Here is a 52,225-nt window from a genome sequence, read left to right as displayed (position 1 = left end):
ACTGGCTTGCGCTGCTGCTGCCGCACTACGCCGGCCGCACCAACACGGCCGAGATCGAGCCCGAAGCCTGGGAGCTGTTCAAGGCTGACTACCTGCGCCAGGAGCAGCCCACCGCCAGCAGCTGCTACGACCGCCTGGTGCGCATCGCTGCCGGCCGCGGCTGGGAGCTGCCCAGCCTCAAGACCTTCACCCGCCGGATCATCCGCGAGCTGCCGCGCGCCGTGCGCGTGTTGGCGCGAGAGGGCGAAGAGGCGCTGGCCAAGACCTACCCCGCGCAGGAGCGTGACCGCTCCATGCTGGAGGCGCTCGACGGCGTCAACGCCGACGGCCACCGTTGGGACATCAACGTGCGGTTTCCCGATGGCAGCATTGGCCGGCCGTGCATCCTCGGCTGGCAAGACCTGGGCCGCGGCAAATTGCTGGCGTGGCGCCTGGGCGATCACGAAAACAGCGACATGGTGCGGCTGAGCTTCGGCGACATGGTGCGCCAGTACGGCGTGCCCGGCAGCGTGTACCTGGACAACGGCCGCGCCTTCGCCAGCAAATGGATGACCGGCGGCACGCCGAACCGCTACCGCTTCAAGGTGCGCGAGGAAGACCCCACCGGCCTGATCACCGCGCTGGTCGGCGCCGACAACGTGCACTGGGTCACCCCGTACCACGGCCAGGCCAAGCCGATCGAGCGCATGTGGCGCGACTTCTGCGACCGCATCGCGCGGCACCCGGCGTTCGCCGGCGCCTACGTCGGCAACAACGTGGCCAACAAGCCCGAGAACTACGGCAGCCGCGTCGTCGAGTGGGCCGAGTTCGAGCGCACCGTGAACAGCGAGATCCACGCCCACAACGCCCGCGTCGGCCGGCAGTTGAAATCCTGCGCCGGCCGCAGCTTCGACGAAGCGTTCGCCGAGAGCTATGCCCGCATCACCGTGCGCAAGGTCAGCGAGGAACAGCTGCGCCTGCTGCTGCTTGCAGCCGAGGCCGTCACGGCCAGCCCGATCGACGGCAGCGTGCGCCTCGCCGGCAACCGCTACTGGACCGAGGCGCTCAGCGAGCATGCCGGCCGCAAGCTGGTGCTGCGCGTCGACCCCTGGCACCTGCAGGGCGTGGCGCACGTCTACGCGCTGGACGGCACCTACATCGCCGGCGCCGAGTGCGTCGCCGCGGTCGGCTTCGCCGACGTCAACGCCGCGCGCGAACACGCCCGCGGCAAGAAGCAATACAAGCGCGCCGCCAAGGACATGCTCGCCGCCGAGCGCCTGATGGATGCCGCCGCGGTCGCCGCGCAGCTGCCCGACATGATGCCGCCCGAGTCGATCGCCGCCAGCGTCGTGGCGCCAGTTTTCGGCCTGCACGCGAAGAAACCCGAACCGCTGCCCGCGCGCGCCACCGGCACCGACGGCCCGAGCGCGCTCGACCTGCTCATGTTCCAGCGCGCGCAGCGCATGAAGGAGGACCAGCTTTAAGAAGGCGCTGCGGCGGTGTTCTAGCACCGCCGCAGCTGGGATGCAGCACCACTCACCACAAGGGGCAACACGCAATGAATGACACCGCAACCGTAACCGCAATCTATCAGGGCGACGCCGACCTGCGCGACCAGGTCAAGGCCGTCATGGCGCGCGAGAAGCGCCTCAGCCAGGTCATCGTGGCGAAAGAAGCCGGCATCAGCGCGGCCACGCTCAACCAGTGGCTGGCCGGCAAGTACCAGGGCGACAACGAAGGCATCGACGCCAAGCTGCGCATCTGGCTGGATGCCGACATGGCGCGGCGTGCCGCCGGCGGCACGATGCCAGAAGCGCCGAGCTTCGTCGTCACGCCCACCGCAGCCCGCATCCTCGGCGCGTTGGCCTACGCGCAGATGGCCGGCGACATCGCCGTCATCCACGGCAATGCCGGAGTCAGCAAGACCAGCACCGGCAAACACTATGGCGAATCCAGCCCGAACGTGTGGATCGCCACCATGTCGCCCAGCACCGCCGGCGTGGTCACGGCACTGGAGGAGGTCTGCGACGCGCTCGGCCTGTCGCCGGGCGGTGGCGCCCGCAAGATGATGAAAGCCATCTGCCGCCGCGTGCGCGATACCCACGGCCTGCTGATCATCGACGAATCGCAGCACCTGTCGGTGCCGGCGCTCGATGAGCTTCGCAGCATCCACGACGCCACCAGCATCGGCCTCGCCCTGGTCGGCAATGACGGCGTGTTCGCGCGCATGGCCGGCGGCCGCAACGCCCAGCAGCTCGACCGCCTGTACAGCCGCGTCGGCAAGCGGTTGCGCCTGCAACAGAGCACCGAGGCCGACATCGTCGCCCTGATCAAGGCGTGGGGCATCACCGACAGCAAGTGCCACCCCACGCTGATCCAGATCGCGCGCGGCGCCGGCGCGCTGCGCACGCTCACCAAGACCCTGCGCCTGGCCAGCATGTACGCCGCCGCCGAAGGCCGCACCGTGTGCTGCGAAGACGTGCGCGCGGCCGCCAGCGAGCTGATGTCCGGGGGTGAGAAGTGAGCGGGCTGGCCACAGCCGTACTGACCGGCGATGCCGCCTACCTGGTCGCCGTGCAGGCCGAGCTGCTCACCAGCTCCAACGGGCGCGATATCTATCGGCTCAAGACGCCGGATCTGCGCATCGGCGTGTACGACGGCCCGAGCCGGAAGCTGGTGATCTTCGACGGTCCCGCGCTGGTGGCGGTGACGATGGCGGAGCTCGCCGAGCCGGCTGCGCCGGAAAAACCGCTGATGACGATGGCCGACGGAAGGGCGCCTACCGCGAAGGACGCCAAGCGCGTCGCCGAGGTGGTGGAACGGCGATTGCGCCCCGTCGTCATCGACCCGCCCAGCCGCCTCTGAGGTAATGCCATGCACACCGACACGAACAGCAACAACCTGACGCCCGATGCGGTGCTGGCGGTATTGCAGACCTGTGTCGGTGAAGCCAACGGCGTTACCGCCGAGCAGCTGGTGCACGCGGTCACGGGTCGGCATGTCGATGCCGACAAGCGCCGCCTGCGCCAGATCATCGAAGCGCTGAGCACCGCGGGACATCGCGTCTGTGCGCATCCGCTGCATGGCTACTACCTCGCGGCAAACGACGAAGAACTGGACCGGGCCTGCGTTTTCCTGCTTGGCCGCGCCATGACAACCCTCCGCCGGGTAAGCGCCATGAAGCGCGTCGCCCTGCCGGACCTGTACGGGCAGCTGGGGCTGCCCCTGGAGTCCACACCATGAATGTATTGAAGAGCGTTCAAAAGGCCATTGCGCTGCGCCTGAGCAAGCAGAGCAACGAAACCCTGGACAGCCTGCGCCGGGCCGAGAAGTGCATCCTGTTCCTGCACATGCACGGCTGCACCGTGCAGAACGTCAGCGTGCGCCGCGACCACATCGTGATCGACATCGACCAGCCCGGCACCTGGCTCACCGGCAGCATCTTCATCCGCCGCGTACACGGCTCGATGCGCGAGCTGCACCGTGTGGCCCGGGTGATGGGCTGCCAGGTGCAGTGGGTCGAGCGCGAAGCGCACGTGCTGCTGCAGAGGGAGGGCTGAGCCATGCGGATCCACTTCGAGGATCACGGCCAGGACTTCCTCACCTGGCAGCTCGACAACAACGGCATCGTGGTCGACAGCTCGCCGTTCCAAGCAGATCTCTGGTGCGGCGTGGAGGTCGACAAGCCCGGCATGCTCAAGGTGGGTGGCCTGGTGTCTTGCAGGCACCCGAACTACGTTCTGACGACGACGCTCCGCTACCCGATAGCCGCGATCGAACCGGACATGACCGCCGAGGCATTCACCGCCAAATACCCGGTGGGCACGGCATGCCGCTATTACCCGATCGCGGGCAGTGCCAAACACCGCAAGACCAAGACCCGCTCCGAAGCCTGGGCGCTTGGTCACGGCGCCGTGATCGTGAAGATCGAAGGCAGCACCGGCGGCGTCGACATCAACCACCTGGTGATGGAGCCCGCGCCATGAACCTCACCAACGCCATCCGCAAGGCGCTCCAGGATTCCGGCGCGCCGCTGACCATTGACCAGCTGATGGAGCAGCTGCCCGACGATGCCGACCGCCACACCGTCGGCTCGCGCTGCCGCGGGCTCAAGCAGGCGGGCGAGATCATCGCCCAGATGGAGGACGGCAAGGTGGCTTATGCCTGGGTGGGCGGCCGGCGCCTTGACGATCGTGTGCGAACGCTCACCGAGCGCATCCGCGAGCTGCTGCGCGCTGCCGCCGCGCCGATGACCGCCGCCGAGGTGTGCGCGGCGCTGCCCGACGACAAGGACCAGAGCATCCAGTCGCTGCTCAGCCAGCTCGCACGCGCCGGTGCTTTGTCCACCGTGACGGCGGGCGGTCGCAAGCTGGCGTATTGCATCGCGGACAAGGGCGGCGTGTCGGTGGCCGTGAACGTGGGCAACGTCACGACCTCGGCGGCGCCCGCGCCTGCGCCCGCCGCGCCTGCCACGCCGGCATCGCCGCGCGAGACCAGGCCCAAGGTTGCCGTGACAAGCGACCAGGCCAGTGCGCTCGACCGTGCCGTGTTCATGGCCGAAAACGCGCGCGAAGCCTACGTGCTGTCCAAGGTCGACGACGACGTCTACACCTGGCTGCAGGAAAGCGTGCGCGCCGCGTGCGCCGCGCGCGATGCGTTTGCGGGCGGTGCGAAATGACCGTCCGTGACACCACCCTCCCGCCGCTGCTGGCCCGCAGCCAGCGCGCGCCACTCGATGACGACGACGAGCTGCCGCCCTGGCTCGGCGAGCGCCTGCGCGACGCCACCCATGACATTCACCGCGCCGCCTTTGAAGCGGCGCTCGATTCCAAGGACGCCACACCATGACAGACACCACCATCCCCGCGGGCCACCGGCGCGACGCCAAGGGCCGCCTGGTCCCGGAGGCTCAGATCAAGCCCATCGACCGCACCCGCGACGAGCTGGTGCACGAGCTGTACGTCAAGGCCGAGGCGCTGAACAAGGCCATGCGCGAATTCAAGCTGGCAGCGTTCGCCGACATCGCGGCGTTCGTGGACCTGTCCGCAGGCGAGTACGGCGTCAGCCTGGGCGGCAACAAGGGCAACGTGCAGCTGCTCAGCTTCGACGGAGAGCTGCGCATCCAGCGCGCGATCGCAGAACGCATCGTGTTCGACGAGCGTCTGCAGGCGGCGAAGGAACTGATCGACGAATGCTTGACCGAGTGGACGGTCGACGCCCGGCCAGAGATCGCGCTGCTGGTACAGGACGCGTTCCGCGTCGACAGTGCCGGCAACATCCGCACCGGCAACGTGCTGGCGCTCAAGCGCCTGGCGATCGAGGACGAGCGCTGGAAGCGCGCGATGGAAGCCATCGGCGACGCCGTGCAGGTCGTGGGCAGCACCAGCTACGTCCGCTTCTACCGCCGCCAGGCCAACGGCAGCTACCAGGCGCTGAGCCTGGACCTTTCGGGGGTGTGACATGGCCGAGATCCTGGAACAGCGCACCACCTGCATGCTGCAGGTCAACACCAGCGGCAGCTGGCGCAACGTGTTGACGTTCGACCCGTCGCGGCGCGCCGCGATCATCGCCGGTCTTGCCGGGCTGGCCAGCATCCTGGGCGACGGCACCACCTGGTGCATTCACCACCCGGACGGCAAGCGCGAATGGCTGCACGCGGAGGACTTCGCGGTAGCACCAAGCTGGCAGCCGGTAACCGCCGACCAACCACCCGCGCTGCAGGATGTGATGGTCAGCGCCTACGCGCCCGACGACAAGGTGCCGCATACGTTCATGGCCTGGCGCGGCACGACTCCCGGCGGCCTCAAAGTGTGGATGCTCAGTGGCGTCGATTGCGAAGAGCTGCGCATGGAGGTTTATGCCTTCGCCCCGATCATCGAGCCAGCGCCGATGCCGACGCAGCAGGTGGCGGCATGACGATCCGCTATTTCCGATTCGCCCAGGCCGAGGTGCTCGCCGCAGTCAAGGTGTATTGCGCGCAGTGCGACGAATTGAGCCGACAGGCCGTCGCGCTTGCTAAAGCGTTCGATGCCAAGCCGGTCTATCAGACCGGCGTCAGCGGCCGCTCGTTTTACGGCATCAAGTTCGCCGCACCGCTGGCGTCAGAGTTGTGGACGAAGGCATCCAAGCAAACGGCTGGCTGCCAGTTCCCGCGTCGCCGTGCGCGCGCGAGCTTGCGTAATGAGCTTGCGGATATCCGCGATCGTTGGGACGCGCTTAAGCCCACCATGAAACCCGACCTGGACGCGGTGTGGAAAGCCTGCGGCACCGACTGGGGCGTGCTGATCCTGTCGGGCGTCGGCTACGTCATCACGCCGGACGCGTTCTACGTGGGCACTTCTACGTGTCTGACCAAGGGTGAAGAAATCACCGGTGGCCAGTACGAAAAGGCCAGCAGCGGAGTGAAGGTATGAAAATCCTCTACGAACTGGAAACGCCGTGGCCGACAGACGTGAAGAACTCCGAAGGCTTCGAGTCGCTCACCTGGTCCAAGCACGGAGAGATTCCCTTTCTCCCAGTCGCCGGCATGCATATCGACAGTGGCGACGGCGACCTGCGGGAGGTGTTGGAGGTCTACTGGCAAGCCGAGGAACCCGATCGCGTGGCGGTCTTCTTCGAGGACGAAGGCGCGCGCGACCTGTGTTACTGGCAGCGCGGCGGCTGGCAATCCGAGGATCTGCCGAAGATCCCGGCCAAGAGGCGCAAGGCATGAAAGCCGGCCTCCTATTCCGTCCCGGCAGCCTGTGGATCGGCGCGCACTGGTCGCCGTATCACCGCCGCTGGTGCATCAACCTGGTGCCGTGCGTGACCTTGTGGATCGCGTTGGCGGGAGGCGATGAGCCGTGACTCGCGACGAATGCCTGAAGGTCGAGCAGCTCCTGGTGTTTCCGGGTGCGTCGGTGCGCCTGCAGTGCGACCAGTACTACGTCGCGCTGGAGGTGCAACGCGACAAGATGCGCATGGTGGTGATGGTCTACGTCGACGGCTACTTCAAGGGGAAATGGATCACCGAGGACTGCGAGGAGCGCCGCCGCTTCCTGCGGCCCATAACCCATCGGCCGAAGCCCTACACGCCCAAGCAGGTAAGGCTCCTGGGCAAGAAATGGTGCGACGCGCAGCGCGAGAAGCACACGCACACCTATTACCTGCCGATCTGGACATCAACGCGCGCGCTGTTGCGCCACCTGCACAAGCACAACAGCTCGGTCGAGCTGGTAGCGACACGGGAGGAGTGATGGCCGTTCGCGCCCACAACATGAAAGAGCGCCGCGCTCACTTCGAGTTCGCCCTGTGGGCGGTACAGCAGCCGAAGCCACCCACCGTGGCCGAGGTGCGGGCGCTTACCGGGCTCAGCTACGAATCCGCCCGGCGCTGGAAGAACGACTGGTGCGCCGCGCTCTCACCCGTAAAACGACTGGAGAAGCCGCATGGCCAAGCCGATCACTAAGTCATCGCGCAACCGCGAGCTGGCCGCCATCCACGTGCTGGCCAGCAAGCGGCTGCGCCTGGACCGCGACACCTACGTCGCGCTGCTGCAGCGCGTGGGCAGCGTGCGCAGCAGCGCCGACCTGGACCAGCGCGGCCGCGCCAAGGTGCTGGACGAGCTGCGCCGCCTGGCCGGCGAAGGCCAGCAGCAGATGCGCAACGCCGTGAACCTGCCCGACGCGCCGCAGAACGTGCGCGACGAGATCGCCGGCATGGTGACCAAGGTCGGCGCGCTGCTGGCCGAGGCGGGCAAGAGCTGGAACTACGCGCACGGCACCGCCAAACGCATGTTCAAGGTGCACCGCGTCGAGTGGTTGCGCGCCGACCAGCTGCATAAATTGGTGGCGGCGTTGAGCTATGCACAGAAGCGCGCACGCGCGAAGGGAGGCCAGTGATGTCGATCATCAACCCGCTATCGCCGCAGGAGATCCGCAAACGCTTCACGCACCGCGGCTGGTTCGCCTTCTGCCCGGTGTACCTGGCCGAGGAAGGCGCCGACGGCATGCTGGTCAGCGAGCGCAACGGCGTGCCGGCCTGGGTGATGGGCGCGGCCGAGGCGTTCATGGGCGTGGCGATCTTCCTGCTCTGCGCCATCAACCCCCGCTACGAGCCGCAATGGGGCTTCATCGTTACAGGAGAGATTGAGCATGAATGACAAAGATATTCAAAGGGAACTGGACGCAGGCGCTGAATTGACCGGCGTCGTTCTTTCCGAGTTGCCGGCTGGTCCCGTAAGCATGGAACGCATGTCCATGTTTCTCGGAGGCGTGTTGGGCAGCGTCTCGGCCCGCAACGGATTCGAGTGGACGCACCGCCTGTTGGAACAGCTTCAACGAACACTGCGCGAAGGTGAGCGTCAAGTCCGCGCTGGTGCGACGAAGACGAAACACTGATGAGCGACATGTTCGAGCACGCCCCCACCGACGCCGAGCTGGCGGGCATCGAGTCGCCCAGCGAGCGCTGGCCCAGCACGCTGGCGGAGCTGGTCGACGTGCTGCGCGCCACGTTCCAGCGGCGCGGCCGCGACGAGGCGGCGGCGATCGCCGAGGCGCAGCAGGCCGTGCTGGCCATCGGCACGTACCTGGGCGGCCGGCAGATCTACCTGCCATCCGGCGAGAGCCTGCAGACGGCGCTGCGCGATCGCCGGATCTACCTGGAGTATAAGGGCGTCAACAAGGGCGAGCTGGCACGGCGCTACGATGTGAGCGAGCGGCGCATCGAGCAGATCGCCGCCGAGCAACGGGCGATCCACATCCGGCGGATTCAGCCGGATCTGTTTGCACAAGCTGACCGGGGAACGGCATGAAAGCGGGCGAGCTGATATTGACGACGTGCGACGAGTACGCGGACAAATCCAACTTGTGGCTGATGCGGGTGCTCAAAGACGGTGACCTGCAGGCGCTGGCCAAGCAATTCGACACCGAGTGGAAGTGGCTGCCGGGCAGTCCTTCGGCGCATTACGCCTTCGGGGCGTGGCTTGTCGAACACGGCTGGGTGGAATACGTGAGTTACTCGGAACGCCACCTCGGCAGCTACGGCGAGCTGGAACCGGATGACGCCTGATCACTCCAGGTAACTGGCCACCGTCCACACCTCGGCCTGACTACCGTTTATCAGCATGCTCACCTTCACCGCGCCCGAGATCGGACGCCGCTCCAGCACCGACACCGTCACCGCCTGCGCGCCGGTGGCCATGCACTGTCGCTGGAATGCCTGGGCCTGCTGGCCCTTGGTCTGCGCTTCCTGCTGTGCCGCGGCGGCCTGGCTGGCCTGCACCTGCGACGAACCGCTCGCCCCGTACCCGTTGCGGATGGCTTCTTCCTGGGCGGCCATGTTGCCCAGCATGCCGTTGGCCTGGTGGGCCAGCTGCTCAAACTTGATGGTGGCGTCGATGCGCTTCATCACCACGCTGCCGGGCTCACCGGCAAGGTTCGGCTGGGCCAGCATGGCCAGCGCCGACTCGGTTTCGCATACGACCGCGTCGGGCTTGAGGCCCTCAGCGAAGACGGCAATGGGCGCGAACAGCAGCGCGGCGGCAAGCAGATGCATGAGCTTCATGGTGGTCCCCGGTGTCCTTGTCCCGCGATCTTAATGCCACTATCCTCGTTTGCGTGTAGTCCCCAGCCCCGCCCATGTGCGGGGCTTTTTCTTGAGCGAAAGGTTTCGTCCACGCTCAATACCCCCACTCGCACATCCTGACGCCGCAGCGTGCTACCTCCCCTTGGCGCGCTGCACGCCGGCGGGGCTGTTCCCCTGCAGTCCCGCCGGCTCCTATTCAGGAGCCGGTGCATGGACTTCAAATCCCGTTTGAGCGCGACTTACCAGGGCTTTGCCGCCGCCCTGGATGACTTCGGCCGCATGGCGCTATGGGCGCTGTTGAGCGTGCTGTTGCTGGTGGTGATCGCCTGGTTCCTCAACCCGGCCAAGATCGGCAGCTACCTGTGGATCGTGAGCAAGCTGAGCCTGGCCGCGGTGCTGGGCTACGGCTTCGACCGTGCGGCCTCGCCGTATGCGCGCCCGCACCAGCTCGACGGCATCGAGCGCGCGATGGCGCAGACGCGACGCGCCACGCTGATGGCCGCGGCGATCGTGGCGGCGGGGTTGATGCCATGAACTGGCTGCTTTACGTCATCGGCGCGTTGTTCATCGTTCGCGGTATGTGGTTGATCCCAACCACCGAACGCGAGGCACGGTATCGACAGGCGCCGTATCGCGCGCTTCGCGGCGCGATCTACGTGTTGTATGGCACGGTCGCCGTATTGATCGCGTGCGGCCTGAAAGCCGCCGTGGTGCTTGCGCCATGATCGGCGCACTCCTGCTCCTGCTGGTCGGCGCCTCGATCGTCTACGACGCGACCGCCCGACGCATGGTGGGTTTCCTGCCGCCGCCGCGCTGGCAGATGCCCGTCGGCATCGGCATGTGCGTCGCCGGGCTGATCCTGCTGGCGACGGTGGCCAACGCCTCGCCCACGACACCGACACCCGCCCAGATGCGCGTGACGGTTCCCGAGGTCAACACCATGTACCGCCGTTACGTCGAGCAGGCTGCGGCCGAGGAATGGGGCGTGGATGGCTCGCCGGCACGGCTGGCGGCGCAGATCCACCAGGAGTCGAGCTGGAACGCGCAGGCGCGCAGCCCGGTCGGCGCCGAGGGCCTGGCGCAGTTCATGCCGTCGACCGGCGCATGGATCGCCGAGGCGTTCCCCGACAAGCTCGGCCAGTTCGATCCGTGGGACCCGCAACAGGCCGCGCTGGCCGCGGCCGTGTATGACGCCTGGCTGGTCAAGCGCAACCCTGGAACCACGGCATGCGATAGCTGGGCCTTCGGCCTCAGCGCCTACAACGGCGGCGAGAAGCGCCTGCACCAGGAGATGCAGCTGGCCGAGCGCCGGCGCCTCGACGCCGGTACCTGGTTCGGCAGCGTGAGCGACCAGCGCGCGCGCAGCGCGGCCGCATGGCGCGAGAACCGCGGCTACGTGCGGCGGATCCTGCTGGTGCTGGAACCCGCCTACCTCGATGCCGGCTGGTCCGGCAAGGCGGTCTGCACATGAAGTACGTCTACGCACTGCTGGCGTTGCTGGCGCTTGCCGTCGCGTTGGAATGGCATGGCCACCATCGCGGTTATGACGACGGCGTGGCCGCGACGCAGAAGTCCGCTCAGAAACAGATCGATGCTGCCAACGGCGACCGCAACTTTGCGATCGCCGAACGCGATGCCACCGCTCAGACGCTGGCGAACGTGCAGCGATTGCTGGACGCCAAGAAACGCGAACTGCAGGTGGCCAACTACTTCGCCGACGCCGCGATGGCCGAGCGCGCCGGCTTACAGAAACAACTGACTGCGGCCACTGCCGCACGCGACGATGCATTGAGGAAGGCCGCCCATGATTCGCCCGATTGCGCTGACCTGGCTCATCTGCCTATTTGCCCTGCCGTCGCTGAGCGGCTGTGGGGCACTACGGCCGGCGCCCAAGCCGACGCCCGTCATTGAAGTACCCGTGCCCGCTTACCGGCCGCTCGACGAAGCGTTGACGAAGCCGATCGCGGAGCCTGCGCCGCCGGCGGCGCATTGCAGCTGGCGCGGTGCGCCGGCCGTGTGCGTACTGGACGGGCTGGCGTGGATCGAGCAATGGCGCGGCAAGTTGCAGGGAGCCAACGCCGATCGCGCCACGTCCGCGCGCGTGAGCGCCGGCGCCGCATCCACTACACCCACACCCGGAGCACAGCGTTGACCGATGACATCGACAGCGCGCAGGAAAGCGACGCACAGGACCGCGACCGCGCGATGGCCGAGACGCTGCGGCGCATTGCGGATGCGCATGCGCCGCGCAATACGTCGATCGACGGCATCTGCATCGACTGCGACGAACCGATCGAGCCGGCGCGGCTGGCCGCGCTGGACCACAAGACAAGCCGCTGCGCGAGCTGCGCAGCGGATCACGAACACCGCTTGAAGGGCTACCGCCGATGAACGAAGTCATCGCCGCCGTAATCATCGCGCTGCTACTGATCAACCTGATCGGCCTGCTGGTGGTCGGTGCGCGCATCACTACCCAGTCCACCGACAGCAGGCAGCACGAGCGCCGGATCACGGTGTTGGAGGGGCGCGTGGACAACCTTCCCACCCATCGCGACCTCACTTCCTTGCGCAGCGACATCAGCCAAGTCGTGGAGACGGTGGCCACGATCAGCGGCCAGGTGCAGTCCATGACGCAAATGCTGCGAACGATCCAGGAACATCTGTTGGAGAACGACCGATGAGCAAGACCTTCACTGACCGCCTGCGCGAGGACCGCCGCCTGGTGCTGCTGCGCCTGCTCAGCGAGCAGCCCGGCTACCGCGCCAACAGCAGCAACCTGCACGCCGGCCTGTACGCCCTGGGGATCGCCGCCACACGCGACGACGTGACCACCGACTTGCATTGGCTGAAAGAGCAGTCGCTGGTGCGGCTGGAATCGCTGCCGGAGGTACCCGACCTGGTGATTGCCACCATCACCTCGCGCGGTGACGACGTGGTGAGCGGCGTGGCGATCGTGCCGGGCGTGCGCCGCCCTGGGCCGCGGTAACGCCATGCCCCGCGCATCGAGCATCAAGCGCCTGCCGGACGAGCAGCGCCGCTACCTTGAGAAGCTGATCCGGGCCGACCGGCACACGTTGAACGAGATCCTCGCGCAGGTGCGCGAACGGTTCCCAGAAGCGGCCGTGCCCAGCCGCAGCGCGGTCGGTCGTTACAGCCAACAGGTCAGCGAGCTGGCCGGCCGCATGCGCGATATCCAGGCCGCCAGCACCGCCCTGGTGTCCGAACTGGGCGAAGATCCGAATGACCGCGCCGGTCAGTTGCTGGTGCAGGCAGTGACCACGCTGGCCACGGATGCCGCACTGAAAGCACAGAGCGGTGGCGACGATGGCGTGTCCATCAAGCAGATCGGCGAGCTGGCGCGTGGCGCCAAGGCCGTACTGCAGGCGCGCAAGATGAGCCTGGCCGAGCGGCAACAGATTGCGAAAGAGGCACGCGAGGCGCTGCAGCGCGAGCAGGACGTCAACCTGCAGGAGGCCGCTCGCGCCCAGGGTCTCGGCCCCGAGCAGGTGGAGTTCTGGCGAAAGAAAGTGCTGGGTATCGGGTAATGGCCGACGGCACAGTGCGCCCACTGAGCAGCACCCTGCGCAGCGTCGAGTGGGACGAGCTGCCGGCCAGCGTGCGAGAGGTGCCGGACGGGTTCAACCCGCTTGCCGACGGCGTGCTGATGGCGCACCAGTCGGCTTTCCTGGCGATTCATGCCTCGATCAAAGTGGCGTCGAAGGGCCGCCGCACCGGCATTACGTTTGCTGTGGCGCTGGATTGCACGATCAAGGCCGCGTCGCGCAAGAGTGCTGGCGGCGACAACATCTATTACATCGGCGACACCAAGGAAAAGGGCCTGGAGTTCGTCGGCTACTGCGCCAAGTTCGCGCGTGTCATCGCGCAGGCGCAGGGCACGGGTGTATCGAGCATCGAAGAGTTCCTGTTCGAGGACCAGGACGAGAACGGCCACACACGCAACATCACCTCGTATCGCATCCGCTTTGCCAGCGGGTTCCAGATCACTGCGCTGTCGTCACGCCCCGCGAACATACGCGGCCTCCAGGGCGTGGTTGTCATCGACGAAGCGGCATTCCATCCCGACGTTCAGGGCGTGCTCGATGCCGCTACGGCGCTGCTGATTTGGGGCGGCGAGATCATCATCATTTCCAGCCATAACGGGCGCAATAACCCATTTAACCAGCTGATCAAGGACATCGAGGAAGGCCGCTACGGCGAGGACGCCAAGGTGTTCACCGTGACATTCGACGATGCGGTGGGCAACGGCATCTACGAGCGCGTGTGCATGATGAAGGGCTGGACGCCCAGCGCCGAAGGCAAAGCCAAGTGGTACGCCAAGATCCGCAACGGCTACGGCACCCGAAAGGCGGCAATGCGCGAGGAGCTCGATGCGATCCCGCGTGACGGCAATGGCGTGTGCATCCCAGGTGTGTGGATCGACCAGGCGATGGTGCCTGGGCGCAAGGTGCTGCGCCTGGCGCTGGACAGCGACTTCACCGAAAAGTCCATGCTCGAACGCGAGTCCTATGTCGAGGATTGGATACAGCGTTACCTGAAGCCCGAGCTGGCCAAGCTGGATCCGACGCTGCGTCATGTGTTCGCGCAGGACTGGGCACGTCACCGCGACTTCTCAATTGCCGGCCCAGTCGCCATTCACCAGGACATGCGCCGCTCGGTGCCGTTCGTGATCGAGATGAACAATGTGCCGGCGCGCCAGCAGGAGCAGATCGTCTGGACGATGATCGACGGTCTTCCGCGCCGCTGTGGCGGTGCGATGGATGCCACTGGATCGGGCGAGACCTTCGCGGAATACACCGGCGACAAATACGGCGCCAGCGTGCATCAGGTCAAACTCAGCCGGAACTGGTACGGCACCTGGATGCCCAAGCTGATCCAGGCGCACGAAGATGCCACGATCGATTATCCGGCCGATGCGGACCTGGCCAACGACGTGCGCGCAATCGAGGATGTCGACGGCATCCCGTTGATCGTCGCCACACGCCGCAAGGATCTGAAAGACCCTGACCTGTACCGACACGGCGATTTTGCCGTGTTCCTGGTGCTGGCGTGGTTTGCCACGCTCAACTTGTCCGCCGAGATCGCCTGGGACGCGCTGCCCAAACAACCCCGCGGCTTCGACAACCTCACCGACGACAACGGCGGCATGCGCATGCGCGCCGACGACAGCGCCGACTTTGCACTACCGGAATCCAAAGCATGGTGACCTCCACGATCCTGGGCCCGGATGGCCAGCCCATCCGCACCGCCGACCTGGCCGAGCCGCAGACCAGCCGCAGCATGCAGCTGCGCAACGAATGGCAGGGGCACCCGAGCCGCGGGCTGACGCCGTCGCGCGTCGCGTCCATTCTGGAAAGCGCCGAGCAAGGCGACCTGGTGGCGCAGTGCGAGCTCTATGAGGACATGGAGGAAAAGGACGGCCACCTTGCCAGCGAGATGCTCAAGCGGCGCGGCGCGATCCGGCAGCTGGAATGGGACATCGTGCCGCCCAGCTCCCCGTACGCGAAGGAAAAGGCCAACGCCAAGCAGGTGAAGGAGCTGCTTGCCGAGATCCCCGACTTCGACGAGATGATCTTCAACGTCACGGACGCGATCGGCAAGGGTTATGCCTGCCTGGAGATCGAGTGGCATCGCCTCGACGGTTACTGGCTGCCCAAGACCATCACGCACCGGCCGCAGAGCTGGTTCCATATCTACCGCGGCTACCGCGAAGAGGTGCGCCTGCGCAATGGCACGGCCGACGGCGAGCCGCTGAACCCGTTCGGCTGGATCACGCACACGCACAAGGCCAAGAGCGGCTACCTGGCGCGCAGCGGCATGTTCCGGGTGCTGGTGTGGCCGTACCTGTTCAAGAACTACAGCGTCGCGGATCTGGCCGAGTTCCTGGAGATCTACGGCATCCCGCTGCGCGTGGGAAAATACCCGCCCGGCAGCAGCAAACAGGACAAGACGACTCTGCTGCGCGCATTGGCCGAGCTGGGCCACAACGCTGCCGGCATCGTGCCCGAAGGCATGACGCTGGAGTTCCACGACCCGGCTACCGGCGACCCGAAGTCGTTCCAGGCCATGATCGACTGGTGCGAGAAAACCCAGAGCAAGGTCATCCTGGGCGGCACGCTGACCAGCCAGGCCGACGGCAAGACGTCGACCAACGCCCTGGGCAAGGTACACGATGACGTGCGCAAGGATCTGCGCGACGGCGACGCCAAACAGATCGCCGCCACGCTCACCCGCGACCTGATCTATCCCATCGCCGTGCTCAATGGCTTGGCCGACAGCATCCGCCGCGGGCCGCGCTTCACGTTCCCGGTCGAGGAAACGGAAGACATCGAGACCTATTCCACGGCGCTGCCGGCGCTGGTGAACATTGGCTTCAAGATCCCGCGCAAGTGGGCGCAGGAACGGCTGGGCGTACCCGAGCCGGAGGCCGACGACGCGGATCTGCTGGTGGCGGCAAAGCCTGCTGCACCGGCCGCGCCGCCGGCACCGGCCGAGCCGACGGCCAAGGTCCCGCCCGGCACCGCCGCGGCCAGCGCGCAGATCCCGACCGATCCCCAGGACCCGCCCGCGCGCATGGTGGGCCAGCTCGACGCCGCGGTGTCGCCGGCGATCGGCGACTGGCTGGCGCAGATCCGCGCGCTGGCCAGCCGCGTCGATTCGCTCGATGCGCTGCGCGATGGCATCCTGCAGCTCGTGCCCGATATGAGCCTGGAGCAGTACGCCGAGGCGATGGCCCAGGGGTTGGCCGCGGCGGCGCTCGCGGGCCGGTACGAGATCCTGCAGGAGGCGGGCTCGCTATGACGCAGGCAGGCTTCAAGGATTTCTGGGCGACCCTCGCGCTGGCGGTCGTGGTCGGCCTGTTGCTTGCCGCCAAGCTCACCGGCGAGGAGTTCGTCAACGCGTTCACCTGGCTGGTGTCCGTGTACCTGCTCGGCCAGGCCGCTGGCATCGTCGCGCAGGGCTGGATGGCGCAGTCGGTCACCAAGGTGCAGCTCACCGCGCAAGCCGCGGTGAAGCCACGGGAGGCAAGTGGTGGCTGACCGCGTCGCCTACGGCTCGCTCCCATTCAAGGAACAGATCGCGTTCTTCCGCAACAAACGGAACGTGCTCACCGAAGCCTGGACCGACGTGTGGGAGGCCGAACACGACCACGCGTTCATGGTCGCCGGCGCCAACCGCATCGACCTGCTGGTCGACCTGCGCGCGGCGGTGGACAAGGCGATCGCCGAAGGCACCGGACTGGAGGCGTTCCGTCACGACTTCGACGCCATCGTGGCCAAGTACGGCTGGGCCTACAACGGTGGGCGGAACTGGCGCACACGCGTCATCTACGAGACCAATCTGCGAACCAGCTACGCCGCTGGTCGCTACGCCCAACTGCAGGCGCTGAAGAGCGTGCGGCCGTTCTGGCGTTACCGACACAGCGACGCCGTGCAGCATCCGCGCCCGATGCACCTGGCATGGAATGGCCTGGTGCTGGCCGCCGACGACACCTGGTGGGCCACGCATTACCCGCCAAACGGGTGGGGCTGCCAGTGCACGGTCGAAGCGCTGAACGCCCGCGACCTGAAACGCCTGGGCAAGGATGGACCGGACACCGCACCGCCGGTCGACATGCAGCAAGTGCTGGTGGGCAAGAACGGCCCGCACCCGCGCCAAGTGGAAACACCGGCCGGCGTGGATCCTGGCTTCGGCTATGCGCCGGGCAAGAGCGCGTTCGAGCGCGGCATGCCGCCCGTGCAGGTTCCGCCCTCGCGCCAGCTGCTTGTGCGCTTCACCCAGGACACGATCAACAAGGCCGCGCAGCTGCCGGCGCTTGCCGGCGCCGAGCTGCTGGGCCAGCTGCTGGCGCGGGCAGGCATTGCCCAGGTGCTCGATGCCACCTTCACGGCATGGCACCGATGGCTGATCGGGATCGGGCTGGCGGGCGCCGCCAGCGTTCCGAGCAATGACCTGGTCGTGGGTTCGCTCGATCGCGATACCGTGAAGGCACTTGCCGCCGCTGGCGTGGTGCCGGGCAGCGCCCCGATCGGCGCCGGCGACGCCTCGGTGGCGCGTGCGTCGAATGGTGGCGTGCCTGGTCAGGTGCGCGACGCCGATGCCGTACTGCTCGATCGTGCCAGCGGGCAGCTGCTGTACGTGAACACCGGCGTGGGTGGGCCTGCGACCGTAGTCAGGGTACAGCTGACCAAGGTTCCAGGCGCGATCAACACGTACGTCGGCACCGAGACCGTACCGGGGGGGAGTTTGTCCGGACGATTGGCATCCGGCGAGCTGGTCTTGTTGCAGGGTGAGCTGTAATGGCGGGCGCACGCATCGAGGTCGAGGTCGATGCTGCCACCGCTACCGCGGCGCTGGACTACGTCTCGGTCAAGCTCAGCCCGGAGGGACGGACGCTGCTGCTGTCCGACATCGGCGAGTATCTGCTGCGCTCCACGCGCGATCGCGCCGCGCAGGAGCTCTCGCCCGATGGTGAGCATTGGCGCGCCCTGGAACCGAACTACGCGAAATGGAAATCCGGCAAGCGCCCAGGCGTGCCGATCCTGAAGTTCGACAACCACATGATCGGCGACCAGCTTTCGCGCCAGGTGGAGGGCGACACGTTGCTGATGGGCACCAATGCGCCCTATGGCGCCGCACACCAGTTCGGCGCCGACATCAATATCCCCGCGCACCAGGCCGAGGTGTTTTTCCACCATGCCAAGGGCGAGGTAAGCCCGCAGTTCGTCAACAAGGCCAAATCCAACTTCGCCCAGGCCGTGACCATCCCCGCGCATACGGTGACGCTGCCGGCACGCCCTTGGCTGGGCGTCAGCGACGTCGACGCCGACGAGATCGTCACGCTGAGCCGCGATCACCTGCTCGGCAACATGCCCGGAGCCGCTTCCTAACGCGCGCCTGTGCGCGCCGCGCGGCTCCACGGGCGCGGCACTGGTACGCCTTCCAGGGGCCTCGGCGTTTTTAAACGGGTTTTAAATGCCTTCAAACGCCATTGGGGCGGCTTGCCGGCACCGCACCCGGCGGCGTAGGCTGCGAAAGCGGCGCTGACCGGGTGGTTTCCTCCCCGGATCATTCAGCGAAATGTTTCGCTCCACCTGCCCAGGGTGGCATCACGACACTGGGCACATGCCCCGTCGTACATCCCTCGCCATTGCCCTTGCCGCCTGCGCGTTCGCGCTGGTGCCGGGTGCCGACACCACCATCGAGTTGCAGCTGACGCCGGCGGGAGATTTCCGTCCAAGCGACGGCCGCTCGATCCCGGTGCCGCATTGGCATATCGACCAGGCCGTGGCCAGCAAGGTCATCGCGCGGTTCGCCGCCCGCAAGAATCCAGCCGTCGTCGACTATGAGCACCAGACGCTCCACAAGGAGACCAACGGCCAGCCTGCGCCCGCCGCCGCCTGGATCAAGGGCCTGGTGTGGCATGAAGGCCGGGGACTGTTCGGCACCGTCGAGCTGACGGCGCGCGCCCGCCAGGCGATCAACGACGGCGAGTACCTGTTTGTCAGTCCCGTATTCACGTACGACCGCCAGACCGGCGACGTGCTGGATATCCAGATGGCCGCGATCACCAACACGGCGGCCATCGACGGCATGGAGCCGCTCGCGCTCCGTGCTGCCGCCACCTTCGGCATCAACCTCGACGAGGAACCATCCATGAACAAGCTGCTGCTGGCGGTGTGCACCGCGCTCGCTCTCGCCGCCACCACGACCGAAGACCAGGCCGTGGAAGCGCTGAATACCCATTTCAAGACCGACCCGCTGGCGGACATCCGCAAGGCGCTCGGCGCCGACCCCAAGGACAAGCCCGAGGCACTGGTGGCCGCGTGCACCGCTCTCAAGACCAAGGCCGAGGCCAGCTCGGCCGAGCCGGATCCGGCGAAGTACGTGCCGGTCAGCGTGCTGGAGTCGGTCAAGACCGACCTGGCCGCGCTCACTGCCAAGGTGCAGGGCGCCGACGTGGATGCCCTGGTCAGCGCCGGCCTGGAAGACGGCCGCCTGCTCAAGGCCCAGGAAGACTGGGCACGCAAGCTGGGCAAGTCCGACATCGCGGCGCTCACTGCCTATCTGGACAGCGCCGCGCCCATCGCCGCGCTCAACAACAGTCAGACGCACGGCAAGCAGCCCATCGTCGACGAGGCCAACGGCCTGAACGCCGAGCAGTTGGCGGTGTGCAGCGCCACCGGCATCGACCCCAAGGACTTCGCCGCGGCCGCCAAGGCTGCCTGACCCCTACCCGACGCGCGGCCGTAGCCGCCTGAGTCTCGAACTCCAGTCCTTGAGGAACATGCAATGACCGCAACCACCGAAGGCCGCAACACCAAGCGTCGCGACGGCAAGCAGTTCAGCTACCCGGCCGCGGCCAGCCTGTGCCTGGCCGGCACCATCGCGGTGCTCAACGCCGCCGGCAACGCCGAGATGGGCACCACCGCCACCGCCAAGGTCTCCGTCGGCGTGTTCGACGAAACCGTCGACAACACCGGCGGCGCCGCCGGCGGCGTGCAGGTCGCAGTGCGCCGCGGCTGTTTCCAGTTCGCCAACTCGGCAAGCACCGACGCGCTGGCCAACACCGACATCGGCGCCACCTGCTACATCGTCGACAACCAGACCGTGGCCAAGACCGACGGCTCTGCCTCGCGCTCCAAGGCGGGCGTGGTGCGCAGCGTCGACGCCGGTGGCGTGTGGGTCGAGTTCTGACCTGCTGACCCGACACACCTTCCGTAGCCGAGCCGTGGAACCGGCTGGCCCAGGCTAAATCCAAGAGGCTCCAAACATGCTCATCAATGCAGGCAATCTGAAAACCCTGGCCATTGCCTTCAAGGCGGCATTCCAGGGCGGTCTCGGCCAGGCCGCATCGCAGTACCAGGTCATCGCCACCACTGTGCCGTCCACCACCGGCAGCGAGGAATACGGCTGGCTCGGCTCGTTCCCCAACATGCGGGAATGGATCGGCGATCGCGTCATCAACGGCGCCAAGTCGTATGGCTACACGATCAAGAACAAGCCGTTTGAATTGACGGTAGCTGTGCCGCGCACCGCGATCGAGGACGATCAGTACGGCGTCTATACGCCAATGATGACCGAGATGGGCCGCGCGGCCGCCGCCAATCCCGACCAGCTGGCGTTCAACCTGCTCAAGGCGGGCAACGCGACCGCATGCTACGACGGCCAGTACTTCTTCGACACCGATCACCCGGTGATCGGTGCCGACGGCGCCGTGGCCAGCCAGGCCAACTACGACGACAACAGCGGCAGCGGCACCACCTGGTACCTGCTCGACAACAGCCGCGCGCTGAAGCCGATCATCTTCCAGAACCGCAAGGCGCCGAACTTCGTCAGCAAGACGGCCGAGACCGACGACAACGTGTTCGAGCGCAACGAATACGTCTACGGCGTCGACAGCCGCTGCAACGTCGGCTACGGCTTCTGGCAGCTGGCCTATGCCAGCCGCAAGACGCTGGACGAGGCGGGCCTCACCGCGGCTTACACCGCCATGTGCGAGCGCAAGGGCGACGGCGGCCGTCCGTTGGGCATCAAGCCGACCCACCTGGTCGTGCCGCCCAGCCTGGAGATCGCCGCGCTCAAGCTGGTCAACGCGACCACGCTGGCCAACGGTGCGGACAACGTCCTGAAGGGCCTCGTGCAGGTCATTTCGGTGCCGTGGCTCGCCTGACCTGACAACCCCGCAGCCGTGAAGTGAACGCGATCGGGCGGCGGCATCCGCCGCCCGCTTCGTCACAGAGCCAGGAGTCCATCGCATGCCTCTCATCACCATCAAATCCAAAACCGAGCGCTTCCGGCGCGCCGGCATCGAGTTCAGCCGCGCCGGCGTCGAGATCGAAGCCAGCGAGTTGACTCCCGAGCAGCGGTTCGCGATCGCCAGCGAACCGATGCTGACCGTCCTGGTCGACGGCGTCGCCGTGGACCGGCCCAGCGCGGAGGATCTGGCCGACATGCGCGCCGACATGCGCGCGGTGATCGAGCAACACGCCGCGGAAAAGGCCGAGGCCGAGAAAGCTGAGGCCGAGAAAGCCGCTGCGGAGAAGGCTGAGGCCGAGAAGGCCGAGGCCGAGAAAGCTGAGGCCGAGAAAGCCGCTGCGGAGAAGGCTGAGGCCGAGAAGGCCGAGGCCGAGAAAGCTGAGGCCGAGAAAGCCGCTGCGGAGAAGGCTGAGGCCGAGAAAGCTGAGGCCGAGAAAGCCGCTGCGGAGAAGGCTGAGGCCGAGAAGGCCGCGGCCGCCAAGGACAAGAAAGCCGACAAGAAGCCGGCGAAGTAATTCCGTGAGCCTGAGCAGGCGGCCGGTTGGAGCGCCGAAGTCAGCCGGTGGCCAGGAGAGCCTGGCCACCGATCACAGATCAACCAAATGAGGTTACCCATGTCCGTCCGCGCAAAGTTCCGCCTCGACACCGTTTCCACGCACAGCTGGCATGCCAACGCCCGCACGCTGAAGTTCGCGGCTACGTACGACACCTCGATCCCCGAGGATCAACGGTTTCAGGAGGCCACGCCCAGCGGCACGTTCGAGATGCTGTGCACCAACCCCGCTGCCAACGCTCAGTTCGAGCTCGGCAAGTCGTACTACTTCGACATCACCCCGGCCGACTGATCCATGTACATCACGCCCGCCCAACTTGCCGAACGACCTGGTGCCCGCGAGCTGGCCCAGGTGGCAACGCGCGAGCGTGATGCGATCGTGGTCGACGATCTGATGGACGCCACGCTGCGCGGCACCGATCGCGCGGCGTGGACGGCTGACCAGGTGGCGATCGCCGACGACGCCCTGGCGCGCATTAACGAAGCGATCGATGGCGCCGCCGGCGTGATCGACGGCTTCCTGGCGCGGCGCTACCCGCTGCCGCTGGCCGTCGTGTCGCCGATCGTGGTCGAGTGGTCGCGTTCCATCACCCGCTACCTGCTGCACAAGGACCGCATCAGCAGCGACAAGGACGATCCGATCCTGCGCGACTACCGCGACGCGCAGAAGATGCTGCAGCTCACCGCCGACGGCAAGTTCAGCCTGGGCGCCGATGACCCGGTGCTCGCCGATACCGAAGCCGCCGACGTGCAGTTCACCGGGGACGGCCGCGTATTCCGTCGCGACCCCGCGGGGCGCTACCCGTGAGCTTCGCACCCTTCGACGTGCAGCCCGTCGCCAACCGCATCCGCACGCTGGTGCCGGATCTGCGCCTGGTCGGCCTGGCGGCGGACTACGCGGCCGTGAAAAGCCTGCGCGACTTCACCCCGCCCAGCGTGTTCGTGGTGTTGGCGCAGGAGAAGTTCCAGGAAAACGCGCCCGGCCACGGCCAGCGCGGCGAGCAGGTCAAGATCACCCAGCGCGGCCTCGTCGCCGTCGGCGTCGTCATCGTGGGCCGCAACTACCGCGAGCAGCACGGCGCGCAGCTCAGCGGCGCGATGAACACGCTGATCAAAAACGTGCGCGCGCAGCTCAGCGGCTGGGTACCCGACGTACCTGGCGCACGGCCGCTGCAGCTGCAGCGTGGCGACTTGCTGCAGTACGACGACGCCACAGCGCTCTGGTGCGACGTGTGGCAAACCCAAACCCTCATCGGCGCAGAGGCGCAATGACCATGAAAGTGACCCTGAAGAAAGACCATACCCATGCCGGCAACCCGTACAAGGCCGGCGAGCCGATCGAGGTGGATCAGCACGATGCCGAGTGGCTTGCCACCAATGGCGTCATTGATCCGCTGCCCGCCAGCGGCAAGCGCGGCCAGGCCGCCGAGGAGAGCAAGTAATGAATGACTTTTCCCTTCAGGGCAAGGTATGGCTCGGCACCCGCCTGATCACCGGCCGCGCCGGTGCCATGCAGTGGCTGGGCGACAACAGCGAGCTGAGCCTCAAGCTCACCACCGACAAAAGCGAGCGCACGGAGAGCTATAGCGGCCAGCGCCTGACCAGCGCGGTGCTGCAGAAGGCCAAGAAAGCCGAGATCAGCATCAAGCCGAACCAGCTCAACCCGCGCGTGTTGGCGCTGGCGCTGTACGCCAATATCGTGGAGACGATAGCTGGCACGGTCACGGCCGAACCGCTGCCGGACGGCCTGGTGGTGGGCGACACCGTGGTGCTCGATCACCCGTACAGCAGCGCGCATGTCATCACCGACAGCACGGGCACGCCGGTCACGTTGGTGCCAGGTACCGATTACAAGGTCGAGTCGGCCGAGGCCTCGCTGATCACGCTGCTGTCGCTTGGCTCGCCGGCGTTCACTCCGCCGCTCAAGGTCGCCTACAGCTACGCCAAGAGCGCAGATACGGCGATGTTCACCGCGCCGATCCCCGAGAAGTACCTGGTGTTCGACGGCATCAACACGCTCACTGGCGAGCACCTGTTGCTGCGTCTGTACCGCTGCCAGTTCGATCCGGTCAGCCAGATGGACTTCATCAGCGCCGACCTGGGCGAACTGTCGCTGAGCGGTTCGGTGCTGTTCGACACCATCAACGCCGCCGACGCCACCCTGGGCGGCTTCGGCAAGCTGCAGATCCCGGGCAGCTGATCGGGCGGGTAACCGCACGCCGACAACCAGGAGGCGCTGCACGGCACGACACCGGCAGCGCCTCGATCGCCATCCACGACCGAGAACCACATGGCCCGCAAAGTCACTCCAAAGAAAACCGCGCGGCCCGATGAGGGCCGTAATGACGTGGCCGTGATGCACCCGGAGCTCTCGCTGCCGATCGACGGCCGCGTTGTCGTGGTGCACGAGTACGGCTTCACCCAGGGCCTGCGCGTGCGGGCGCGTGCGAAGGCGCTGGTCTCGGATCTGCAGGCGTCGATCGAGGTGGGCGAGGCACTCACCGAAGACATGATGGATGTGCTGGCCACCCACGGCGAGCTGCTGAAGGATCTGATGGCGGAGAGCCTGGTGCGGCTGCCGCCCGAGGCCGACGCCGAGGCGATCGCTTCCGCCTTAGCCATCGAGCGCGCCTGGGTCGGCCAGCTGGGCGACGCTGACGGCAACCTGCTGCTGTCTGCCTGGTGGGGTGTCTGCGGCCCTTTTTTCGTGAGGCAAGTCGCAAGGCGAATCAGCCAAACGATCCAGCTGCGCGGACCACGCGCTGGGCCGACGTCTACATCGCCCTCACCGCCGCCGGATACGGAACCCCCGCCGAGCTCGGCCGGTACACCGAGCGACAGCTGAAGCTCTTCCATGCCCGGCTCAACCACCAGCAGAAAGTACGCCGCGCTGAACTGATCGAGGACATCTCCACAGCCTACGGCGGATGCCAGAGCAAGGACGCCATCAAGGCCATGCAGCGGCGCATCGATGAGCTGCTGCGCGACACCCCTTCACCCGAGTAACCAGGTTCCCTCCAATGGCCGACCGCAATCTCGACATTGCCCTGCGCATCAAGGCCGACCTGGATACGGCCCGCAAGCAGGTCGACCAGCTGAACACGTCGCTCGACCACACCCAGAATGTGGGCAAGGGCGTGGACTCGGCGCTGGGCGCGGCCACCAAGCGCGTCGAGGACATGCAGAACAAGGCCGCCGTACTCGGCCAGACGATGACCGGCACCGGCACCGCGATCGATGCGGTCGATACGAAGGCCACCAAGCTGGGCAAAACCGCGGTCGAGCTCGGCAAGAACCTCTCGAACGGCGACATCCCTGCCGCCGGCAAGAACCTGGTGGCCCTGGGCGGCGGTTTCACCAGCGCGGTCACCGCCGCCGACATCCTCATCTTCAACGTCGCCGGCGTGGTGGCCGTGCTGGGCGCGGTGGCCGTGGCCGCGTACCAGGGCGCCGCCGAAGAGCGGGAGCTGAATCGCGAGATCACATCCACCGGCAACTTTGCCGGCGTGACCGCGCCGCAGGTGCGCTTCATGGCGGACCAGATCGCTCGCGTCACGGGCGAATCGGCGCCGGCCGCGTTGGCATTGAAGCTGCTGATCGAATCCGGCCAGGTCACCGGCAAGCGTCTGCAGCAGGCCGCGCAGCTGGCCACTGACCTGTCGACGGTCACCGGGCAGAGCATCGACAAGTCCGTGGCGGCGATCGTGAAGCTGCAGGATGACCCGGTCGCCGCGATCCGCGCACTAGACAGCGCCTACCACCTGCTCACCCTGACGCAGTACGAGCAGATCAAGGCGCTGGAGGCCGAAGGCAACGCCGAGGGTGCTGCGCAGCTTGCCCAAGACGCCGCCGCGGCGGCATTGGCCCAGCGTGCGGCCACCGTGCGCCAGAACCTCGGCTTGCTGGAGCGCGCCTGGAACGAGGTAAAGGAAACGGCTACGGCGGCCTGGGGTGCCATGAAGGGCATCGGCCGCGATTCCAACAACACCGACGACTTCAACACAGCGAACGCCAATCTGCAGGCCATCAAGAACCGCCTGCCGCAAACCAAGGGCCTGTCCGACCAGCAGTTGCTTGCGGCGGCGTCGACGCCCGGCGACCCGAACCATGCGTTCCTCGCTGGCGACCTGGGCACCATCCAGATGCTGTTGGCGCAGAAGAACGCTGCAGCCGCCGGCGCGCAGATGGAGCAGTGGGTCGCCGCCAATGAAGGCGAGCGCAAGCAGATCGAGGCCGAGGCCAAGAAGGCCAGCGACACCATGTCGGTCTACCTGAAGTCGGCGAAAGCCGACCAGGACAAGGCGGCCGAGATCAAGACGATCAAGGCCGCCACGCTGAAGCTGATCGCCGAGAACCCTGCCGGCGCTGATCAGTACCGCGCCGACGAGACGAAAGCGCTGGCGTTCATCGAGAAAAAGTACAAGCCGCCGAAGACGCCCAAGGTCAAGGACACCACCAACGCCCTGGCCGCCGCGCAGAAACAGCTGGAAAGCCAGATCCTCAGCCTGGGCAGCACGGCCATCGGGCCTGTCACTGGCATCTGGGACAAGTACACCAAGGCCATGCTCGATGCCGCCGATGCCGGCGGCAAGGCGATCAAGGCCGGCGGTGATGTGGCCGGCGTGCAGGCGCAAGTCAGCAAGGTGCAGGATCTGGCCGCCGCTGCGCGCGATCGCGCCCTGGCCGACCAGCAGCGCGGCCTGCAGGTGGCGTACCTGCAGGCGACTGGACAGAACGCCGAAGCGGCGAAGCTGCAGATCGAGCAGCAGTACGGCGAGCTGCTCGCCGACATGCAGCGACGCGGCGACGAGGCCGGCGTGAAGCTGGTCAAGTCGCTGATCAACGTCGGCGAGGCCCAGGCACAGCTGCAGCAGCTGCAACAGCAGATCAACCTGGTGCTCAGCGAGCAGAGCCGGCAGGAACAGAACATCCAGGCGGAGCAGCAGGCCGGCCTGATCAGCGAATACAGCGCGCGTAAGCAGATCCTCGATCTACACCATGCCACTGCGACGCAGCTGGACACGCTGATCCCCAAGATGCGCGAGCTGGTAGCCGCCACCGGCGATCCGCGCGCGGTCGAGCAGCTGAAGAACCTGGAAGCCGAGCTCGCCCGCCTCAAGCTCGACACGAACGACCTTAAAACCGCCTTTGAAAGCGGTTTGACCAGCGGCCTCGAACAGGCCCTGATGGGCCTGGCCACGCGCACCATGACGGTAGGCCAGGCGTTCAAGCAGCTGGCGCTCACGGTGGCGCAGAGCCTCGCCCAGGTGGCGGCTCGCGCGCTGGCCGCCAAGGCGATCGACGCGATCGGCAACCTGTTCGGCGGCAACAACCAGAAGGCCGACGTCGGCGCCGGCGCCACCAAGCTGGCGGTGGCCGGCGGCATCGTGGGTGGCGCGTCGGCGTTGCTGGGCACCAGCGCCGACAAGCTGCAGGCCGCCGCCACCACGCTGCTGATCGCCAACAGCATGTCGATCGCCGGCGGCTTCGCCGAGGGTGGCTGGACCGGCCCTGGCGGCAAGTGGGAACCGGCCGGCATCGTGCACCGCGGCGAATACGTGCAGCCGCAGTACCGCATGCAGGAACCCGGCGCGATCTCATTCATGCGCGACTTCCACGCGATGGGCATGGACGCGATCGGCGCCTGGGCAGTGCCCGGCTACGCCGACGGCGGCCTGGTCGACGCGCCGCGCCTGCCTGCATCCACAGCTCCGCGCGCTCGCATGCCCACTACCGCCGCCAACGATGCGCGCGGGGCCCCGAGCGTGTCCCTGCGCAACGTCAACGTCATCGACCCGAGCCTGGTGGGCGACTACCTGGACGGCAGCGACGGAGAAACCAAAGTCATGAACATCATTTCCCGCAACGAAACCAAGATCCGGCAGATCGCACGCTGATGGCCTACGAAATCGGCTTCGTCGACAACACGGGCACCGAGGGCCTGGCGCACTGGCAGATGCTGCTCAAGATCAAGACCTTCGCCGAGGCCAACGGCTGGACCACGCTGCGCTACGTCAACCCCACGGACGGCAGCAACCGCGAGCTGATCATGCAGGGCGTCGGCCTGAGTGGTACCGAGCAGATCTTCGTCGGCTTCCGCAGCTACCACGACGCCACCGCGGACTATTACAACCTGAGCGTGGCTGGCTTCACCGGCTACGTGCCGGGCAACACGTTCATCACCCAGCCTGGCTACCGCGAGAGCGGCGTGCCGGCACACAACCAGCGCGTCGACTACTGGCTGGTCGTGAACGCACAGCGCATCACCTTTGCCTGGAAGGTCGGCGTCGGCGTTTACCAGACGGGCTACGTCGGCAAGATGTTCCCGTTCGGCACGCCCGGACAGTACCCGTATCCGCTGGTGGTGGCCGGCATGCTCGTCGGTGTGCCGGCAACGCGCTACTCAGCGACCGCCGGTTACGCCATGCCGTACACCGGCAACCGCGCTAACCTGGCGATGCGCTTCCTTGACGGCACCTGGAAACAGCCCTTCGGCTACCCCTACAGCAACACCGTGCTGGCCGGCAACTCGGCCGGGTCGCAGTACGCGCTGCGCGATTCGGCTGGCATCTACCCGATCACCGCCGTGACCCTCTTCGACAATACGCCCAACGTGTACGGGAAGCTCGACGGCATCAACCACATGAGCGGCTTCAACACCGTCGTCGAGGACACCATGACGATCGCCGGCAAGAACTACGTGGTGATCCGCGACACGGTGAACACCGGGTTCAACAGCTATCTCGCGATGGAGCTTTCCTGATGGCCTTCACCACCGGCACCGCCAACTCGATGGCAGATGTGCTGACGGCCCTGCAGGCCGCCTGCACCACGGGCGGCTGGACGCTCTCTGGCAACGTATTGTGGAAGGGCAACTGCTACGTGAGCGTGGTGGCCAGCGCTACGAACCTGATTGCGCAGGGTGGTCTGGGCATTGATGGAAGCAATGCGCTGACCACGCCATGCCCTACCTCGCGTGTTCTGCAGGCGCCAGGCTTTGCACCGGTGACCTGGCCGGCTACCTACTTCATTTTTGTCTATGCCAATGAGGTGTACCTGGTACTTCGTTACGGCCTCGACACTTATCTCTACCTGGCGTTCGGCGACTCGGCGTTGCCCGGCGCGGCGGCTGGCATGGGTGTGTGGTTTGGCGCCAGCTCGCCGCTGATCAATCCGACCGACGTATATCAGTACTGGGACCGTGCGGGCGGTTGGGTCGACAACTTCGGGCATTACGTGCACATCGGTGGCATGTTCTTCGCATCGTTCTTAAACGCCAACAACGCCATCATCTACTCGCCGCTCGACGCCGCAGGGTGGATAGGCGGCCGCGCCGCCGACATCGGTGGCGACCTGGTCAAAGTCCAGCCAAATGCATGGAACGGTGAGAGCACGCTGGTACCGATCCAGCCGTTCCATGTGCGCGCGAGCAACAAAATTAGTGTGATCGCAGAGCTGACGTATGCCCGCATGGTTCGCATCGACAACATCGAGCCGGAAGCCATTGTCACGCTCGGCACCGACGAATGGATGGTGTTTCCCTGGTACAAGAAATCGACGGCAGCGCGCGATGGCAGCGGTTCCATCGCGGCTTCCGATGGCACTCACACCGGCACGTTCGGCTGGGCAATTCGCAAAAACGGCTGACGATGATGACCCTCTTGTCAGCCGCCGCCTTGCAGTCACCGTCCTCGTCGCGCAACGCGGCGATCACGGCCGACCTGGGCACCTATGCGACGGACTACTGGCCGCCGCACCAGGTGGACCTGGGCCTGCAGCCACCGTCCACCGTGGTCTCGCCCATGCCGGTGATCGAGCACCCGACCGTACGCAGTGGCGCGCTGTTGCGCTCGTACTTCGAGGATTTCTACTACCGCGTCTATATCACTCCGACGCGCCTCGATCTCGGCAACCTGGTCACGGCGCAGACGCGCAGCATCACCGTCTGGAATGCCTGGCCCGACCAGTCGCAATCGCTGACCGACCTGCAGATGATCGGCGCCGACGGCATCACTGCCACTGGCGAGGGCGCCCTGCCGCTCGCCTTCAATCCGCTGCAGCAACGTGTGTGGCAGGTCAGCGTCGACACCATCGGCCCGGCAGTGATCGACGCCACGCTGAGCTGGCTGTTCGCCGGCCTCGATCCGGTGGAAGCCAGCATCACGGGCAATCGGCTGATCGCCTGGATGATCGCGCCGGACTGGGCGAACAACCTCACCGAGTCGCTTGCCTGGCTCACAGACGTGCAGAACGCCGTGGATGGCTCGCAGATGCGTCAGCCCTGCTTGCCCGTGCCGCGCCGCGAGTGGGAGTTCACCGCGATCGCCGAAGGTGCCGATCGGCGCATCGTCGAGAACGCGCTATTCGACTGGAGCTCGCGGAAGTGGGCGTTGCCGGTGTGGGTCGACGTGACCTGGCTCAAGTCGACGATCCCTGCCGGTACCAGCGTGATCGCGATGGACACGACCGGGCTGGATTTCGTCGAGGGCGGCCTGGTGATCCTGTACACGTCGGCATCGAGTTACGAGCTAGGCGAGATTCTCACGCTCACCACGGCCTCGATCACGCTCAAGCAACCCACGGTCAATGCATGGGGCAAGGGTGCGCGGCTGCTGCCATGCCGCACCGCCACGCTCACCGATTTCCCGACGCTTCGCCGCAAGTCGGATCAGCAGATCCAGACGCAAGTGCGCTTCCAGGCGGCGGAGGATTGCGAGTGGCCCGCGATCGCGCCGGCGGCGCTGTACCTGGGTATCCCTGTGCTGGAAACCCGCAGCAACGAACCGGAGGATCTCGCGGCCGCCTACGGCCGACAGATCGTCAAGATCGACAACGACATCGGCGCGCCCACGATCGACGACTTCAGCGACCTCACATGGCCGACGCAGCCGTTCTATTGGCTGGTGCATGGCCGTGCGGATCGCGCGGCGTTGCGCAGCCTGCTCTATTGGTTTCAGGGTCGCGGCAATGCGCTGTGGCTGCCCAGCGGCAACGATGACGTGACGCTTCTGACCACGGTGGCGAGCGGCGCCACGGCGATCACGGTGGCCTGGGCAGGCATCACCCGCCATCTGCATGGCCAGCCGGGTCGGCGCCACCTGCGCATCGAGCTCAAGAGCGGCGCGGTGTACTACCGGCGAGTGACCGACAGCGCGGAAGTGGACGAAGAAACCGAACAGTTGGCGATCGACAGCGTGCTCGGCGTGACCGTGACGCCGGCTCAAGTGCTCAAGATCAGCTGGATGATGCTGGCCACGCTCAACAGCGACCGCGTCGAGCTGGGGCATGTGCATGAAAGCGCAGGCCAAGCCACCGCGGCAGTCACCTTCATCGGCGTGCCGAAGGAGGAGCCGTGAGCTTCATCAGCCGCTGGATCGAGTTCTATGACTTCGCGCGTGGTGTGCAGCACTTCCGTTATGTCACGGAAAATAAGGCGATGGTGTACCTGGGCCAGCCGTACACCTATGCCAACATCAAGCGCAGCGGCTTGACCGAAAGCGGTGATCTCACCCGCAACGTGCTTGACCTGTCCGTGCCCATCGACCTGCCATTGCTGGATCTCTACCGAGGCACCGCGCCGATGCAGGATCTGGACATGACACTGATGCGCCAGCGTAAGAGCGATGGCGTAGTGGAGACGCGCTGGGTCGGCATTATCGGCAGCGTTGAGTGGTCGACCAACAAGGCGATCATCCACGGGCTGCCGCCTATGGCCAGCCTCAAGGGCCTCGGCCTCAAGCGCAACTGGCAGAAGGGCTGTCCGCTAACCACGTACGGCAGCGGCCTCGGCGAGTGCAACGTCGACCGCGAAACCATGCGGGTCAACGCCACGATCATCTCCACGGCTGGCCTCACGGCCACTGCGGCCGCCTGGGGCACCAAGCCGGACGGATGGTTCGACGGTGGTTGGATCGAGTGGTCGGTCGCCGGCATCGTCGAGCGGCGCCCGATCGTGTCGCATGTCGGCACCGTACTGACCCTGCTGCGCCCCGCGCTTGTCCCCGATGGCACGGTGGTGGCCACATACCCCGGCGACGACCACACCCTGGCCACCTGCGACACGAAATTCAACAACGCCATCAACTATGGCGGCGATCCCTTCCTCACGGAAAAAAACCCGATGGGTAGCGACCCCATTTACTAGGAGCAACACGTGGATCCGGTAACCTGGATATACATCATCGTCATGGTCATCGCGCTGATTCTTTCGGTGGCGTTGGCGCCCAAGCCCAAGAACGCCAAACCACCGGCGCTCTCCGACTTCGACGTGCCGACCGTCGAAGACGGCCGCGAGGTGATGGATTTCGGCGGCACGGTGTGGATCGATGATCCGAACATCACCTGGTACGGCGATCTGAAGGTCTATCCACCCATTCAGACATCGAGCGGCAAGTGATGAACATTCAGACGATAAAAATTCGGGCGTGGGACAGCTTCCGCCGCACCTTTGGCCCATCCAAGGCTGTCGACTATCGCTACGTCGTCGGCGGCCAGTGGTTCCTCGATGTGTCATTGAATAAGCCCATCCCAGTGCCTGGTCTCATGCAGCGGTTGCGCTGGCGTCTTGGCTTGACTGACAACCTGGTTCCGCGTCGACGCTGGTGGCCTTGTGGTCGCTGACATCCTCATCACCATGCAGCACGTGCGCGCCGCCAAGCTCGGCGGCACCGGCGTGCTGTGCGCGCCGAGCATTCGCGCCTGGTGTGAGCGCTACGACGTCGACCTTCGCCAGCTCGCCGAGGAGGGCCTTCCGATCGAGCAGGCCGAAGCCATCGACGATGCGTTCGCGCAGCGTGTCGTGTCGATCGCGCGCGCTGAGGCCGCGGCGGCCGAAGCCGAAGCCGCCGCTGAAGCGGAGGCGCTGAATCATGGGTAAGGGCGGCAAGGTCACCATCGGCTTCTGGTATCAGATGGGCATCATGTTCGGGCTCAGCACCGGCCCGATCGACGCGCTGCGCAAGATCACAGGCGGCGGCCGGCTTGCCTGGTCCGGCAATGTCACGGCAAGCGGCCCCATCAGTATCAATGCGCCGAACCTCTACGGTGGCGAGAAAAAAGAAGGCGGCATTCAGGGCACCGCCGACTTGATGATGGGTGAAGCCACCCAGATGCCGAATGACTACCTGATCAGCCAGCTCGGCACGCCGATGCCGGCGTTTCGCGGCAAGGTGATGCTGGTGTTTCGCGGCATCGTCGGCGCCATGAACCCCTACGTCAAGGCGTGGGGGTTCCAGGTGCAGCGCTGGACCGCGGGTTGGCGCACGCCGGTATGGGAGCCCGGCCTATGCCAGATCGACCAGGGCATGAACCCGGCGCATTTCATTTACCGCGCCATCACCGACCCCACCACCGGCTTGGGCCGCGACCCGAACACAGCACTGGACCTGGTGCGCATGAAAGCCGCCGCACAGACCCTTCACGATGAAGGGCTCGGGCTGTGCCTCAAGTGGTCGCGAAGCGACGTGGTGGGCAACTTCATTCGCACCGTGTGCGATCACGCTGGCGGCGATTTCGTCGATGACCCAACCACGGGCAAGCAATACCTGAAGCTGTTCCGCGGCGACTACGACATTGCCACCGTGCCGCTGGTCGACGAATCCAACATCGTCGAGCTGGTCAGCTACGAGCAGAGTGCGCTTGCCGGGTCGGTCAACCAGATCGTGGTGACCTTCCATGACAGCGAGACCAACAAAGACGCGGCAACCCCGGCGATCAACAACCTGGCCAACATCCAGGCGCAGGGCCGCGTGATCAGCCAGGCCGTGCGCTATGACGGCGTATGGAACGGTGAACTTGCCCTGCGGCTCGGCGAGCGCGACTTGCGCGCCGGAAGCAGCCTTCCGGCACGCATGAAACTCAAGGTGTTTTCGACGCTGGATGTGCGCAAGGGTGATGTGCTGGCCTTCAGCTGGGCGCGCCTCAACCTCTCGCGCATGGCCATACGTGTGTTGGATATCGATCGCGGTGGGCCGACCGTCAACACCATCACGCTCACCTGCGCGCAGGATGTCTATAGCCTGCCAACCACCACGTATCTGATTGCGCAGCCCACGTTGTCGACGCCGCCCAATCTCGACCCACAAACCATCGTCGCGCAGCGCCTGGTGGAATCCAGCTACCGCGATCTCTCCGCCGTCATGCGTCCCGCCGATCTAGCCCAGGTGGCCGCACTGGCCGGCTACGTCGGCGCGTTGGCCAAGCGCCCGGCCGGAGTGCCGATCAACTACGCACTCACCACGCGCATCGGCACCACCGGAGCCTTCACCGAGGTTGCCACCGGCGACTTCACGCCCAGCGGCTTGCTCGCCGCCGTCATGCCGGCCGGCGCAGCGCCGGTCGCCATCACCCTCACCAGCACCAACGATCTGGATCTGGTCGCCGTCGGCAGCGAGGCGCTGATCGACGACGAGGTTTTCCGCGTCGACGCCATCAATGCCGTCGCCGGTACCGCGACCCTGGCGCGTGGCTGCGTCGACACGGTGCCCGCGCTGCATGCTCTCGGCGCGCGCGTTTGGTTCACCGACTTTTTCACCACGGCCGACCGGACCGAGTACACCACGGGCGAAACCATCCAGGCCAAGCTGCTCACGCGCGCCGGCAACGGCGCGCTCGATCCCGCCCTGGCCACCGTCGCGAGCATCCTGCTCAACAAGCGCCAGATCCGCCCGTACCCACCCGGCAACCTCAAGATCAACGGCGTCGCGTACCCGGCCACGGTGACCAGTGGCCTGGTGCTGACCTGGTCGCATCGCGACCGCGGCCTGCAGGCTGACCAGCTGGTTGATACGGCCGCAGCCAACATCGGCCCAGAGACCGGCGTCACCTACACCGTGCGCACTTACCTCAATGGCGTCCTCAAGAGCACGACGACAGGCATCACCGGCACCACGCATACGCCTGCCGATCCAGGTAGCGGCACGGTGCGCATCGAGGTCGACGCCGTCCGCGACGGCTACACCAGCTGGCAGCCGCTGACGGCGACGTTTGGCTATGGGTTGCCGCAGATCACGACGATGGCCATCCCGTTCTTCGTTGGCTCGGCATCCACGATTCAGCTTACCGAACAGTACGGCACGGCGCCTTTCACATACACCAGCGCTGCACTTCCAGCTGGTATCACGATGTCCTCCAGCGGCCTAATCAGCTACGACGGCAGTGGTGGTGCCGTTGCCGCCACGGCTGTTGATTTCACGGTGACCGATCAGACCGGAGCTTCCTCCACCACCGCTGTTCCTGTGTCGGTGAACACTGTCATCGTGCCGGCGATCGGCACAAACGTCGCCGCTGGGAAACCCGCATCCTCGAATATGGTGGTTCTGATCGGCAACTCCGCCATGATCACGGATGGGGTCATATCCAACTCGTCGTATTGGGGCACAGGCACTGCCGGCGCGGTTTGGGTGATGGTCGATCTCGGCAACTATTACGAATTGAACTCTGTCAAAACGTGGCGTTATTGGGCGGATGGACGCACTTACTTCGGGACTAAAACCGAAGTATCGACCGATGGCACGACATGGACCACGGTATTCGATTCGTCTGTCAGCGGCACATATGCCGAGACGAGTGCCGGCCACATCGACACCTTTGCTGACCGCCCAGTGCGATATGTGCGGTCGTGGGCAAACGGATCGAGCGCCAACGTAGGCACGCATTGGGAGGAAATTCAGGCCAGCAGACAGTAAGCACCAAACGGAGCGCCGGGCTGCTGATACAGCCCGGCCTCTCTCCACGACAGGACGTGGATCAAGCGGGGCCCCTTCCGTGATCACGGCGGGGCCAGCGTACGAACCAACGATCTCAGAAGTGGAGACACAACATGGCAAGACCGATCCTCGCCTGGCCCGGCGGAAAGCGCAGGCTGGCAAAGCACATCCTCCCGCTCTTTGACAGTCCGCATCAGTGTTACGTCGAGCCCTTCGCCGGCGGTGCCGCGCTGCTGTTCATGCGTGCCACGCCGGCGCCGGTGGAGGTGCTCAACGACATGCACTCCGAGCTGGTGCACCTGTACCGTTGCGTCCGCCACCACCTGGACGAGCTGGTGCGCCAGTTCCGCTGGGCGCTGGCCAGCCGCGAGATGTTCGAGTGGGCCAAGATGGAGCGGCCCGAGACCCTGACTGATATTCAGCGCGCCGCGCGGTTCCTGTTCCTGCAGAAGCTGGCTTTCGGCGCCAAGGTCAGCGGCCACACCTTCGGCACCTCGGCCATGCAGCCACCGCGGCTCAACCTGCTACGCCTGGAAGAGGATCTCTCCGCTGCGCATCTTCGCCTGGCCAGGGTCACCATCGAGCACCTGCCGTGGCAAGACTGCATCCGTCGCTATGACCGGCCCGAGACCCTGTTCTACCTCGACCCGCCTTATTGGCAGACCGAGGGCTATGCCAACGCATTTCCCTGGCCGGAGTACGAGCAGCTCGCCGAAGTCATGGCCACCCTGCAAGGCCGCGCCATCCTCAGCATCAATGACCACCCCGACATCCGTCGGGTGTTCAGCCGTTTCAAGCACCGCAAGCTGTCGACCACCTACACCATCGGAGGCGACAAGAAGCCCGCCGGCGAGCTGCTGATCACGACGTGGAAGTAGCGCCGAGGTCTTCGGGCTGACGCGTAGCCAGGTACAAACCCACCAGGCCAACCGCTGTGCTGCCCATTACCAGCACGGCCTGGGCCAGCTCCTCGTCGGTGCAGCAGAAGTTGCCGCACCAGTACGCCCGGCTCAGCGGGCTCTCCATCTCGATTTGATCGTCCATGCCGGCATGGTGCTCCAGACTGGCAGGCGGTCGAATCGGCCCAGCGAGCGGCGAGCTGTAGGCGCCGGCTGGTGCTCCGGTCGGCCGCCTACCGCCGCCGTGTAGCCGCGGCGTCCTGGCGCCGCCAGGCGGCATACTCCCGCACCATCTCCGCCCGCGTGCCGCACCATGAGCAGTGCAGCGGCAGCCGGCGAGGCAGGTAGGTCTCCGCCTCGGCCACCGGGTCGTACGCCCGACCGCACTCCGGGCACCGGGCATTCTCTAGCATGGTCATCGAGCGGCTGAGGATCTGGCGAGGGTCGATGCGCATGCCTCCGAGCCTACCGCCCCGGCGTCTCATCCCCTGGGCGCCTTTGACGGTCGTTTGAGCGCCCCTCAATGACCCGTTACGATGCCCTCCCTAGACCGGACCAGCGCTTTGCAAACCAAGTGTCCCCATTTCGCAAACCAAGTGGCCGCTTACAGCTACGCCCCTCACCCCGTGACCCTCTGCCCGTCACGGCTCCTTCCTTCACCCACCAGCGAGGACACTTCCGCATGACCGGAAGCAAGCGCATCTACGCTCTCGACACCAACGTCCTGCTGCATGACCCGACCTCGCTGTTCCGCTTCGAGGAACACGACGTCTTCATCCCGATGACCGTACTGGAGGAGCTGGACGAAAAGAAGAAGGGCGCCTCGGAAGTCTCGCGCAACGGACGCCAGGTCAGCCGCTTCCTCAACGAACTGGTCGAGGCGGGCAAGCAGAACGACCTCAGCGACGGACTGGAGCTGTCCAATCCGCAGGGCATCAAGCTCAAGCGCGGCGGCTCCGTCGGCCGCCTGTATTTCCAGCATCGCACCAGCAGCAACGGCCACGCCAAGGCCGACAACCAGATCCTGTCGGCGGTGATCGAACTGCGCGAGCAACATCCCGATCGCGCCGTGATCCTGGTCACCAAGGACATCAATCTCCGGATCAAGGCGAGCATCAACGGCATCGTCGCCGAGGACTACGAGAACGATCGCGCGCTGGACGACTTCTCCCTGCTCTACACCGGCTCGGCCGAGCTGCCGGCCGACTTCTGGGACCAGCACCCGGAAGTCCGCTCGTGGACGGAGCGCGGCCGCACCTTTTACCAGGTGGATCGTCGCGAGGACGAGACCTGGTACCCGAACGAATGCCTGTTCCTGCCGGGCGAGAACGACGTCGAGCTGCGCGTCCTGCAGATCGACGACCGCAGCGCCACCATGGTGCTGCTGGACGACCACTCGCACGCCAACCATCACGTCTGGGGCATCGGCGCGCGCAACCGCGAGCAGAACTTCGCGCTCAACGCGTTGATGGACCCGGACATCGACTTCGTCACCCTGCTGGGCAATGCCGGCACCGGCAAGACCCTGCTGGCGCTGGCCGCCGGCCTGGCCCAGGTGATGGACCAGCAACGCTACCGCGAGATCATCATGACCCGTGCCACCGTCTCGGTGGGCGAGGACATCGGCTTCCTGCCCGGCACCGAAGAGGAGAAGATGACGCCGTGGATGGGTGCGCTGACCGACAACCTCGAGGTGCTGGCGAATCCCGAGGACGGCGGCAGCTGGGGCCGCCAGGCCACCAATGACCTGCTCGCCTCGCGCATCAAGATCCGCTCGCTCAACTTCATGCGCGGGCGAACCTTCCTGTCGCGTTACCTGATCATCGACGAGGCGCAGAATCTCACCCCGAAGCAGATGAAGACCCTGATCACCCGGGCCGGCCCCGGCACCAAGATCATCTGCCTGGGCAATGTCGAGCAGATCGACACCCCCTACCTCACCGAAACGACCTCCGGCCTGACCTACGCGGTGGATCGCTTCAAGAGCTGGGAACACTCGGCGCACATCACCCTGCGCCGTGGCGAACGCTCGCGACTGGCGGACTTCGCGGCGGAAACCCTGTAACCGACGGCTTGCGGCATCACTCCCCGGCCGGGGAGTGATGCCGGCCAGAACGGGCCCGGTAGTAGAATGGAGACCTGCCCGCCGCTCCGGTCACCGCGTCCACCATGATCTCGACACCCCGCATCATCCTGTTCGCCCTGTTCGCCTTCTTTGCGCTGTGCGTGTTGCTGGTGCACCTGCGCGGTCGCGTACGGCTGCGCTTCGATCGCCAGCTGGTCGATCATTCGGCGATCTTCGCGCCGTACAACCTGCTGATGTACGCGTTCTCCGCGGTACCCGCCCGGCCGATCCTGGACCGCAGCGGCTTCCCGCAACTGGATCTGCTGCAGGCGAACTGGAAGGTCATCCGTGACGAGGCGACCCACCTGTTCGACGAGGGCTACATCCGCGCCGCGGCCAGGAGCAACGACGCCAGCTTCAACAGCTTCTTCAAGCAGGGCTGGAAGCGTTTCTACCTGAAATGGTACGGCGAGCCGCTGGCTTCGGCCGAGGCGCTGTGCCCGCAGACCGTGGCCCTGCTGAAGGCGATTCCCAGCGTGAAGGCGGCGATGTTCGCGTTGCTGCCGCCGGGCAGCAAGCTCAACCCGCATCGGGATCCGTTCGCCGGCTCGCTGCGCTACCACCTGGGTCTGATCACGCCGAACTCGCGGGACTGCCGCATCTTCGTCGACGGCGAGGAACACGCCTGGGGCGATGGCAAGGACGTGGTGTTCGACGAAACCTACGTGCACTGGGCCGAGAACAAGAGCACACAGACCCGGGTGATCCTGTTCGCCGACGTCGAGCGGCCGTTGCGCACGCGCTGGATGAATGCGATCAACCATCGCGTCGGCGCGTTCATGGGCCGGATCACCGCCTCGCCGAATACCGAGGGCGAGACGGAGAAGACCGGTTTCATCAACCGCCTGTTTGCGCTCAGCCAGCGCCGCAAGGGCGCCACATACGCATGGAAGGCCGCGTTCAAGAGCCGCCACAAAAAACTTTACAAGGCCGGCAAGTACGTCGGCATCCTGCTGCTGATGTGGGTGATCTTCCTGGCGCCCTGGCCGGTCTTCCGCTGAGCGGTCACGTCCTGCATCGGTCGTGCGTCCTGGCAAGGTCCTTCCGCCGGAGCGTCCCATGGATCCGAAAACCGCCCTGTTCCAGCAACACCGCCAGCGCCTGTTCGGGCTGGCCTACCGCATGCTCGGTACACCCGGCGACGCCGAGGACGTGCTGCACGACGCCTGGCTGCGCTGGAACGCGCAGGACACCGCGGCGCTGGACGACCCGGAAGCCTGGCTGGTCACGGTGACCACGCGGCTGTCGCTCGATCGCCTGCGCCGCGCCAGGACCGAGCGCGCGCACTACACCGGCCCCTGGTTGCCAGAGCCGCTGGTGCCGTCCGCCGAGCAGCCCGAGGCCGAACTCGAACGCAGCGAGACGATCACCCTGTCCTTCCTGCTGCTGCTCGAACAGCTCAGTCCCGAGGAGCGCGCCGCATTTCTCCTGCACGAGGTGTTCGATTACAGTCACGCCGAGGCGGCATCGATCCTGGGCATTGCCGAGGACGCCTGCCGCCAGCGCCTGCACAGGGCCAGGGCGCGCCTGCGCGAGGGGCGACCGCGCTTCAACGTCGACGCCACCGCGCAGCAACGCATGCTTGAACGCTTCGTAGCCGCCATGGCCCAGCCCAGCATGGAGGCGCTGCGCGCATTGTTCGCCGAGGATGCGATCCAGATCAGCGATGGCGGCGGCGTGGTTCGCGCCACCTTGCGACCGTTGTACGGTGCGGAGCGGCTGGCCCGCCTGTATCTGCAGATCGCTCGCAACCTCGGCCGCGGCGCCGCACGCTACGAGATGACGACACTCAACGGCGCACCGGCGTTGCTGATGTGGGCGGGCGACGCGTTGAGCTCGGTCATCTGGGTCGAATGCGACGGCGAGCGCATCACGGCAATGCACGGCCTGCGCCACCCCGGCAAACTGGCGCGGCTGGCGGCTGTCACGAAATCGGAGCGCTCGGCGTCCTTGCATTGAAGCGGCCAATCCCGGCCACCTTCGCAGACCCAAAGGAGCTCCCATGTCCCGTTTCGCCATCGAACGTCATTACCAGGCCATGACGCCGCTGGTCACCCTCGGCAAGAACATCCACACCGCCGGCCGCCTGGAACCGGCGCTGATCGAGCTGGTGCTGATGCGTGTCTCGCAAATCAACGGCTGTGCCTACTGCCTGGACATGCACAGCAAGGACGCCCGCGCTGCCGGCGAAACCGAGCAACGCCTGTACGTGCTGCAGGCCTGGCGCGAAACCACGCTGTTCAGCGAGCGCGAGCGCATCGCCCTGGCCTGGGCCGAGGAACTGACCGAACTGACCTCGCGCGAGGCGGTGTCCGACGCGCTGTACGAGCAGGCCCGCCAGCACTTCGACGAAGCCGCCCTGGTCGACCTGAGCTTGCTGGTCGGCGTGATCAACAGCTTCAACCGGCTCAACATCGCCGCACGCACCGTCGGCGGCAGCTACACGGTCGGCATGCACAAATAGCGGGCGCGCCTTCCTTCGGATGGCGGACTCGCCTCGAGGGAGGCGTCCTGAATCAGGGTATGGGCGTACGAATCGGCCGGATCGGACGCATTTGCGGGAGTCTCACTGCCATCCTGAGTCCTCGTCCCCAAGTCCGAGGAGTCGCTCATGTCCCGTCCGTCATCCGCGCGCTGGCAGAAGCCGGTCACCGTCCTGCTCGCTTCGCTGCTCACCGCGACGGCCGTCATCGTGCTGCTGAACCGGGAGGCGCTGCACGTCGCCACCGGGTCGGTCAGCGATTCGCTCTGCGCGGCGGCCTTCGTCTCGAAGGTCGACCCCGACCGGATCTACGCCGAGGAGCAGCAGCCGCTGATGGCCAGCATCGGCTGGGCCGTGCGCTACACCGTGGATCGCCGCAGCGGCGAAGTGCGCAGCAGCGTGCTGGGCCTGTTCCCGGCCCGGGCGGCATACCGCAATGGTCTGGGATGCGTGGTCATGCACGGGAACGGCCGGGTGCCCGAAGCCGGCGGCCTCAAGGACCCGGCGGCTCCCGACACCTTCGGCCCCGCCATCGTCACGCCCGCCGATCCGGCGCTGCGCCGCGCGCTCGACCTCGCCTTCGCCGAACCCGATCCAGCGCATCCGCGGCTGACCAAGGCCGTGGTCGTGTTACACGACGGCAAGCTGATCGCCGAGCGCTATGCCCCGGGCTACGGACCGGAGACGCCGATCTGGGGCCATTCGGTCACCAAGTCGGTGATCCAGGCGCTGATCGGCATCCTGGTGCGCCAGGGCCGGTTGCGCGTGGACCAGCCCGCCCCGCTCGCCGCGTGGGCCTCGCCGACGGATCCACACCGCGCCATCACCGTCGACCAGCTGCTGCGCATGGACAGCGGCCTGCCCTTCGACGAGACCAACGGGCCGGTCAATCCGGCCACCCACATGTGGTTCCGCGAGGCCGACTCGGCCGCCTACGCGGCGCGCATGCCGCTGGAACATCCGCCCGGCACTGCGTGGGGATACAGCAACCTCAGTTTCGCGCTGTTGTCGAAGCTGGTCGGCGATGCCACCGGCGGCACCGCCGTCGGCGGCGAAGCCTTCGCCCGCCGCGAACTGTTCGCGCCGCTGGGCATGCATCATTCGGTGATCGAGACGGACGCCACCGGCACCCCGCTCGGTGCCGGTTTCATGTACGCCTCCGCTCGCGACTTCGCCCGCTTCGGCCAGCTCTACCTCGACGACGGCGTGGCCAACGGCCACCGCATCCTGCCCGAGGGCTGGGCGGCGTACAGCCGCTCGCAGACCCTGAATACCGGCTACGGTGCTGGCTTCTGGACCAACCTGGTGAACACTGGCAGCGTGCCGGTATGGGACGCGCCCTGGGGCATGCCGCAGCTGCCGAAGGACATGTTCTACGCGCGCGGGGCCTTCGGCCAATACGTCATCATCGTGCCGTCCGAGCGGTTGGTGGTAGTGCGGCTGGGGTTGACCGTGCAGGGCGGCGGCACCGGCATCGGCGATGCGACGGCCGCCATCATCGCCGCCTTGCACCGCCAGACGACAGCGGGTCTGCCGGCGCCCCCGCAGTGACATGGCGCCGCCGGTAGCCGCTGGGCGTTTCGTCCACCTGTCGCTTGAACGCCGCGTTGAAGGTCGACTTGGAGGTAAAGCCGCAGGCATAGGCGAGGTCGAGGATGGTGCGCGTCTCGGTTGGATCGGCCAACCTCTCACGCACCGCTTCCACGCGCAGGCGGTTGACGTAGTCCCAGAAACTGCCGCCCAGTCGCCGGTTGATCACTGCCGAGACCAGGTATTCCGGATAGCCGCTGCGCCTGGCCACCTGGCCGATGGTCAGCGCCGGTTCGAGGTACAGCGGAGCGTCGCCGTCCATCAGCTGCGCCAGTCGCGCCTCGACCTCGGCGTAGCGCGAGGTATCAGTCGACGGCGACCCGCCGCCATCGACCTCCGGTGCAGCCGGCGCACCCGATATTGCCGGCTCGGCCTGTACCGGCGGCTGGCCCAGGCTGAACAAGCCCACCATGCATACCCAGGCGGCGACCAGGCCGAACAGCAACCCGTAGTTGAATACCGGCAGGTAGACCAGCGCCTGCACGATGGCCAGGCACCAGATCGCGATCTGGAAGACGGCCATCGCGTCGATCCAGCGCAGCGAGAGGCGGTCGGCATCGGAACGCCGCTGACGCAGCTGACGCCGGTAGCCATGCAGCCGCCGCAGCCCGGCGATCACATAGGACAGGCCGTAGAGGAACAGTGGCAGGTCGAACCAGGCGCCGATGCTGCGCTCGCCGGCGAGCCAGCGCGCCGACATCGCCTGCAGCCCGGCCTCGTCCATGGTCAGCACGTAAGCGTTGAGCACCAGCATCACGGCGAAGCCGGCCAGATGCACGGTATCGCGCGGCCGGAATCCGCTCCCCCGGGTAAGCGCACGCACGTACAGGTAGAACAGACTGCCGTAGAGAAAGGGAAACAGTGCGACGAAGCGATAGGCGCGAAACCATTCCGGCGACAGCAGGTGCCAGTACAGCGCCTTCACCGCCAGATCCATACCGGTCAGAGCCACCCAGACGGCAAGCAGGCGATTGGCTTCGCGATTGGCCGGACGACGCCACAGAGCGAGGGCAAGCAGGGCCGCCTGCACCGCGGCGGCGAAATAGAGGAAGGTCCAGGGCGTCAGGCGCATGACTGCAAGCATTGGATCCGTTACAAGGGTGGCCGGCATTCCCGGCCGCCACGACCTGTCATCCTAGCCAGCCGGTGCCGATCCAGAAAGTGGAAGATGGCCATCGGCCCGGAGGTCGAACCGAGCGCGGCGATGCCCAACCTGCTTTCCCAGGCCACGCACGGCGCGTCCCGTGCGTGGGGTTTGCCTGCCGGCCCACCCCGACCCGCACATGGCTGGCTCAGCCCTTCACGCGCCGCGCGATCGCTTCGCCGAAACTTTCCGTACTGCCCTTGCCGCCCAGGTCCGGCGTCACCTGGTCGCGATCGTTTTCCATAGTGTCGCGGATCGCCTGGCGCAGTTTGCTGCCCTTTTCCACCATGCCGAGGTAATCGAGCATGTCGGCAGCGGCCAGCAGCAGCGCGCACGGGTTGGCAATGCCCTTGCCAGCGATGTCCGGCGCCGAGCCGTGCACCGCCTCGAAGATCGCCGCGTGCTCGCCGATATTGTCGCCCGGGGCCAGACCCAGGCCGCCGACCAGACCCGCGCACAGGTCGGAGATGATGTCGCCAAACAGGTTGGTGGTAACGATCACGTCGAACTGCTCGGGGCGCATCACCAGCTGCATGCAGGTGTTGTCCACGATCATCTCGTTGAACTCGATCTGCGGGTATTCCCTGGCGATCTCGCGGGCCACGTTGAGGAACAGCCCGGAGCTGGTCTTCATGATGTTGGCCTTGTGCACTGCGGTGACCTTCTTGCGGCCCTTCTTCACCGCCATCTCGAAGGCGTAGCGCACGATGCGCGTGCTGCCCTTGCGGGTGTTGCGGATGATCGAGGTGGCGGTCTCGCCGTCCTCTGACATGGTCTGGCCCTCGGCCAGGTAGGCGCCTTCGGTGTTCTCGCGCACCGTGATGATGTCGATGTTCTCGAAGCGCGCCTTGGTGCCGGGGAAGCTGATCGCCGGGCGCACGTTGGCGTACAGGTCGAAATGGCGGCGCAAGGTGACGTTGATCGAGGTGAAGCCGCCGCCGATCGGGGTGGTGAGCGGGCCCTTGAGCGCCACCTTGTGTTCGGCGATCTTGTCCAGCGTGGCCTGGGGCAGCAGGTCGCCGTGCTTGTCCAGCGCAGCCATGCCGGCGTCGACAAAATCGTAGTTCAGGCCGCAGTCCAGCGCGTCGAGCACGCGCAGCGTGGCGGTCATGATCTCCGGGCCGATGCCATCGCCCGGGATCACCGCAATCGTCTTGCTCATGGGGGGTAACTCCTTGAACGGAAATAACGAGCAGCCCGTGCGATGGGGATACGCAGGGCCGAAACCGTTCAATTATCGCTGAATTGGCGTCCCACTGACAGTCTGGAGAGCACGCAAGGCGTTGAAAATACTCGCACGGAGCATGGCAAGAAACGGCATGCGCCGAGGCGATGGCAACGAAATGACGCGCCGGGCGTGACCCGCCTCAGGCATCGCCACCGGCGTGGTCGGCACAGGCCACGGCACCGCCCTCGCCTTCCGATTCCAGTTGGTCGAGCAGATCCACCGCCCGCCGCAGGTGCGGGATCACGATCGACCCACCCACCACCAGACCGACGCTGAATACCTCGAAAAATTCGTCGCGCTGCACGCCGGCCTGCTTGCACTGGGCCACGTGGTAGCTGATGCAGTCGTCGCAACGCAGCACCATCGAGGCGACCAGGCCCAGCATCTCCTTGGTCTTCACGTCCAGTGCGCCGGCCTTGTAGGTCTGCGTATCCAGCGCAAAAAACCGCCGCACGACCTGATTGTCCTCGGCCAGGATGCGTTCGTTCATGCGCTGGCGAAATGCGCTGAACTCGGCGAGCTTGTCACTCATGCGGCCAGCTCCAGCAGTTCGGTCAATTTGCCGCTGCGGTCAGCCGCCACCAGATCGTCGTAACCGCCCACATGCCGGTCGTTGACGAAGATCTGCGGCACCGAGCGGCGACCGCCGCTGCGCGTGAGCATCGAGTCACGCTGCGCCGGGTCGGTGTCGATGCGCACCTCGACCCATTCCAGCCCCTTGGACTTGAGCAGGTTCTTCGCCGCCACACAGTAAGGACACACCGCGGTGGAATAGACCTCGATCTTCGGCATCACGACAACTCCGGCAACAAGAAGGGTTGCCCCCAGAATGGGGGTGCCGGCATTCAACTCAAGCGATGAACCGAAGCCGCGGCCGGCGGTCACAGTGTTATTGTCGCCTACCTATGACCATGGCACCACGACGCACCGCCTCGCGCTTGCTGACAGCGCTGATCACCGCCAGCCTGGCCTGCACCACGGCAGCCCAGGACGAGGTCCGGCTGCCCGACCTGGGCAGCTCGGCGAACGCACTGATCTCGCCCCAGGAAGCACAGGATTACGGTGCCTCCATGCTGCGCCAGATGCGTGCACTGGACATGGTGGTGGACGATCCGCTGCTGGACGACTACATCAACGACATCGGCCATCGGCTGGCCGCCAGCTGCGACAAGCCGAAGGACCACTTCGCGTTCTTCATCGTGAAGGATCCGGAGATCAACGCGTTTGCCGCCCCCGGAGGCTATATCGCGGTGAATTCCGGGTTGATCACGATCACCCGCGACGAGAGCGAGCTGGCCGGCGTGATCGCCCACGAGATCGGCCATATCACCCAGAACCACCTGCAGCGTACGTTCGAGGCGTCGAAGAAGGATGCGCCGCTGATGGCGCTGGTCCTGCTCGGTGCCATCGCCGCGGGTGCCGCCAGTCGCAGCGGCGACGCGCCGATGGCGGTACTCGCCGGCGGTCAGGGGCTGCTCGCGCAGAAATCGATCAATTTCACCCGCAAGGACGAGATCGAGGCCGACCGCGTCGGCATCCAGACGCTGGCCAAGGCCGGGTTCGATCCGAATGCGATGGCCGACTTCTTCCAGCGCATGCAGGATGCCATGAGCACGGGCGCCGGCGGCCAGGATGTGCCTGCCCTGCTGCAGACCCACCCGGTAACGACGATGCGTATCAGCGATGCCAAGGCGCGTGCCGGCGCCCTGATCGCCGAGCAGAAGCTGCGTCCTTCCGACGACAGCATGAACCTGCTGCAGTGGCAGCAAAACACCGCGCCGATCGCATTCGTGAAAGACCCGATCCATCTGATTCCGCTACCCGATCATGATTCCCCGAGCAGCTATGCGCTGATGCGCGAACGGGTGCGCGTGCTGGCCGGCGACGCCACCCGGGAGGCGACCTATTACGGCTCGAACCTGCAAACCCGCCACAGTTTCGATACCCCGGCCAACCACTACGGCTATGCGCTGGCGCTGACCCGCAGCGGCCGCGGCGCCCAGGCGATCGGGCAGCTGCAGCCCCTGCTGCGTTCCGCCCCGGACAATCTGATCCTGAAACTGGCGATGGCCGATGCCGAGCTGCAAGCGGGGCATCGCGCGACGGCGCTGGCCATCTACAGTGCGCTCAATGCGCAATCGCCGCGCAATCGCGCGGTGGCGCTCGCCTATGCCACGGCCCTCACCATGTCCGGCGACAAACACCAGGCCAGCCTCGCCGCCGACCTGTTGCGACCGCTGCTGGACAATGCCAGCGAACCGGAAATCTACAGCGCCTATGCGCGCGCCAGCAGCGCGGCCGGTGACAGCGTGCGTGCCGGCGAGGCATTTGCCGACGCCAGTTACTATTCAGGCCGGCCATTCGACGCCATGGAGCAGCTCAAGCGGCTGCTCAAGCGCGACGACCTCGATTACTACGCCCGCGTACGCATCCAGGCACGCATCACCGAGCTGACGCCGCTGGTGCTGGAGTTGCAGAAGCGCAGGATCAAGACCGAGGACAATCCGGACGGGAGGCAGCCGTTGCGGCCCGCCAACGGCTAGCATCCCGTCGCATGAGTCCATTTGGTGACAATTGCGGGTCAGTCGCACTGACATCACGTCATCGACGTGTAACATCCATGCGTTGCAATATCCCCGTCACAAGCCACCGGCAGACCAAGGCGTGCACAAACGCATCCTGATCGTTGAAGACGAGACATCGATTCGCGAAATGATTGCCTTTGCCCTGCGCAAGGCCGGCATGGACGCGATGCAGGCAGCCGACGCCCGCGCGGCGCAACTGGCGATCGCCGAGCAGGTGCCCGACCTGATCCTGCTCGACTGGATGCTGCCCGGCACCAGCGGGCTGGATCTGGCCCGACGCCTGCGCAAGGAAGAGCTGAGCCGCGAGATTCCGATCATCATGCTCACCGCACGCGGCGAGGAGATGGATCGGGTCAACGGCCTCGAAGCGGGCGTGGACGATTACGTGGTCAAGCCGTTCTCCACCCGCGAGCTGATCGCACGGATCAAGGCGGTACTGCGGCGCAGTCAGGGCGATGATGGCTCGGGCATGGTGGAACTGGGCGGCCTGCGCATCGACGGACCGGCGCATCGGGTCTTCGCCGGTGACGACCCGGTGCCGATCGGCCCGACCGAATACCGCCTGCTGTATTTCTTCATGACCCACCCCGAGCGCGTCTACTCGCGCACGCAGCTGCTCGATCATGTCTGGGGCGGCAGCGTGTACGTGGAGGAGCGCACCGTCGACGTGCATATCCGCCGCCTGCGCAAGACGCTGGAGCCGTGGAAGCTCGACGACCTGGTGCAGACCGTGCGCGGCAGCGGCTACCGTTTCTCCACCAGCGTGTGAACCGGGCCGAGGGCTTGCGGCGACACGGGCTTTTGCCGATGCTGGATCTCCGTCACCCCCAGCCCACCGGCAGTGCGTCTGAATGAGCCCGTCAGCAAGGACTTCCTGGAAATTGCCCGCCGCACTCGCGGCCGCCCTGCTCGCCAGCATGCTGCTGGGCTGGCTCGTCGGCGGACAGGTGACAGCCTGGGTGGCCGTGGTCGCGATTGCCGAAGTCGTCTTGCTGCTGACTCGAATCGGTCATCAGACACGGACCATGATGACCGCACCGGCTTCGACCAGCCCTCTCCAGCATGACCGTTTCATGACGCGCTCCCGCCGCCTTGCCTCCAATCTGCGTGACTTGCGCAACGCCGCCAGCCAGTTGCCGGATGCGGTGGTGTTGATCGATCAACAGCAACATATCCGCTGGTTCAACCACGCCGCTGAAAACCTGCTGGGCTTGCGCCGGCCGCAGGATCGCGGCGTGCTTTTGCTGGAGCGCATGGCCGGCTCCGAATTGTCGGAATGGCTGCGCGATGGCGCGCACGAACCGCTCAACGACGCCGTCGCGCCGGGGCGCGCGGACAGCCAGCTCAATGTCAGCCTGCTGCCGTTCGGGGATCATGAGCAACTGCTGCTGGCGCGCGATATCAGCCACCTGAACCGGCTCGAACAGGTGCGGCGCGATTTCGTGGCCAATGTCTCGCATGAACTGCGCACGCCACTGACCGTGATCCACGGCTATCTCGAACTGATCGATCCGGAAGACGTACCCGAACTGGCGTCGGTGCTGGGCGAGATGCGTTCGCAATCGAAGCGGATGGGCCAGATCGTCGAGGATCTGCTCACCCTGTCGCGCCTGGAAACCCAGCATGACGTCGCCGACGAACGCGTTCCCATGGCGGCCCTGCTGGCCACCGTGCGCAAGGAGGCCGAAGCGCTAAGTCAGGGCCGCCACCAGATCACGCTGGAATCGAATACCGACGCCGATCTGCTCGGCTCGCCCAAGGACCTGCACAGCGCGCTGTCGAACCTGGTCAGCAACGCGGTGCGCTACACCCCCGCCGGCGGCAGCATCACGATCCGCTGGCAGCGGACGCCGGAGGGTGCGGTCTATTCGGTGAGCGATACCGGTTTCGGCATTCCGGCCAACCACCTGGCCCGGCTCACCGAGCGCTTCTACCGGATCTCCTCGAGCCGGTCGCGCGACAGCGGCGGCACCGGCTTGGGCCTGTCGATCGTCAAGCACGTGCTGAACCTGCATCAGGCGCAGTTGCAGATCGAGAGCACGCCGGGTGCCGGTTCCACCTTCAGCTGCCATTTCGGCCCGGCGCGCCTGCTGGCTCCCGGCGGCAGCGACGAGGGCTGACCCGGCCGCAGCGCGACATGCATTTGGCCCACCGCATGGGCCAGAATGAGGCATGCCCAGACGCCCTCCCAGCCCGCCTAACGCCCCCGACCTCAGTGCTCCAGAGCTCTACCTCAGTCGCGAACTGGCGGCACTGGAATTCAATTTCCGGGTACTGGCGATGGCCCGCGATGCCAGCGTGCCGCTGCTCGAGCGCCTGCGCTACCTCAGCATCGTGGCCAACAACCTCGACGAATTCTTCGAGGTGCGGGTGGCCATGCTCAAGCACCACCATGCCTTCGGCTCGGCTGCGCCGGGGCCGGATGGCATGGCTTCCGGCGAGTTGCTGGCGCTGATCCGCAGCCGCGTGCTCGACCTGGTCAGCGAGCAGTACGCCACCTGGCAGGAGCAGGTCGGCCCGCAGCTCGATGCCGAGCGGATCCACATCCTCACTCGCAGGCAATGGAGCTCGCGCCAGCAACGCTGGTTGCAGGGCTACTTCGAGCAAGAGGTGCTGCCGGTGCTGTCGCCGCTGGGGCTGGATCCGGCGCACCCGTTTCCGCGCATCCTCAACAAGACGCTGAACATCGCGGTGGTGCTGAAGGGTCGCGATGCGTTCGGTCACGAGGGCCACATGGCGCTGGTGCGCGCGCCGCGTTCGCTGCCCCGTATCATCCGCGTCCCCGCCGAGGTCAGCGGTGCCGGCGATCACTTCGTGTTCCTGGCCGAACTGATGCAGGCGTTCGCCGACCAGATGTTCCCGGGCTTCAAGGTGGTCGGCTCGTACCAGTTCCGGGTCACCCGCAACAGCGAGCTGATCGTCGAGGAAGCCGAGGTGGAGAACCTCGCGCTGGCGCTCAGCGAAGAACTGCTGGGTCGCGGTTATGCGCGCCCGGTGCGGCTGGAGATCGCCAACGATTGCCCGAAGGCGATCACCTCGATGCTGATCCACAACTTCCAGCTGGAGGAAGCCGACGTCTATCGCTGCAACGGACCGGTCAACATCATCCGTGCCGGGCTGATCTACGACTGGCTGGATCGACCGGAGCTGAAATTTCCGCGCTTCAATCCGCAACTGCCGGCGGCTCTGGACAGTGCCCGCAGCAAGTTCGACCTGATCGGCCAGCGCGACGTGTTGCTGCACCATCCCTACCAGAGCTTCGCGGCGGTGATCGACCTGCTGCGCCAGGCCATCGCCGACCCGCAGGTGCTGGCGATCAAGCAGACCCTGTACCGGGCCGGCGAGGACACCCCGCTGGTCGACCTGCTGGTGGAAGCGGCGCGCAACGGCAAGGACGTCACCGTGGTGATCGAACTGCGCGCGCGCTTCGACGAGGAGGCCAACATCCGGCTGGCCACCCGCCTGCAGGAGGCCGGCGTGCAGGTGGTCTACGGCGTGGTCGGCTACAAGACGCACGCCAAGATGATGCTGATCGTGCGGCGTGAGGAAGGCACATTGCGCCGTTACGTGCACCTGTCGACCGGCAACTATCATCAGGTCAACAGCCGCATGTACACCGACATCGGCCTGATGACCGCCCATCCGGAAATCGGAGAGGACCTGCACAAGGTGTTCCAGCAGCTGTCCGGGCTGGGACCGATGATCGAGCTGAAGCGGTTGCTGCATTCACCGTTCACGCTGTATCCCAGCGTGCTGGCAAAGATCGAGCGCGAGACCGCGCATGCACGGGCCGGCCGGCCCGCCCGCATCGTGGCCAAGCTCAACGCGCTGAACGAGGCGCGGGTGATCGAGGCGTTGTATCGGGCCTCGCAGGCCGGTGTGGAGATCGACCTGATCGTGCGCGGCGCCTGTACCCTGCGACCCGGCCTGGCCGGCATTTCCGAGCGCATCCGGGTGCGCTCGATCATCGGGCGCTTCCTCGAGCACAGCCGGGTCTACTGGTTCGCCAACGACGGCGCACCGGAGCTGTATTGCGCCAGTGCCGACTGGATGGAACGCAACCTGATGCGACGGATCGAGGTGGCCTTCCCGATCCTCGATCCGGAACTGGCCGCGCGGGTTTTCGAGGAAACCCTCGCCAACAGCCTGGCCGACAACACCCAGGCCTGGCTGCTCGGCAGCGACGGTCGCTACGTGCGCGCCGAACCCGGTGACAACCCGCCCTACAGCGCCCAATTGGGCCTGCTCGAACGGTTCTGCCAATGAGCCCGACGGCAGCGCTCCCTCGTTTCGTCAATTTCACCGACGCATGCGAGAATCGCCGCTTTACCGTCAGCGGAGCCCAGGCGTGAGTTCAGCCGAACAGACACCGATCCGCGACGACGAACTGATCGCCGCCGTGGACATGGGCTCGAACAGCTTCCACATGGTGGTGGCCCGCATGGAACACGGTGAACCTCGGGTGATCGACCGCTTGCGCGACAGCGTGCGCATGGCCGCCGGCCTGCGCGCCGACGGCACCCTGGACGCCGAACGACGGGCCCGCGCGCTGGCCTGCCTGGCGCGCTTCGGCCAGCGCATTGCCGGCCTGC

70 protein-coding genes (2 of these 70 running past the window's edge) are annotated in these 52,225 nt (G+C 66.2%); 64 read left to right on the top strand and 6 right to left on the bottom strand.

Annotation, left to right across the window (positions count from 1 at the left end):
• From ACFPPA_RS05815 to ACFPPA_RS05720, 20 genes are all read left to right on the top strand, one after another.
• A protein-coding gene (locus tag ACFPPA_RS05815) for a transposase domain-containing protein (RefSeq protein WP_377318166.1) crosses the window boundary here: on the top strand, positions 1–1,463 show its 3' portion. 493 nt of this gene lie to the left of the window's left edge; the window shows 1,463 of its 1,956 coding nt (coding positions 494–1,956); the start codon falls outside the window, past its left edge; its stop codon occupies positions 1,461–1,463.
• A 74-nt stretch (positions 1,464–1,537) separates the two neighbouring features.
• Positions 1,538–2,503, top strand: a complete 966-nt coding sequence (locus tag ACFPPA_RS05810; RefSeq protein WP_377318164.1) for an AAA family ATPase — start codon at positions 1,538–1,540, stop codon at positions 2,501–2,503.
• Complete coding sequence (locus ACFPPA_RS05805) at positions 2,500–2,844, top strand: hypothetical protein (RefSeq protein WP_377318162.1); 345 nt, start codon at positions 2,500–2,502, stop codon at positions 2,842–2,844. Before ACFPPA_RS05810 ends, ACFPPA_RS05805 begins: the two co-directional genes overlap by 4 nt.
• 9 nt (positions 2,845–2,853) lie before the next feature.
• Positions 2,854–3,222, top strand: a complete 369-nt coding sequence (locus ACFPPA_RS05800) for a hypothetical protein (RefSeq protein WP_377318160.1) — start codon at positions 2,854–2,856, stop codon at positions 3,220–3,222.
• Positions 3,219–3,539 (top strand): hypothetical protein, encoded by a 321-nt coding sequence (locus ACFPPA_RS05795; protein WP_377318158.1) that lies wholly within the window; start codon positions 3,219–3,221, stop codon positions 3,537–3,539. The genes ACFPPA_RS05800 and ACFPPA_RS05795 overlap by 4 nt, the downstream gene beginning before the upstream one ends.
• Positions 3,540–3,542: 3 nt before the next feature.
• Positions 3,543–3,965, top strand: a complete 423-nt coding sequence (locus ACFPPA_RS05790; protein ID WP_377318156.1) for a hypothetical protein — start codon at positions 3,543–3,545, stop codon at positions 3,963–3,965.
• Positions 3,962–4,657 (top strand): hypothetical protein, encoded by a 696-nt coding sequence (locus ACFPPA_RS05785; RefSeq protein WP_377318154.1) that lies wholly within the window; start codon positions 3,962–3,964, stop codon positions 4,655–4,657. The genes ACFPPA_RS05790 and ACFPPA_RS05785 overlap by 4 nt, the downstream gene beginning before the upstream one ends.
• Positions 4,654–4,827 (top strand): hypothetical protein, encoded by a 174-nt coding sequence (locus ACFPPA_RS05780; protein WP_377318152.1) that lies wholly within the window; start codon positions 4,654–4,656, stop codon positions 4,825–4,827. Before ACFPPA_RS05785 ends, ACFPPA_RS05780 begins: the two co-directional genes overlap by 4 nt.
• On the top strand, positions 4,824–5,438 hold the full coding sequence (locus ACFPPA_RS05775) for a DUF3164 family protein (protein ID WP_377318150.1): 615 nt from the start codon (positions 4,824–4,826) through the stop codon (positions 5,436–5,438). Before ACFPPA_RS05780 ends, ACFPPA_RS05775 begins: the two co-directional genes overlap by 4 nt.
• Position 5,439: 1 nt before the next feature.
• Entirely contained in the window at positions 5,440–5,895 is a 456-nt protein-coding gene (locus ACFPPA_RS05770) for a hypothetical protein (protein ID WP_377318148.1), read from the top strand.
• Positions 5,892–6,392 carry a hypothetical protein gene (locus ACFPPA_RS05765; RefSeq protein ID WP_377318146.1) on the top strand — a complete coding sequence of 167 codons (501 nt, stop codon included), beginning with the start codon at positions 5,892–5,894 and terminating at the stop codon, positions 6,390–6,392. The genes ACFPPA_RS05770 and ACFPPA_RS05765 overlap by 4 nt, the downstream gene beginning before the upstream one ends.
• Positions 6,389–6,691 (top strand): hypothetical protein, encoded by a 303-nt coding sequence (locus ACFPPA_RS05760; RefSeq protein WP_377318144.1) that lies wholly within the window; start codon positions 6,389–6,391, stop codon positions 6,689–6,691. Before ACFPPA_RS05765 ends, ACFPPA_RS05760 begins: the two co-directional genes overlap by 4 nt.
• The gene (locus tag ACFPPA_RS05755) at positions 6,688–6,825 is read left to right on the top strand and encodes a hypothetical protein (RefSeq protein WP_377318142.1); all 138 of its coding nucleotides are present in this window, start codon (positions 6,688–6,690) and stop codon (positions 6,823–6,825) included. Before ACFPPA_RS05760 ends, ACFPPA_RS05755 begins: the two co-directional genes overlap by 4 nt.
• Positions 6,822–7,214, top strand: a complete 393-nt coding sequence (locus ACFPPA_RS05750) for a hypothetical protein (protein ID WP_377318140.1) — start codon at positions 6,822–6,824, stop codon at positions 7,212–7,214. The genes ACFPPA_RS05755 and ACFPPA_RS05750 overlap by 4 nt, the downstream gene beginning before the upstream one ends.
• A complete protein-coding gene (locus tag ACFPPA_RS05745) occupies positions 7,214–7,426 on the top strand; it encodes a hypothetical protein (protein ID WP_377318138.1) in 213 nt (70 codons plus the stop codon). Before ACFPPA_RS05750 ends, ACFPPA_RS05745 begins: the two co-directional genes overlap by 1 nt.
• The gene (locus tag ACFPPA_RS05740) at positions 7,407–7,859 is read left to right on the top strand and encodes a gp16 family protein (protein WP_377318136.1); all 453 of its coding nucleotides are present in this window, start codon (positions 7,407–7,409) and stop codon (positions 7,857–7,859) included. The genes ACFPPA_RS05745 and ACFPPA_RS05740 overlap by 20 nt, the downstream gene beginning before the upstream one ends.
• Positions 7,859–8,119, top strand: coding sequence for a hypothetical protein (locus tag ACFPPA_RS05735; RefSeq protein ID WP_377318134.1), 261 nt, complete (start codon positions 7,859–7,861; stop codon positions 8,117–8,119). Before ACFPPA_RS05740 ends, ACFPPA_RS05735 begins: the two co-directional genes overlap by 1 nt.
• Entirely contained in the window at positions 8,112–8,357 is a 246-nt protein-coding gene (locus ACFPPA_RS05730) for a hypothetical protein (RefSeq protein WP_377318132.1), read from the top strand. The genes ACFPPA_RS05735 and ACFPPA_RS05730 overlap by 8 nt, the downstream gene beginning before the upstream one ends.
• The gene (locus ACFPPA_RS05725; protein ID WP_377318130.1) at positions 8,357–8,770 is read left to right on the top strand and encodes a Mor transcription activator family protein; all 414 of its coding nucleotides are present in this window, start codon (positions 8,357–8,359) and stop codon (positions 8,768–8,770) included. Before ACFPPA_RS05730 ends, ACFPPA_RS05725 begins: the two co-directional genes overlap by 1 nt.
• Entirely contained in the window at positions 8,767–9,027 is a 261-nt protein-coding gene (locus ACFPPA_RS05720; protein WP_377318128.1) for a hypothetical protein, read from the top strand. Before ACFPPA_RS05725 ends, ACFPPA_RS05720 begins: the two co-directional genes overlap by 4 nt.
• On the opposite strand, the gene ACFPPA_RS05715 is transcribed toward ACFPPA_RS05720, so the two are convergent.
• Positions 9,028–9,522 (bottom strand): hypothetical protein, encoded by a 495-nt coding sequence (locus tag ACFPPA_RS05715; protein ID WP_377318126.1) that lies wholly within the window; start codon positions 9,520–9,522, stop codon positions 9,028–9,030.
• A 231-nt stretch (positions 9,523–9,753) separates the two neighbouring features.
• Here ACFPPA_RS05715 and ACFPPA_RS05710 point away from each other — a divergent pair, with 231 nt between their 5' ends.
• The 34 genes from ACFPPA_RS05710 to ACFPPA_RS05545 all read left to right on the top strand — a co-directional run bounded on the left by ACFPPA_RS05710 (position 9,754) and on the right by ACFPPA_RS05545 (position 36,458).
• Positions 9,754–10,077, top strand: a complete 324-nt coding sequence (locus ACFPPA_RS05710) for a putative holin (protein ID WP_377318124.1) — start codon at positions 9,754–9,756, stop codon at positions 10,075–10,077.
• Positions 10,074–10,268, top strand: coding sequence for a hypothetical protein (locus ACFPPA_RS05705; protein WP_377318122.1), 195 nt, complete (start codon positions 10,074–10,076; stop codon positions 10,266–10,268). The genes ACFPPA_RS05710 and ACFPPA_RS05705 overlap by 4 nt, the downstream gene beginning before the upstream one ends.
• Positions 10,265–11,014 carry a transglycosylase SLT domain-containing protein gene (locus tag ACFPPA_RS05700; RefSeq protein ID WP_377318120.1) on the top strand — a complete coding sequence of 250 codons (750 nt, stop codon included), beginning with the start codon at positions 10,265–10,267 and terminating at the stop codon, positions 11,012–11,014. Before ACFPPA_RS05705 ends, ACFPPA_RS05700 begins: the two co-directional genes overlap by 4 nt.
• Positions 11,011–11,454 carry a hypothetical protein gene (locus ACFPPA_RS05695; RefSeq protein ID WP_377318118.1) on the top strand — a complete coding sequence of 148 codons (444 nt, stop codon included), beginning with the start codon at positions 11,011–11,013 and terminating at the stop codon, positions 11,452–11,454. Before ACFPPA_RS05700 ends, ACFPPA_RS05695 begins: the two co-directional genes overlap by 4 nt.
• A gap of 7 nt (positions 11,455–11,461) precedes the next feature.
• Positions 11,462–11,695, top strand: a complete 234-nt coding sequence (locus ACFPPA_RS05690; protein ID WP_377318116.1) for a hypothetical protein — start codon at positions 11,462–11,464, stop codon at positions 11,693–11,695.
• Complete coding sequence (locus tag ACFPPA_RS05685) at positions 11,692–11,934, top strand: TraR/DksA family transcriptional regulator (RefSeq protein WP_377318114.1); 243 nt, start codon at positions 11,692–11,694, stop codon at positions 11,932–11,934. The genes ACFPPA_RS05690 and ACFPPA_RS05685 overlap by 4 nt, the downstream gene beginning before the upstream one ends.
• Positions 11,931–12,224 carry a DUF2730 family protein gene (locus ACFPPA_RS05680; RefSeq protein WP_377318112.1) on the top strand — a complete coding sequence of 98 codons (294 nt, stop codon included), beginning with the start codon at positions 11,931–11,933 and terminating at the stop codon, positions 12,222–12,224. The genes ACFPPA_RS05685 and ACFPPA_RS05680 overlap by 4 nt, the downstream gene beginning before the upstream one ends.
• On the top strand, positions 12,221–12,529 hold the full coding sequence (locus ACFPPA_RS05675) for a VpaChn25_0724 family phage protein (protein WP_377318110.1): 309 nt from the start codon (positions 12,221–12,223) through the stop codon (positions 12,527–12,529). The genes ACFPPA_RS05680 and ACFPPA_RS05675 overlap by 4 nt, the downstream gene beginning before the upstream one ends.
• A gap of 4 nt (positions 12,530–12,533) precedes the next feature.
• Complete coding sequence (locus ACFPPA_RS05670) at positions 12,534–13,088, top strand: phage protein Gp27 family protein (RefSeq protein ID WP_377318108.1); 555 nt, start codon at positions 12,534–12,536, stop codon at positions 13,086–13,088.
• Complete coding sequence (locus ACFPPA_RS05665; RefSeq protein ID WP_377318106.1) at positions 13,088–14,767, top strand: hypothetical protein; 1,680 nt, start codon at positions 13,088–13,090, stop codon at positions 14,765–14,767. The genes ACFPPA_RS05670 and ACFPPA_RS05665 overlap by 1 nt, the downstream gene beginning before the upstream one ends.
• Complete coding sequence (locus ACFPPA_RS05660; protein ID WP_377318104.1) at positions 14,761–16,362, top strand: DUF935 domain-containing protein; 1,602 nt, start codon at positions 14,761–14,763, stop codon at positions 16,360–16,362. Before ACFPPA_RS05665 ends, ACFPPA_RS05660 begins: the two co-directional genes overlap by 7 nt.
• Positions 16,359–16,601, top strand: coding sequence for a hypothetical protein (locus tag ACFPPA_RS05655; protein ID WP_377318102.1), 243 nt, complete (start codon positions 16,359–16,361; stop codon positions 16,599–16,601). Before ACFPPA_RS05660 ends, ACFPPA_RS05655 begins: the two co-directional genes overlap by 4 nt.
• On the top strand, positions 16,594–17,862 hold the full coding sequence (locus ACFPPA_RS05650; protein WP_377318100.1) for a phage head morphogenesis protein: 1,269 nt from the start codon (positions 16,594–16,596) through the stop codon (positions 17,860–17,862). Before ACFPPA_RS05655 ends, ACFPPA_RS05650 begins: the two co-directional genes overlap by 8 nt.
• Complete coding sequence (locus ACFPPA_RS05645; RefSeq protein WP_377318098.1) at positions 17,862–18,452, top strand: phage virion morphogenesis protein; 591 nt, start codon at positions 17,862–17,864, stop codon at positions 18,450–18,452. Before ACFPPA_RS05650 ends, ACFPPA_RS05645 begins: the two co-directional genes overlap by 1 nt.
• Positions 18,453–18,687: 235 nt before the next feature.
• On the top strand, positions 18,688–19,791 hold the full coding sequence (locus ACFPPA_RS05640; protein ID WP_377318096.1) for a phage protease: 1,104 nt from the start codon (positions 18,688–18,690) through the stop codon (positions 19,789–19,791).
• Positions 19,792–19,854: 63 nt separating this feature from the next.
• Positions 19,855–20,259: a hypothetical protein gene (locus ACFPPA_RS05635; protein WP_377318094.1), complete on the top strand. Its 405-nt coding sequence runs from the start codon at positions 19,855–19,857 to the stop codon at positions 20,257–20,259.
• A gap of 76 nt (positions 20,260–20,335) precedes the next feature.
• Positions 20,336–21,235: a Mu-like prophage major head subunit gpT family protein gene (locus ACFPPA_RS05630; RefSeq protein WP_377318092.1), complete on the top strand. Its 900-nt coding sequence runs from the start codon at positions 20,336–20,338 to the stop codon at positions 21,233–21,235.
• An 85-nt stretch (positions 21,236–21,320) separates the two neighbouring features.
• Positions 21,321–21,836 carry a hypothetical protein gene (locus ACFPPA_RS05625; protein WP_377318090.1) on the top strand — a complete coding sequence of 172 codons (516 nt, stop codon included), beginning with the start codon at positions 21,321–21,323 and terminating at the stop codon, positions 21,834–21,836.
• 99 nt (positions 21,837–21,935) lie between these two features.
• Positions 21,936–22,166 carry a hypothetical protein gene (locus ACFPPA_RS05620; protein WP_377318088.1) on the top strand — a complete coding sequence of 77 codons (231 nt, stop codon included), beginning with the start codon at positions 21,936–21,938 and terminating at the stop codon, positions 22,164–22,166.
• Positions 22,167–22,169: 3 nt separating this feature from the next.
• Complete coding sequence (locus ACFPPA_RS05615) at positions 22,170–22,682, top strand: gp436 family protein (protein ID WP_377318086.1); 513 nt, start codon at positions 22,170–22,172, stop codon at positions 22,680–22,682.
• Positions 22,679–23,146, top strand: a complete 468-nt coding sequence (locus ACFPPA_RS05610; RefSeq protein ID WP_377318084.1) for a phage tail terminator protein — start codon at positions 22,679–22,681, stop codon at positions 23,144–23,146. Before ACFPPA_RS05615 ends, ACFPPA_RS05610 begins: the two co-directional genes overlap by 4 nt.
• 2 nt (positions 23,147–23,148) lie before the next feature.
• Entirely contained in the window at positions 23,149–23,316 is a 168-nt protein-coding gene (locus tag ACFPPA_RS05605) for a DUF7210 family protein (protein ID WP_377318082.1), read from the top strand.
• Positions 23,316–24,074 carry a phage tail tube protein gene (locus ACFPPA_RS05600; protein ID WP_377318080.1) on the top strand — a complete coding sequence of 253 codons (759 nt, stop codon included), beginning with the start codon at positions 23,316–23,318 and terminating at the stop codon, positions 24,072–24,074. Before ACFPPA_RS05605 ends, ACFPPA_RS05600 begins: the two co-directional genes overlap by 1 nt.
• A gap of 90 nt (positions 24,075–24,164) precedes the next feature.
• The gene (locus tag ACFPPA_RS05595) at positions 24,165–24,719 is read left to right on the top strand and encodes a DUF6631 family protein (RefSeq protein ID WP_377318078.1); all 555 of its coding nucleotides are present in this window, start codon (positions 24,165–24,167) and stop codon (positions 24,717–24,719) included.
• 175 nt (positions 24,720–24,894) lie between these two features.
• A complete protein-coding gene (locus tag ACFPPA_RS05590) occupies positions 24,895–27,771 on the top strand; it encodes a phage tail length tape measure family protein (RefSeq protein ID WP_377318076.1) in 2,877 nt (958 codons plus the stop codon).
• Entirely contained in the window at positions 27,771–28,637 is an 867-nt protein-coding gene (locus tag ACFPPA_RS05585; RefSeq protein ID WP_377318074.1) for a hypothetical protein, read from the top strand. The genes ACFPPA_RS05590 and ACFPPA_RS05585 overlap by 1 nt, the downstream gene beginning before the upstream one ends.
• Positions 28,637–29,521, top strand: a complete 885-nt coding sequence (locus ACFPPA_RS05580; protein ID WP_377318072.1) for a hypothetical protein — start codon at positions 28,637–28,639, stop codon at positions 29,519–29,521. The genes ACFPPA_RS05585 and ACFPPA_RS05580 overlap by 1 nt, the downstream gene beginning before the upstream one ends.
• Positions 29,522–29,526: 5 nt before the next feature.
• Positions 29,527–31,230, top strand: coding sequence for a hypothetical protein (locus ACFPPA_RS05575; protein WP_377318070.1), 1,704 nt, complete (start codon positions 29,527–29,529; stop codon positions 31,228–31,230).
• Entirely contained in the window at positions 31,227–32,018 is a 792-nt protein-coding gene (locus ACFPPA_RS05570) for a phage BR0599 family protein (protein WP_377318068.1), read from the top strand. The genes ACFPPA_RS05575 and ACFPPA_RS05570 overlap by 4 nt, the downstream gene beginning before the upstream one ends.
• A 9-nt stretch (positions 32,019–32,027) precedes the next feature.
• Positions 32,028–32,270 carry a hypothetical protein gene (locus tag ACFPPA_RS05565; protein WP_377318066.1) on the top strand — a complete coding sequence of 81 codons (243 nt, stop codon included), beginning with the start codon at positions 32,028–32,030 and terminating at the stop codon, positions 32,268–32,270.
• Complete coding sequence (locus tag ACFPPA_RS05560) at positions 32,270–32,494, top strand: hypothetical protein (RefSeq protein ID WP_377318064.1); 225 nt, start codon at positions 32,270–32,272, stop codon at positions 32,492–32,494. The genes ACFPPA_RS05565 and ACFPPA_RS05560 overlap by 1 nt, the downstream gene beginning before the upstream one ends.
• Positions 32,484–32,750 (top strand): hypothetical protein, encoded by a 267-nt coding sequence (locus ACFPPA_RS05555; protein WP_377318062.1) that lies wholly within the window; start codon positions 32,484–32,486, stop codon positions 32,748–32,750. Before ACFPPA_RS05560 ends, ACFPPA_RS05555 begins: the two co-directional genes overlap by 11 nt.
• The gene (locus tag ACFPPA_RS05550) at positions 32,743–35,559 is read left to right on the top strand and encodes a galactose-binding domain-containing protein (RefSeq protein ID WP_377318060.1); all 2,817 of its coding nucleotides are present in this window, start codon (positions 32,743–32,745) and stop codon (positions 35,557–35,559) included. Before ACFPPA_RS05555 ends, ACFPPA_RS05550 begins: the two co-directional genes overlap by 8 nt.
• A gap of 134 nt (positions 35,560–35,693) precedes the next feature.
• Entirely contained in the window at positions 35,694–36,458 is a 765-nt protein-coding gene (locus ACFPPA_RS05545; RefSeq protein WP_377318058.1) for a DNA adenine methylase, read from the top strand.
• Here ACFPPA_RS05545 and ACFPPA_RS05540 read toward each other — a convergent pair.
• Positions 36,442–36,624, bottom strand: a complete 183-nt coding sequence (locus ACFPPA_RS05540) for a DUF3606 domain-containing protein (RefSeq protein ID WP_377318056.1) — start codon at positions 36,622–36,624, stop codon at positions 36,442–36,444. The two genes, ACFPPA_RS05545 and ACFPPA_RS05540, sit on opposite strands and share 17 nt — an antisense overlap.
• Before the next feature lie 537 nt (positions 36,625–37,161).
• Here ACFPPA_RS05540 and ACFPPA_RS05535 point away from each other — a divergent pair.
• The 5 genes from ACFPPA_RS05535 (at position 37,162) to ACFPPA_RS05515 (ending at position 42,637) form a co-directional block, all read left to right on the top strand.
• Positions 37,162–38,544: a PhoH family protein gene (locus ACFPPA_RS05535; protein WP_377318054.1), complete on the top strand. Its 1,383-nt coding sequence runs from the start codon at positions 37,162–37,164 to the stop codon at positions 38,542–38,544.
• 122 nt (positions 38,545–38,666) lie between these two features.
• Positions 38,667–39,605 (top strand): aspartyl/asparaginyl beta-hydroxylase domain-containing protein, encoded by a 939-nt coding sequence (locus ACFPPA_RS05530; RefSeq protein ID WP_377319458.1) that lies wholly within the window; start codon positions 38,667–38,669, stop codon positions 39,603–39,605.
• A 58-nt stretch (positions 39,606–39,663) separates the two neighbouring features.
• The gene (sigJ, locus tag ACFPPA_RS05525) at positions 39,664–40,563 is read left to right on the top strand and encodes an RNA polymerase sigma factor SigJ (protein ID WP_377318052.1); all 900 of its coding nucleotides are present in this window, start codon (positions 39,664–39,666) and stop codon (positions 40,561–40,563) included.
• Between the two features lie 43 nt (positions 40,564–40,606).
• Positions 40,607–41,068: a carboxymuconolactone decarboxylase family protein gene (locus ACFPPA_RS05520; protein ID WP_377318050.1), complete on the top strand. Its 462-nt coding sequence runs from the start codon at positions 40,607–40,609 to the stop codon at positions 41,066–41,068.
• Positions 41,069–41,215: 147 nt separating this feature from the next.
• Complete coding sequence (locus tag ACFPPA_RS05515; protein WP_377318048.1) at positions 41,216–42,637, top strand: serine hydrolase domain-containing protein; 1,422 nt, start codon at positions 41,216–41,218, stop codon at positions 42,635–42,637.
• Here the strand turns inward: ACFPPA_RS05515 and ACFPPA_RS05510 are convergent.
• From ACFPPA_RS05510 to grxC, 4 genes are all read right to left on the bottom strand, one after another.
• Positions 42,582–43,748: a helix-turn-helix domain-containing protein gene (locus ACFPPA_RS05510; RefSeq protein ID WP_377318046.1), complete on the bottom strand. Its 1,167-nt coding sequence runs from the start codon at positions 43,746–43,748 to the stop codon at positions 42,582–42,584. The two genes, ACFPPA_RS05515 and ACFPPA_RS05510, sit on opposite strands and share 56 nt — an antisense overlap.
• Before the next feature lie 220 nt (positions 43,749–43,968).
• Complete coding sequence (locus ACFPPA_RS05505; protein ID WP_377318044.1) at positions 43,969–44,982, bottom strand: isocitrate dehydrogenase; 1,014 nt, start codon at positions 44,980–44,982, stop codon at positions 43,969–43,971.
• 205 nt (positions 44,983–45,187) lie between these two features.
• Positions 45,188–45,580 (bottom strand): carboxymuconolactone decarboxylase family protein, encoded by a 393-nt coding sequence (locus ACFPPA_RS05500; RefSeq protein ID WP_377318042.1) that lies wholly within the window; start codon positions 45,578–45,580, stop codon positions 45,188–45,190.
• Positions 45,577–45,840 (bottom strand): glutaredoxin 3, encoded by a 264-nt coding sequence (grxC, locus tag ACFPPA_RS05495; protein ID WP_377318040.1) that lies wholly within the window; start codon positions 45,838–45,840, stop codon positions 45,577–45,579. Before grxC ends, ACFPPA_RS05500 begins: the two co-directional genes overlap by 4 nt.
• Positions 45,841–45,953: 113 nt before the next feature.
• Here grxC and ACFPPA_RS05490 point away from each other — a divergent pair, with 113 nt between their 5' ends.
• The 5 genes from ACFPPA_RS05490 to ACFPPA_RS05470 all read left to right on the top strand — a co-directional run.
• The gene (locus ACFPPA_RS05490; protein WP_377318038.1) at positions 45,954–47,591 is read left to right on the top strand and encodes a beta-barrel assembly-enhancing protease; all 1,638 of its coding nucleotides are present in this window, start codon (positions 45,954–45,956) and stop codon (positions 47,589–47,591) included.
• A 121-nt stretch (positions 47,592–47,712) separates the two neighbouring features.
• A complete protein-coding gene (gene phoB, locus ACFPPA_RS05485) occupies positions 47,713–48,402 on the top strand; it encodes a phosphate regulon transcriptional regulator PhoB (protein WP_377318036.1) in 690 nt (229 codons plus the stop codon).
• A gap of 256 nt (positions 48,403–48,658) precedes the next feature.
• The gene (gene phoR, locus ACFPPA_RS05480; RefSeq protein WP_417715081.1) at positions 48,659–49,753 is read left to right on the top strand and encodes a phosphate regulon sensor histidine kinase PhoR; all 1,095 of its coding nucleotides are present in this window, start codon (positions 48,659–48,661) and stop codon (positions 49,751–49,753) included.
• A gap of 52 nt (positions 49,754–49,805) precedes the next feature.
• Positions 49,806–51,899, top strand: a complete 2,094-nt coding sequence (gene ppk1 / locus ACFPPA_RS05475) for a polyphosphate kinase 1 (protein ID WP_377318032.1) — start codon at positions 49,806–49,808, stop codon at positions 51,897–51,899.
• A gap of 82 nt (positions 51,900–51,981) precedes the next feature.
• A protein-coding gene (locus ACFPPA_RS05470) for a Ppx/GppA phosphatase family protein (RefSeq protein ID WP_377318030.1) crosses the window boundary here: on the top strand, positions 51,982–52,225 show its 5' end (the start). It continues 1,274 nt past the right edge of the window; 244 of the gene's 1,518 nt are visible here — the first part of the coding sequence; the start codon lies at positions 51,982–51,984; the stop codon falls past the right edge of the window.

Origin of the sequence: Rhodanobacter ginsengisoli (genome assembly GCF_042657065.1) — a bacterium.
Lineage (GTDB): Bacteria > Pseudomonadota > Gammaproteobacteria > Xanthomonadales > Rhodanobacteraceae > Rhodanobacter > Rhodanobacter ginsengisoli.
Note: the sequence above shows the minus strand (reverse complement) of the source record. Positions and strands in the feature narration are given on the sequence as shown.

Coding starts and splice junctions, on each gene's coding strand:
- ACFPPA_RS05810 (WP_377318164.1), top strand. CDS start 1,538: ATGAATGACACCGCAACCGTAACCGCAATCTATCAGGGCGACGCCGAC.
- ACFPPA_RS05800 (WP_377318160.1), top strand. CDS start 2,854: ATGCACACCGACACGAACAGCAACAACCTGACGCCCGATGCGGTGCTG.
- ACFPPA_RS05795 (WP_377318158.1), top strand. CDS start 3,219: ATGAATGTATTGAAGAGCGTTCAAAAGGCCATTGCGCTGCGCCTGAGC.
- ACFPPA_RS05790 (WP_377318156.1), top strand. CDS start 3,543: ATGCGGATCCACTTCGAGGATCACGGCCAGGACTTCCTCACCTGGCAG.
- ACFPPA_RS05785 (WP_377318154.1), top strand. CDS start 3,962: ATGAACCTCACCAACGCCATCCGCAAGGCGCTCCAGGATTCCGGCGCG.
- ACFPPA_RS05780 (WP_377318152.1), top strand. CDS start 4,654: ATGACCGTCCGTGACACCACCCTCCCGCCGCTGCTGGCCCGCAGCCAG.
- ACFPPA_RS05775 (WP_377318150.1), top strand. CDS start 4,824: ATGACAGACACCACCATCCCCGCGGGCCACCGGCGCGACGCCAAGGGC.
- ACFPPA_RS05770 (WP_377318148.1), top strand. CDS start 5,440: ATGGCCGAGATCCTGGAACAGCGCACCACCTGCATGCTGCAGGTCAAC.
- ACFPPA_RS05765 (WP_377318146.1), top strand. CDS start 5,892: ATGACGATCCGCTATTTCCGATTCGCCCAGGCCGAGGTGCTCGCCGCA.
- ACFPPA_RS05760 (WP_377318144.1), top strand. CDS start 6,389: ATGAAAATCCTCTACGAACTGGAAACGCCGTGGCCGACAGACGTGAAG.
- ACFPPA_RS05755 (WP_377318142.1), top strand. CDS start 6,688: ATGAAAGCCGGCCTCCTATTCCGTCCCGGCAGCCTGTGGATCGGCGCG.
- ACFPPA_RS05745 (WP_377318138.1), top strand. CDS start 7,214: ATGGCCGTTCGCGCCCACAACATGAAAGAGCGCCGCGCTCACTTCGAG.
- ACFPPA_RS05740 (WP_377318136.1), top strand. CDS start 7,407: ATGGCCAAGCCGATCACTAAGTCATCGCGCAACCGCGAGCTGGCCGCC.
- ACFPPA_RS05735 (WP_377318134.1), top strand. CDS start 7,859: ATGTCGATCATCAACCCGCTATCGCCGCAGGAGATCCGCAAACGCTTC.
- ACFPPA_RS05730 (WP_377318132.1), top strand. CDS start 8,112: ATGAATGACAAAGATATTCAAAGGGAACTGGACGCAGGCGCTGAATTG.
- ACFPPA_RS05725 (WP_377318130.1), top strand. CDS start 8,357: ATGAGCGACATGTTCGAGCACGCCCCCACCGACGCCGAGCTGGCGGGC.
- ACFPPA_RS05720 (WP_377318128.1), top strand. CDS start 8,767: ATGAAAGCGGGCGAGCTGATATTGACGACGTGCGACGAGTACGCGGAC.
- ACFPPA_RS05715 (WP_377318126.1), bottom strand. CDS start 9,522: ATGAAGCTCATGCATCTGCTTGCCGCCGCGCTGCTGTTCGCGCCCATT.
- ACFPPA_RS05710 (WP_377318124.1), top strand. CDS start 9,754: ATGGACTTCAAATCCCGTTTGAGCGCGACTTACCAGGGCTTTGCCGCC.
- ACFPPA_RS05705 (WP_377318122.1), top strand. CDS start 10,074: ATGAACTGGCTGCTTTACGTCATCGGCGCGTTGTTCATCGTTCGCGGT.
- ACFPPA_RS05700 (WP_377318120.1), top strand. CDS start 10,265: ATGATCGGCGCACTCCTGCTCCTGCTGGTCGGCGCCTCGATCGTCTAC.
- ACFPPA_RS05695 (WP_377318118.1), top strand. CDS start 11,011: ATGAAGTACGTCTACGCACTGCTGGCGTTGCTGGCGCTTGCCGTCGCG.
- ACFPPA_RS05680 (WP_377318112.1), top strand. CDS start 11,931: ATGAACGAAGTCATCGCCGCCGTAATCATCGCGCTGCTACTGATCAAC.
- ACFPPA_RS05675 (WP_377318110.1), top strand. CDS start 12,221: ATGAGCAAGACCTTCACTGACCGCCTGCGCGAGGACCGCCGCCTGGTG.
- ACFPPA_RS05670 (WP_377318108.1), top strand. CDS start 12,534: ATGCCCCGCGCATCGAGCATCAAGCGCCTGCCGGACGAGCAGCGCCGC.
- ACFPPA_RS05665 (WP_377318106.1), top strand. CDS start 13,088: ATGGCCGACGGCACAGTGCGCCCACTGAGCAGCACCCTGCGCAGCGTC.
- ACFPPA_RS05660 (WP_377318104.1), top strand. CDS start 14,761: ATGGTGACCTCCACGATCCTGGGCCCGGATGGCCAGCCCATCCGCACC.
- ACFPPA_RS05655 (WP_377318102.1), top strand. CDS start 16,359: ATGACGCAGGCAGGCTTCAAGGATTTCTGGGCGACCCTCGCGCTGGCG.
- ACFPPA_RS05645 (WP_377318098.1), top strand. CDS start 17,862: ATGGCGGGCGCACGCATCGAGGTCGAGGTCGATGCTGCCACCGCTACC.
- ACFPPA_RS05640 (WP_377318096.1), top strand. CDS start 18,688: ATGCCCCGTCGTACATCCCTCGCCATTGCCCTTGCCGCCTGCGCGTTC.
- ACFPPA_RS05635 (WP_377318094.1), top strand. CDS start 19,855: ATGACCGCAACCACCGAAGGCCGCAACACCAAGCGTCGCGACGGCAAG.
- ACFPPA_RS05630 (WP_377318092.1), top strand. CDS start 20,336: ATGCTCATCAATGCAGGCAATCTGAAAACCCTGGCCATTGCCTTCAAG.
- ACFPPA_RS05625 (WP_377318090.1), top strand. CDS start 21,321: ATGCCTCTCATCACCATCAAATCCAAAACCGAGCGCTTCCGGCGCGCC.
- ACFPPA_RS05620 (WP_377318088.1), top strand. CDS start 21,936: ATGTCCGTCCGCGCAAAGTTCCGCCTCGACACCGTTTCCACGCACAGC.
- ACFPPA_RS05615 (WP_377318086.1), top strand. CDS start 22,170: ATGTACATCACGCCCGCCCAACTTGCCGAACGACCTGGTGCCCGCGAG.
- ACFPPA_RS05605 (WP_377318082.1), top strand. CDS start 23,149: ATGAAAGTGACCCTGAAGAAAGACCATACCCATGCCGGCAACCCGTAC.
- ACFPPA_RS05600 (WP_377318080.1), top strand. CDS start 23,316: ATGAATGACTTTTCCCTTCAGGGCAAGGTATGGCTCGGCACCCGCCTG.
- ACFPPA_RS05595 (WP_377318078.1), top strand. CDS start 24,165: ATGGCCCGCAAAGTCACTCCAAAGAAAACCGCGCGGCCCGATGAGGGC.
- ACFPPA_RS05590 (WP_377318076.1), top strand. CDS start 24,895: ATGGCCGACCGCAATCTCGACATTGCCCTGCGCATCAAGGCCGACCTG.
- ACFPPA_RS05585 (WP_377318074.1), top strand. CDS start 27,771: ATGGCCTACGAAATCGGCTTCGTCGACAACACGGGCACCGAGGGCCTG.
- ACFPPA_RS05580 (WP_377318072.1), top strand. CDS start 28,637: ATGGCCTTCACCACCGGCACCGCCAACTCGATGGCAGATGTGCTGACG.
- ACFPPA_RS05575 (WP_377318070.1), top strand. CDS start 29,527: ATGACCCTCTTGTCAGCCGCCGCCTTGCAGTCACCGTCCTCGTCGCGC.
- ACFPPA_RS05560 (WP_377318064.1), top strand. CDS start 32,270: ATGAACATTCAGACGATAAAAATTCGGGCGTGGGACAGCTTCCGCCGC.
- ACFPPA_RS05550 (WP_377318060.1), top strand. CDS start 32,743: ATGGGTAAGGGCGGCAAGGTCACCATCGGCTTCTGGTATCAGATGGGC.
- ACFPPA_RS05545 (WP_377318058.1), top strand. CDS start 35,694: ATGGCAAGACCGATCCTCGCCTGGCCCGGCGGAAAGCGCAGGCTGGCA.
- ACFPPA_RS05540 (WP_377318056.1), bottom strand. CDS start 36,624: ATGGACGATCAAATCGAGATGGAGAGCCCGCTGAGCCGGGCGTACTGG.
- ACFPPA_RS05535 (WP_377318054.1), top strand. CDS start 37,162: ATGACCGGAAGCAAGCGCATCTACGCTCTCGACACCAACGTCCTGCTG.
- sigJ (WP_377318052.1), top strand. CDS start 39,664: ATGGATCCGAAAACCGCCCTGTTCCAGCAACACCGCCAGCGCCTGTTC.
- ACFPPA_RS05520 (WP_377318050.1), top strand. CDS start 40,607: ATGTCCCGTTTCGCCATCGAACGTCATTACCAGGCCATGACGCCGCTG.
- ACFPPA_RS05515 (WP_377318048.1), top strand. CDS start 41,216: ATGTCCCGTCCGTCATCCGCGCGCTGGCAGAAGCCGGTCACCGTCCTG.
- ACFPPA_RS05510 (WP_377318046.1), bottom strand. CDS start 43,748: ATGCGCCTGACGCCCTGGACCTTCCTCTATTTCGCCGCCGCGGTGCAG.
- ACFPPA_RS05505 (WP_377318044.1), bottom strand. CDS start 44,982: ATGAGCAAGACGATTGCGGTGATCCCGGGCGATGGCATCGGCCCGGAG.
- ACFPPA_RS05500 (WP_377318042.1), bottom strand. CDS start 45,580: ATGAGTGACAAGCTCGCCGAGTTCAGCGCATTTCGCCAGCGCATGAAC.
- grxC (WP_377318040.1), bottom strand. CDS start 45,840: ATGCCGAAGATCGAGGTCTATTCCACCGCGGTGTGTCCTTACTGTGTG.
- ACFPPA_RS05490 (WP_377318038.1), top strand. CDS start 45,954: ATGACCATGGCACCACGACGCACCGCCTCGCGCTTGCTGACAGCGCTG.
- phoR (WP_417715081.1), top strand. CDS start 48,659: ATGATGACCGCACCGGCTTCGACCAGCCCTCTCCAGCATGACCGTTTC.
- ppk1 (WP_377318032.1), top strand. CDS start 49,806: ATGCCCAGACGCCCTCCCAGCCCGCCTAACGCCCCCGACCTCAGTGCT.